The organism is Cystobacter fuscus, from assembly GCF_044360685.1.
GTDB classification, from domain to species: domain Bacteria; phylum Myxococcota; class Myxococcia; order Myxococcales; family Myxococcaceae; genus Cystobacter; species Cystobacter fuscus_C.
The window spans coordinates 9,700,130-9,756,297 of sequence record NZ_CP043491.1 but is presented as its reverse complement, the minus strand read 5'-3'; the positions used below and the strand labels follow the sequence as shown (position 1 = coordinate 9,756,297).

At 68.1% G+C, this 56,168-nt stretch carries 49 protein-coding genes (2 of these 49 running past the window's edge); 18 read left to right on the top strand and 31 right to left on the bottom strand.

The window, feature by feature from the left end:
* On the top strand, positions 1–265 hold the 3' end of the coding sequence (locus tag F0U63_RS39970) for an HET-C-related protein (protein WP_395838693.1). It extends 2,123 nt beyond the left edge of the window; 265 of the gene's 2,388 nt are visible here — the last part of the coding sequence; its start codon lies beyond the left edge, outside the window; the stop codon is at positions 263–265.
* On the top strand, positions 262–858 hold the full coding sequence (locus tag F0U63_RS39965; RefSeq protein ID WP_395838691.1) for a hypothetical protein: 597 nt from the start codon (positions 262–264) through the stop codon (positions 856–858). Before F0U63_RS39970 ends, F0U63_RS39965 begins: the two co-directional genes overlap by 4 nt.
* Before the next feature lie 54 nt (positions 859–912).
* On the opposite strand, the gene F0U63_RS39960 is transcribed toward F0U63_RS39965, so the two are convergent.
* Positions 913–3,060 (bottom strand): M13 family metallopeptidase, encoded by a 2,148-nt coding sequence (locus tag F0U63_RS39960; protein WP_395838689.1) that lies wholly within the window; start codon positions 3,058–3,060, stop codon positions 913–915.
* 111 nt (positions 3,061–3,171) lie between these two features.
* On the opposite strand from F0U63_RS39960, the gene F0U63_RS39955 reads away from it, so the two are divergent.
* Positions 3,172–3,597 (top strand): hypothetical protein, encoded by a 426-nt coding sequence (locus F0U63_RS39955; RefSeq protein WP_395838687.1) that lies wholly within the window; start codon positions 3,172–3,174, stop codon positions 3,595–3,597.
* Between the two features lie 51 nt (positions 3,598–3,648).
* On the opposite strand, the gene F0U63_RS39950 is transcribed toward F0U63_RS39955, so the two are convergent.
* The 4 genes from F0U63_RS39950 to F0U63_RS39935 all read right to left on the bottom strand — a co-directional run bounded on the left by F0U63_RS39950 (position 3,649) and on the right by F0U63_RS39935 (position 10,437).
* Complete coding sequence (locus F0U63_RS39950) at positions 3,649–4,101, bottom strand: hypothetical protein (protein ID WP_395838685.1); 453 nt, start codon at positions 4,099–4,101, stop codon at positions 3,649–3,651.
* A gap of 76 nt (positions 4,102–4,177) precedes the next feature.
* Positions 4,178–5,779 (bottom strand): DUF4215 domain-containing protein, encoded by a 1,602-nt coding sequence (locus F0U63_RS39945; RefSeq protein WP_395848496.1) that lies wholly within the window; start codon positions 5,777–5,779, stop codon positions 4,178–4,180.
* Positions 5,780–6,262: 483 nt separating this feature from the next.
* Entirely contained in the window at positions 6,263–8,068 is a 1,806-nt protein-coding gene (locus tag F0U63_RS39940) for a serine hydrolase (RefSeq protein WP_395838683.1), read from the bottom strand.
* Positions 8,069–8,340: 272 nt separating this feature from the next.
* Positions 8,341–10,437 (bottom strand): membrane dipeptidase, encoded by a 2,097-nt coding sequence (locus F0U63_RS39935; protein ID WP_395838681.1) that lies wholly within the window; start codon positions 10,435–10,437, stop codon positions 8,341–8,343.
* A gap of 212 nt (positions 10,438–10,649) precedes the next feature.
* Here F0U63_RS39935 and F0U63_RS39930 point away from each other — a divergent pair, with 212 nt between their 5' ends.
* The gene (locus F0U63_RS39930; protein WP_395838679.1) at positions 10,650–11,237 is read left to right on the top strand and encodes a gamma-glutamylcyclotransferase; all 588 of its coding nucleotides are present in this window, start codon (positions 10,650–10,652) and stop codon (positions 11,235–11,237) included.
* A gap of 62 nt (positions 11,238–11,299) precedes the next feature.
* Here F0U63_RS39930 and F0U63_RS39925 read toward each other — a convergent pair whose 3' ends face one another.
* The 3 genes from F0U63_RS39925 to F0U63_RS39915 form a co-directional block, all read right to left on the bottom strand.
* Complete coding sequence (locus F0U63_RS39925) at positions 11,300–12,853, bottom strand: hypothetical protein (RefSeq protein WP_395838677.1); 1,554 nt, start codon at positions 12,851–12,853, stop codon at positions 11,300–11,302.
* Position 12,854: 1 nt separating this feature from the next.
* A complete protein-coding gene (locus F0U63_RS39920; RefSeq protein ID WP_395838675.1) occupies positions 12,855–14,069 on the bottom strand; it encodes a threonine ammonia-lyase in 1,215 nt (404 codons plus the stop codon).
* A gap of 71 nt (positions 14,070–14,140) precedes the next feature.
* Positions 14,141–15,370, bottom strand: coding sequence for a Glu/Leu/Phe/Val dehydrogenase (locus F0U63_RS39915; protein ID WP_395838673.1), 1,230 nt, complete (start codon positions 15,368–15,370; stop codon positions 14,141–14,143).
* Between the two features lie 64 nt (positions 15,371–15,434).
* Between F0U63_RS39915 and F0U63_RS39910 the strand changes: the two genes are divergently transcribed.
* Entirely contained in the window at positions 15,435–15,920 is a 486-nt protein-coding gene (locus F0U63_RS39910) for a helix-turn-helix domain-containing protein (RefSeq protein WP_395838671.1), read from the top strand.
* 21 nt (positions 15,921–15,941) lie between these two features.
* Here the strand turns inward: F0U63_RS39910 and F0U63_RS39905 are convergent, their stop codons facing one another.
* On the bottom strand, positions 15,942–18,356 hold the full coding sequence (locus F0U63_RS39905; protein ID WP_395838669.1) for a DEAD/DEAH box helicase: 2,415 nt from the start codon (positions 18,354–18,356) through the stop codon (positions 15,942–15,944).
* 69 nt (positions 18,357–18,425) lie between these two features.
* On the opposite strand from F0U63_RS39905, the gene F0U63_RS39900 reads away from it, so the two are divergent.
* A complete protein-coding gene (locus tag F0U63_RS39900) occupies positions 18,426–19,511 on the top strand; it encodes an RNA polymerase sigma factor RpoD/SigA (RefSeq protein ID WP_395838667.1) in 1,086 nt (361 codons plus the stop codon).
* Positions 19,512–19,522: 11 nt separating this feature from the next.
* Here F0U63_RS39900 and F0U63_RS39895 read toward each other — a convergent pair whose 3' ends face one another.
* From F0U63_RS39895 to F0U63_RS39875, 5 genes are all read right to left on the bottom strand, one after another.
* Entirely contained in the window at positions 19,523–19,909 is a 387-nt protein-coding gene (locus F0U63_RS39895; protein WP_395838665.1) for a YkgJ family cysteine cluster protein, read from the bottom strand.
* An 89-nt stretch (positions 19,910–19,998) separates the two neighbouring features.
* Positions 19,999–21,888 carry an RICIN domain-containing protein gene (locus tag F0U63_RS39890; RefSeq protein ID WP_395838663.1) on the bottom strand — a complete coding sequence of 630 codons (1,890 nt, stop codon included), beginning with the start codon at positions 21,886–21,888 and terminating at the stop codon, positions 19,999–20,001.
* A gap of 267 nt (positions 21,889–22,155) precedes the next feature.
* Entirely contained in the window at positions 22,156–23,010 is an 855-nt protein-coding gene (locus F0U63_RS39885; protein ID WP_395838661.1) for a nucleotidyltransferase, read from the bottom strand.
* 109 nt (positions 23,011–23,119) lie between these two features.
* Complete coding sequence (locus F0U63_RS39880; RefSeq protein ID WP_395838659.1) at positions 23,120–23,338, bottom strand: hypothetical protein; 219 nt, start codon at positions 23,336–23,338, stop codon at positions 23,120–23,122.
* Between the two features lie 118 nt (positions 23,339–23,456).
* Entirely contained in the window at positions 23,457–25,007 is a 1,551-nt protein-coding gene (locus tag F0U63_RS39875; RefSeq protein ID WP_395838657.1) for an MBL fold metallo-hydrolase, read from the bottom strand.
* A 164-nt stretch (positions 25,008–25,171) separates the two neighbouring features.
* Between F0U63_RS39875 and F0U63_RS39870 the strand changes: the two genes are divergently transcribed.
* Positions 25,172–25,927 (top strand): DUF6683 family protein, encoded by a 756-nt coding sequence (locus F0U63_RS39870; protein WP_395838655.1) that lies wholly within the window; start codon positions 25,172–25,174, stop codon positions 25,925–25,927.
* Between the two features lie 15 nt (positions 25,928–25,942).
* Here the strand turns inward: F0U63_RS39870 and F0U63_RS39865 are convergent, their stop codons facing one another.
* The 4 genes from F0U63_RS39865 to F0U63_RS39850 all read right to left on the bottom strand — a co-directional run bounded on the left by F0U63_RS39865 (position 25,943) and on the right by F0U63_RS39850 (position 29,522).
* Entirely contained in the window at positions 25,943–27,505 is a 1,563-nt protein-coding gene (locus F0U63_RS39865) for a beta-ketoacyl synthase N-terminal-like domain-containing protein (RefSeq protein WP_395838653.1), read from the bottom strand.
* A gap of 55 nt (positions 27,506–27,560) precedes the next feature.
* The gene (locus F0U63_RS39860; RefSeq protein ID WP_395838651.1) at positions 27,561–28,448 is read right to left on the bottom strand and encodes a hypothetical protein; all 888 of its coding nucleotides are present in this window, start codon (positions 28,446–28,448) and stop codon (positions 27,561–27,563) included.
* A gap of 84 nt (positions 28,449–28,532) precedes the next feature.
* A complete protein-coding gene (locus F0U63_RS39855) occupies positions 28,533–29,252 on the bottom strand; it encodes a hypothetical protein (protein WP_395838649.1) in 720 nt (239 codons plus the stop codon).
* A gap of 9 nt (positions 29,253–29,261) precedes the next feature.
* The gene (locus F0U63_RS39850; protein ID WP_395838647.1) at positions 29,262–29,522 is read right to left on the bottom strand and encodes a molecular chaperone DnaJ; all 261 of its coding nucleotides are present in this window, start codon (positions 29,520–29,522) and stop codon (positions 29,262–29,264) included.
* A gap of 55 nt (positions 29,523–29,577) precedes the next feature.
* Between F0U63_RS39850 and F0U63_RS39845 the strand changes: the two genes are divergently transcribed.
* The 5 genes from F0U63_RS39845 to F0U63_RS39825 all read left to right on the top strand — a co-directional run bounded on the left by F0U63_RS39845 (position 29,578) and on the right by F0U63_RS39825 (position 36,592).
* Positions 29,578–30,336, top strand: a complete 759-nt coding sequence (locus F0U63_RS39845; protein WP_395838645.1) for a DUF4159 domain-containing protein — start codon at positions 29,578–29,580, stop codon at positions 30,334–30,336.
* A 24-nt stretch (positions 30,337–30,360) separates the two neighbouring features.
* Positions 30,361–32,646 (top strand): glutamine amidotransferase, encoded by a 2,286-nt coding sequence (locus tag F0U63_RS39840; RefSeq protein WP_395838643.1) that lies wholly within the window; start codon positions 30,361–30,363, stop codon positions 32,644–32,646.
* Between the two features lie 6 nt (positions 32,647–32,652).
* On the top strand, positions 32,653–34,347 hold the full coding sequence (locus F0U63_RS39835; RefSeq protein ID WP_395838641.1) for an acyclic terpene utilization AtuA family protein: 1,695 nt from the start codon (positions 32,653–32,655) through the stop codon (positions 34,345–34,347).
* Positions 34,348–34,402: 55 nt separating this feature from the next.
* Entirely contained in the window at positions 34,403–35,149 is a 747-nt protein-coding gene (locus F0U63_RS39830) for a DUF1338 domain-containing protein (protein WP_395838639.1), read from the top strand.
* 141 nt (positions 35,150–35,290) lie between these two features.
* Complete coding sequence (locus F0U63_RS39825; RefSeq protein WP_395838637.1) at positions 35,291–36,592, top strand: hypothetical protein; 1,302 nt, start codon at positions 35,291–35,293, stop codon at positions 36,590–36,592.
* Here F0U63_RS39825 and F0U63_RS39820 read toward each other — a convergent pair.
* From F0U63_RS39820 to F0U63_RS39795, 6 genes are all read right to left on the bottom strand, one after another.
* Entirely contained in the window at positions 36,589–37,125 is a 537-nt protein-coding gene (locus tag F0U63_RS39820; protein WP_395838635.1) for a GNAT family N-acetyltransferase, read from the bottom strand. The genes F0U63_RS39825 and F0U63_RS39820 overlap by 4 nt on opposite strands.
* Before the next feature lie 63 nt (positions 37,126–37,188).
* The gene (locus F0U63_RS39815) at positions 37,189–38,181 is read right to left on the bottom strand and encodes a protocatechuate 3,4-dioxygenase (RefSeq protein WP_395838633.1); all 993 of its coding nucleotides are present in this window, start codon (positions 38,179–38,181) and stop codon (positions 37,189–37,191) included.
* 127 nt (positions 38,182–38,308) lie between these two features.
* Positions 38,309–39,346, bottom strand: coding sequence for a DUF2169 domain-containing protein (locus tag F0U63_RS39810; protein WP_395838631.1), 1,038 nt, complete (start codon positions 39,344–39,346; stop codon positions 38,309–38,311).
* 58 nt (positions 39,347–39,404) lie between these two features.
* Complete coding sequence (locus tag F0U63_RS39805; protein ID WP_395838629.1) at positions 39,405–40,724, bottom strand: TIGR02270 family protein; 1,320 nt, start codon at positions 40,722–40,724, stop codon at positions 39,405–39,407.
* Positions 40,725–40,729: 5 nt separating this feature from the next.
* Positions 40,730–41,263 (bottom strand): DUF6484 domain-containing protein, encoded by a 534-nt coding sequence (locus tag F0U63_RS39800; protein WP_395838627.1) that lies wholly within the window; start codon positions 41,261–41,263, stop codon positions 40,730–40,732.
* A 15-nt stretch (positions 41,264–41,278) separates the two neighbouring features.
* Positions 41,279–41,743: a DUF4150 domain-containing protein gene (locus F0U63_RS39795; protein ID WP_395838625.1), complete on the bottom strand. Its 465-nt coding sequence runs from the start codon at positions 41,741–41,743 to the stop codon at positions 41,279–41,281.
* A gap of 192 nt (positions 41,744–41,935) precedes the next feature.
* Here F0U63_RS39795 and F0U63_RS39790 point away from each other — a divergent pair, with 192 nt between their 5' ends.
* Genes F0U63_RS39790 through F0U63_RS39775 form a run of 4 tightly spaced genes read left to right on the top strand, consistent with a single transcriptional unit; the run spans position 41,936 to position 45,309 of the window.
* The gene (locus F0U63_RS39790) at positions 41,936–43,117 is read left to right on the top strand and encodes a hypothetical protein (protein WP_395838623.1); all 1,182 of its coding nucleotides are present in this window, start codon (positions 41,936–41,938) and stop codon (positions 43,115–43,117) included.
* Positions 43,110–43,877: an AHH domain-containing protein gene (locus F0U63_RS39785; RefSeq protein WP_395838621.1), complete on the top strand. Its 768-nt coding sequence runs from the start codon at positions 43,110–43,112 to the stop codon at positions 43,875–43,877. Before F0U63_RS39790 ends, F0U63_RS39785 begins: the two co-directional genes overlap by 8 nt.
* Before the next feature lie 2 nt (positions 43,878–43,879).
* Entirely contained in the window at positions 43,880–44,461 is a 582-nt protein-coding gene (locus F0U63_RS39780; protein WP_395838619.1) for an imm11 family protein, read from the top strand.
* 53 nt (positions 44,462–44,514) lie between these two features.
* The gene (locus tag F0U63_RS39775) at positions 44,515–45,309 is read left to right on the top strand and encodes an Imm49 family immunity protein (RefSeq protein WP_395838617.1); all 795 of its coding nucleotides are present in this window, start codon (positions 44,515–44,517) and stop codon (positions 45,307–45,309) included.
* Positions 45,310–45,393: 84 nt separating this feature from the next.
* Here F0U63_RS39775 and F0U63_RS39770 read toward each other — a convergent pair whose 3' ends face one another.
* Positions 45,394–46,983: a class I SAM-dependent DNA methyltransferase gene (locus F0U63_RS39770; RefSeq protein ID WP_395838615.1), complete on the bottom strand. Its 1,590-nt coding sequence runs from the start codon at positions 46,981–46,983 to the stop codon at positions 45,394–45,396.
* Between the two features lie 33 nt (positions 46,984–47,016).
* A complete protein-coding gene (gene htpG / locus F0U63_RS39765) occupies positions 47,017–48,993 on the bottom strand; it encodes a molecular chaperone HtpG (RefSeq protein ID WP_395838613.1) in 1,977 nt (658 codons plus the stop codon).
* A gap of 158 nt (positions 48,994–49,151) precedes the next feature.
* On the opposite strand from htpG, the gene eis reads away from it, so the two are divergent.
* On the top strand, positions 49,152–50,345 hold the full coding sequence (gene eis, locus F0U63_RS39760) for an enhanced intracellular survival protein Eis (RefSeq protein ID WP_395838611.1): 1,194 nt from the start codon (positions 49,152–49,154) through the stop codon (positions 50,343–50,345).
* 4 nt (positions 50,346–50,349) lie between these two features.
* Here the strand turns inward: eis and F0U63_RS39755 are convergent, their stop codons facing one another.
* Complete coding sequence (locus tag F0U63_RS39755; protein ID WP_395838609.1) at positions 50,350–50,952, bottom strand: RNA methyltransferase; 603 nt, start codon at positions 50,950–50,952, stop codon at positions 50,350–50,352.
* Positions 50,953–51,076: 124 nt separating this feature from the next.
* Positions 51,077–52,108 carry an aldo/keto reductase gene (locus tag F0U63_RS39750; RefSeq protein ID WP_395838607.1) on the bottom strand — a complete coding sequence of 344 codons (1,032 nt, stop codon included), beginning with the start codon at positions 52,106–52,108 and terminating at the stop codon, positions 51,077–51,079.
* A gap of 225 nt (positions 52,109–52,333) precedes the next feature.
* On the opposite strand from F0U63_RS39750, the gene F0U63_RS39745 reads away from it, so the two are divergent.
* Positions 52,334–53,254 carry a LysR family transcriptional regulator gene (locus F0U63_RS39745; RefSeq protein WP_395848495.1) on the top strand — a complete coding sequence of 307 codons (921 nt, stop codon included), beginning with the start codon at positions 52,334–52,336 and terminating at the stop codon, positions 53,252–53,254.
* Positions 53,255–53,263: 9 nt separating this feature from the next.
* On the opposite strand, the gene F0U63_RS39740 is transcribed toward F0U63_RS39745, so the two are convergent.
* From F0U63_RS39740 to F0U63_RS39730, 3 genes are all read right to left on the bottom strand, one after another.
* Positions 53,264–53,803, bottom strand: coding sequence for an NUDIX domain-containing protein (locus F0U63_RS39740; protein ID WP_395838605.1), 540 nt, complete (start codon positions 53,801–53,803; stop codon positions 53,264–53,266).
* A 29-nt stretch (positions 53,804–53,832) separates the two neighbouring features.
* Complete coding sequence (locus F0U63_RS39735) at positions 53,833–55,023, bottom strand: hypothetical protein (RefSeq protein WP_395838603.1); 1,191 nt, start codon at positions 55,021–55,023, stop codon at positions 53,833–53,835.
* A gap of 65 nt (positions 55,024–55,088) precedes the next feature.
* Positions 55,089–56,168 carry the 3' portion of a hypothetical protein gene (locus F0U63_RS39730; protein ID WP_395838601.1) on the bottom strand. It continues 354 nt past the right edge of the window, so 1,080 of the gene's 1,434 nt are visible here — the last part of the coding sequence; its start codon lies off the right edge, out of view; the stop codon is at positions 55,089–55,091.

Genomic DNA, 56,168 nt, shown 5'->3' with positions numbered 1-56,168 from the left:
CCAGCGGGCCTGGCTTGGCAAGGCCACCGCGGACGAGGTGGTGCTCACCGCCGCCCACTATTTCCTGCACCCTGCCCACCTCGATCCCAAGAGCAACGCCGGGTGGATGCGCGACCACGTGCAGCTGTGGATTCCCGGCCATCGGGAGACCCTCACACGCCTGGGCTCGAAGAGCTGGATGGCGGAGTGGACGAAGCAGTCTTCCCAGCACCTCAAGAAGATGATGGCCAGGGCTAGACAGCTCATGGGAGGGGCTCGCCAGTGACGGCTTCTCGTTGGGCGGGGCTGGGCGTCCTGCTTCTGCTGGGGGGATGCCGGGAGCCCGTGTCCACCCCCTCGGCCCCGGTGCCCCCTCCTGCCGCCGCGCAACCGCTCCTCACGGTGGAGGGAGTCACGGTGCGCTACAAAGGCCAACTCCTTCCCTGGGAAGGGCCGACCGAGCGCTGGAAACAGGTGCTCGGTCCGCCCAGTCGGGAGGAACTGGGCATCCTCACCTGGGACGAGCTGGGGCTCTTCGTCTACGACCAGGACGCCCGGGTTCCCGGGCCCGAGTCCTTGTCGGTCCTGTTCGGCCGCACCATGCATTCCCCGCTCACCGAGGGAGCGCCCGACTTCTGGCCACGCAAGAGCTTCTCGGGCCGGCTCCTGGTGGATGGCGCCGCCATCTCCAGTGGGTCCACGCTCGACGAGATCAACCGGGACAAGAAGGGAGCCTCCTTCGCCCGTGACTACATGAGCGGGGTGTACAGCTATTACGTGGAGGATTTCTACGTGCGGCTCGACTACGGCCACGACCGCACGCTCACGTCCTTCGGTCTTTCGAAGGCTTTGCCCGATTCAACTCCCCCATCGCCATAGCGTCCGGCGGATTCAGAGAGTCCTCTTCTGAATCACGCCGTTTCGCACCCCTCCTCACCAGACGCGCACGCGCTGCTCGGGGGTGAGGTAGAGCGTTTGTCCAGGCTTGGCGCCAAAGGCCTCGTACCAGGCGTCCTGATTGCGCACGGTCGAGGCGCGGTACTCGCCCGGCGAGTGCCCATCCGTCAGCAGGAGACGGCGGAGCGTCGGCTCGCGGTACTTGTTGCGCCAGACCTGACCGAAGCCGAGGAAGAAGCGCTGCTCGCCGGAGAAGCCATCGAGCACCGGCGCCGGCTGCCCACCCAGCGACAGCCGGTAGGCGTCATGGGCGATCGCCAGCCCGGCGACATCGGCGATGTTCTCACCAAGGGTCAACTCCCCGTTGACCGAGACGTCGGGCAGCGGCCGGTAGGCGTTGTACTGCGCGACGAGCGCCTGGCCAGCCGCCTTGAACTTCGCCGCGTCCTCCTGGGTCCACCAGTTCTCCAGCTTGCCGCGCGCGTCGAACTGCGCGCCCACGTCGTCGAAGCTGTGCACGATTTCGTGCCCGATGACGGAGCCGATGCCTCCGTAGTTCACCGCCGGATCCGCGTGCGCGTCGAAGAAGGGCGGTTGGAGGATGGCCGCGGGGAAGATGATGGAGTTCTGCTGCGGGGAGTTCAGTGCGTTCACGAGCTGCGGAACCATGAACCACTCCGACCTGTCCACGGGCTTGCCAAGCTTGCGCAGGTTGCGCTGGTACTCGAAGCGCGACGCGCGCTCGGTGTTGCCATAGGCGTCTCCCCGCACGATCTCCAGCTCCGAGTAGTCACGCCACCGGGCCGGGTGGCCGATGCCCACCTGGAGGGTGGCGAGCTTCTCCTTCGCGCGCTTCTTCGTCTCCGGGGACATCCACGCCAGGGAGTCGATTCGCCGATCGAACGCCGCGATGATGTTGCGCACCATCTTGTCGGCCTCCGCCTTGGCCTCCGGCGGGAAATACTTCTCGACGTAGAGCTTGCCGATGGCCTCGCCCATCGCCCCGCCGGTGACGTCGACGCCCCGCTTCCAGCGCTCGCGCAGCTGTTGCGCGCCGGAGAGCACCCGGCCGTTGAACGCGAAGTTCTCCTCGACGAAGGCCTTGGGCAGGAAGGGCGCGGCGCGCTCGATGGCGTGGAAGGTCAGGTAGTCCTTCCACGTCTGCAGGGGCGCGCCGCCGACGAGCTTCGCGATTCCCGTCACCGCGCTCGGCTGCCAGACGATGAACTCGCGCTGCTGCCCGAGGCCCGCGGCGCCGAGGTAGGTGTCCCAATCGAGGCCGGGTGCGCGCCGCGTGAGCTCCTCCCGGGGCCAGGGATTGTTGGCCTTGAGCACGTCCCGCGTGTCCACCTGGGTCCAATGCACCCGCGCGATGTCACGCTCGAGTTCGAGGATGCGTTTGGCCCGGGCCTCCGGGTCGGTGATGCCCGCCAGGCGCAGCAGGGTGGCGATGTGCTGCTGGTACTTCTGGCGGACCTCCGTGAAGCGCTCGTTGTCGACGAGGTAGTAGTCGCGATCCGGCAGCCCCAGGCCCCCTTGCAGCAGATAGGCGGCATAGCGGGAAGGCTCGTTCAGGTCCTCGGACACCCAGAGGCCGAGCAGCCGGTCCGTGTTGACGTGGCCCGTGTTGAGCGGATCCACGTCGGCGCGCAGGGTGTCGCCGAGGGCGGCGGCGAGCTCCTTGCGGTTGGTGATGGCGGCGATGCGGCCGAGCTCGGGCGCGAGCGGTGCCATGCCCTTCGCCTCGATGGCCGCCTCGTCCATGAAGCTCGCGAACAGATCTCCCAGCTTGCGCACCTCGCTGCCCTCGGGCGCGTTGGCGCTCGCGGACTGCTCGATCAGCGCGCGCGTGCGCCGGCTCGCCTCTTCCGCGAGCGTGGTGAACATGCCGTAGCTCGACCTGTCGGCGGGGATCTCGACCTTGTCGTGCCACGTGCCATTGACGAAGCGGTAGAAGTTGTCACCGGGCGCGACGGAGGTGTCCATCCCAGCAGTGTCCACGCCGAAGCTGCCGTAGGTGGGCTTCGGCGAGCGGGCCGGGGCGGCTGCTGTCTCGGTGGGCTTCGCCTGCGCGGGCGTCTTGTCCAGCGGCGCGGACGTGGCACACGCGGCGAGCCACATGGCCGCGCTGGTCGTGAGCACCACGCGTGTGGCGCAAGGGATACGTCGGTTCTGGAGGGTCATTCGTGCCTCTCTAGCAGACGGGAATGTTTGGAGTCGCCACAACGTGACTTGGCTCAGCGCGCCAGAAATGATTGCCTCGAGCCTTCCCCTCACCTGGAAAGGCTCTCCTCCATGCGGAACATCCTCGTGGCCTCTGTTTCCCTCTTCTCGTTCGCCTTGCTCGGTCCCGTGGCCTGTGGCGGCACGGTGGCCGAGCAGCCCCAGGTGCTCTCGGAGCAGAAGCAGGGCTTGAACGCCGTGGGCACCGGCTGCTCCTCCGACGCGCAGTGTTCGACCGGACTGTGCTGGACCGAGGCGGACTCCTACCCCCTCTACAACTCGCAGTGGATCCGCGCCGATAGCTGCACCGAGGAGTGCGGGGGCCCGGGCGACAACGCGTACTGCCAGCAACTCGCCGCCGAGTTCAACGCGCCGCATCCCGAGTCGGCGCGCTGCATCGCCGCCCGGGGCGTCTATGACAACTATCCGTATGACGATGTTTTCTACGTGTGCGACCTGATCCCCGCCGGTCTGGGCAAGGTCCACTGGGTCGACTAGTCGCGGCGGGACGCGCGCCGTCCGGGGAAGATGGCCTCCCCGGGCGGGGCGTCACGGCTCCGTCAGACCCGAGGCGAGCAGTGCCAGCCGGGTGACGATCTGCTCCTCCGATGGCGGAATGACCGCGCTGATCGAATGCAGCAGGCTGATGCGCAGGCCGTTGTTCCTCAACCAGGCGATCAGCTCGTCGGCGTTGAGGGGATCCGGCCGGACGAGGAACTTCCGGGCGATGGGCACGCGCGAGAGGTACAGCGCCTCGAGTGAGGACAGGTCGCCCTCGGGGCCGGCGTAGACGGGCTCCGTGTGCTTGAACCAGGGCTTGATGTCCTCCAGGAGCCACTGCACGCGGGTGCTCTTGAAGCGCTCGAGCTTGAGGAACTCCTCCAGGTGGTTGCGCTCCAGGAGGATGCAGTCGTCTCCCGCGCACCACGCCTCGATGCTCAGGTGGTGGGCCAGGAGGCGGTGCTGACGCCGGCAATACTCGCGGTGGGGATCCATGGACATGTGCGTGCGCTCGAGAAGGGCCTGGGAGCGGGTCCCCCAGGCCAGGGGAGATGATGGGGCTACGGAGCGCGTCCGCTCATCTTATTTCCAGCAGACAGGTGGCACTGCAGCCGTCGTTGGAGGTGTTGTTGCCATCATCACACTGCTCTCCCACGTCGATGACGCCGTTGCCGCACAGGAGCTGGCACTGGGTGCGGCGCGTGGTGAAGCCGTTGAGCGTGAGCCGGTACGAGGACCCCGTGGTGTGACGCTCGGCCTGGAACACCGCGACCTCGTAGATGCGCCCCCGCTGCAGGCCCAGCTCGGCGGCCTTCTGCGAGAGATTGATGCTGCCTGATTCCGGGCCATGCACGCCGCCCAGGTCGAGTGCCAGCCGGCCGTTGATGAATACCCACACATCATCATCGCCGAAGAACTCGAGCACCTCGACTCCCTTGTATTCGAACCAGTAGCGCGTCTCGCTCGTGAAGCTGAAGTTGTGGGCGACTCCGTCGCTGCCATTGCGCAGGTGCTCCAGGTTCCGGGCGACCCAGCCCGCGTTGTCGAGCGGGAAGAAGCTCGTGTCCTCGAATCGGTATGAACCGTTCGGCTGGCGCAGCAGGGAGAAAGTCTGGACCAGCGTCATGTTGATGCTCGGCACGTCCCGGTACCATTGATCGAACGCGGCCTTGCCGTGGGTGGTGGCGGAGGAGACGTTGGTCTTCGCGTACATGGGCTTGCCGTCGTAGCCGAGGAGGCTGGTCACGATGCCCCTCTCCGCGCCGTTGGCGTTCTCGAAGTCGATGTGGCCGCGCGGCAGGCCGCTGTTGGCCGGCAGATCGTAGCCGCGGAAGTCACGGTAGACGATGGGGAGTTCTACCCTGTTGGGCGGGTCCTGCTCGATGGACTGGCAGACGAAGCCCTCCTCGAACTTGCAATCCGGAGAGCAGCCGTCGTTGGCGCGGGTGTTGCCGTCATCGCACTCCTCGGTGGTATCGCCGGGAAGGAGCATGCCGTCTCCGCACACCGCCTGGCATGTTCCGTTGGTGCACCGGGGCTCGCGCATGCACAGGGGAGAGCACCCGTCGCCCAGGTTGTTGTTGCCATCGTCGCACTGCTCCGTGCCCTCGACCTTCTGATCACCACAGACGGTGCGGACGCACAGCTCGCCGATGGTGTCACACTTGTATCCGGACTCGAGGCGGCACGCGTTGCTGCAGCCGTCTCCCGCGAGGTCATTGCCGTCCTCGCACTCCTCGTCACCAGCGATGATCTGATCACCACACAGCGCGGCGAGGCAGCGCCTACCAGCGGCTGGGCAGCTCCAACCCGGCTCCAGGGTGCAGGTGGCGGAACATCCGTCGCCAGCGGTCGTGTTGCCGTCGTCGCACGTCTCGGGGCTCTCGACCTTTGCGTCGCCACACACGGGCAGCCGGGTGCAGGGCCTGCCCGGAAGCTCGCAAGCCCATCCTGGCTCGACCACGTCGCAGGTCGCCGTACAGCCGTCACCGCTCGACGTATTGCCGTCGTCACACGCCTCCTCGGTTTGTTTCAGGCCGTCACCACACGTGGTGGCGCCGCCATCGAGGGGCGTGGAGGCATCGGGTTCGTCCGGGGTCGGGCCGGCGTCCGCGTCCGAGGCGCCGCCATCGAGGGGAGTGGAGGCATCGGGGTCGTCCGGGGTCGGGCCGGCATCCATGTCCGGGGCGCCGCCATCGAGGGGAGTGGAGGCATCGGGGCCGTCCGGGGTCGGGCCGGCGTCCGTGTCCGAGGCGCCGCCATCGAGGGGCGTGGAGGCATCGGGGCCGTTCGGGAGTGGGCCGGCGTCCGCATCCAGGGTACCGCTATCGACCGCCGTGGGGGCATCGGGGTTGCCTGGAGTCGGGCCGTCGTCCCTATCCGGTTCATGGACCCCGCAGGCCACGAGTGACGAGAAGAGCGTCGCTAACAAGAGGACCGCGAGCCGCGGTGTTCTGGATGTATTCATCATGGGGAAGTTCAATCGCTCCATTGGGAGGGTGGTGCCCTGAGGGAGGTTGGAGCGGAGTGTGCCATACACATCTGACTGGAGCGTGACTCCATGGGCGTTTGAACAGCCCGTCATGCACCGTTCCCCGCAACGAAGACGGCGGAGGCGCGGTATATCCGCCTCCGCCGGGTTCGAGATTGTCTCTGTATGAGACTATGGGAAGCAGCCGCCCCAGTTGGTGAGGGCCGCGCGGATGGGCTCGCGCAGGGGCTCGACCTTGGCGGCCTGGAAGGTATTGCTCGCCGCGGTCTTGTTGCTGGCTCCGGAGATGAAGATGCCCCACACGTAGTTCTGCGTGGACGTCGCTCCGAGCGAGCACCGGGGGACCTCCGCCACACCGGCCACCGAGATGTATTCCAGGCACGCGCCGCTACCGCACAACGTGTAGTTGCCTGCCTTGTAGTGGGAGACGAGGCGGTTCTTGTACTGGGTGAGGGCGGTGGCGCTCAGCCCGAGGCTCGCGCCCTCCTGGTCCACCAGCGTCCTCAACGCGCTCCGGATGCCGGTGAAGTCCCCCGCCTGTTCTGGCATGCGCTGGTACAGGGCGGTGCGGCTGGCGGCGGACAGCAACGTGCCGTTGGCGATGCCCTCGTACATGCGGCCAGCGTCCGCCAGCGTGAGCGCGTTGGCCACCGGGCCACCGCAGCCCGGGTAGTGGTTGAGCTGGGTGGAGGTCATGCCCGCGGCATCGGCCGTCTGGTTGATGGGCGCGAAGCCGAAGGCGTCGATCACCGCCCGGGTGCGCTGGTTGTCGGAGAACTCGAGCATGTTGTAGATGGCGTTGCCCAGCGTCTCCGTGCCAGTGATGGTGCTGGTGGGGCAGCTCCCGGACGACGGCGCGTAGATGTTGACGAGCTGGTTCAGGCTGGCACGGCCGGCGTCGACCTCGCGCATGGCGTGCAGACCGATGAGCGCCTTGATGGTGCTGGCGGGCTCGAAGACGAGGTTGCCCTGGAGGGACGCCTGCACGGAGCCGCCCACCTGCTTGACGTAGTGGCCCGTGTCTCCATCGGTCCCGTCGCGCATCAGTTCGCCGATGCGCGTGGTGGCCGCGTTCGAGTTGTTGACCATGATGGCCGCGAACTTGCGCACGCCGCCCGACGTGTACGTCTTCACGTCCAGCAGCCGCGCGCCGTTCTGCGCCAGGGCGTCCGCGAGCTGCGACGAGGTGGCGCCGTAGTACCACCACCAGGCGATGCCCGGGTTCTGCTCCATGATGACGTTGAACGTGGAGCCGCTGGCATCCGCGGGTTGGATGTCGGTCAGGAACCCGTTGTTCTGCGCGAGGTAGCTGGAGATCTGGCTGCCGGTGACGCCGAGGTACCACCACCAGCCCTTGGCGTCGGCGCCCGTGTTGTTGATCATCACCGCCGCGTAGCGTGTACCGGCGCTGGTGGCGTAGCTCGCGAGGTCCACCAGCCGCGCGTTGTTCTGCTGGAGGTAGGTGCTGATCTGCGCCGGGGTGGTGCCGTAGTACCACCACCAACCCTTGGCGTCGGCGCCGGTGTTGCTGATCATCACCGCCGCGAAGTACGTCGTGCCATCGATCTCATAGGGAGACAGGCTGGCGATGCGCGCGTTGTTGGTGCTGAGGTACGAGGAGAGCTGGCTGGCCGTCAGCCCGTAGTACCACCACCAGCCCTTGGCGTAGGTGCCGGTGTTCCTCACCAGGGACACGGTGAAGCGCAGCGGCGAGGCCTGTTCCACCTGGAGGCTGATGATGCGAGCGTCATTGGCGCTCACCAGGGTCGAGACCTGTTCGGCGGTCTGGCCGTAGTACCACCACGCCGCGGTGGGCGTGGTGTTGAGGCTCTCGGCGAGCGCGGCATCCTCGCGCCAGGCCAGCGCCTCGGCGGGGGAGTCGGTGTCGGCGGTGGGCTCGGCGGGGCCACACGCGGAGGAGAAGGTCACGCTGGCCAGGGTCAGCGCGGACAGCAAACGAGAACGCAGGTTGAACATGATGGAGCTCCTGCCAGGCCGAAGCGCCCGGCGGCGTCTGAGATTGCGACGGAGCCCATTGCAGCCCGCGTGCCGGGGTCCGGAGCCCTGTTTTTCCCGGGGCGGCTGGACGAGCGCGGGCCCTCCTCTCCTCGGCGTACAGAGGAGAGGAGGGCCCGTGGGGGCCGTGCCTCGGGGTCATGAGGCACGGCAGGTGGCACAGTCCGGTGGCACAGGGGCGCCCTCGAGCCGTGCCACCCTCGCGAGAGGAGGGGTGGCCCGGCGGCGGGCGCTCACTTGCAGGTGAACGTGATGCGGCAGGTGCCCGACTGGCACTCGCGGTCGGCGGAGCACACCGAGCCCCGGCTCTTCTTGTTCTGGCACTTGCCCGAGTTCAGGCCCCAGCCACAGTACTGGCCGCTGCCACAGTGCGAGTCGCTGTCACACAGGCAGGTGCCCGTGGGGTTCACATAGCAGTCGGCGCCGCACCGGCCCGTCGTGCACTCCTTGTCCGACTTGCACGTCTGCCCATAGGCCTTGGAGCTGGGCGTGAAGCACCAGCCCACCAGGTCGGCGCAGCCGCCACAGGAGCCGGACTGGCACTGGCTGTCCCCGCTGCAGGAGGCCCCATCCACCTTCTTGTAGCGCTGCTCGCGCACGGCCCTGTCCTCATAGGGGGCGATTCCGCTCGTGTCGATGTCGTTGGCCGCGTCCGCCATCCCCGTGCGAGCTCCGTTCGCCCGCTCCCACATGCGGATGAAGGTCTCCGCCGAGTTGGCCAGCCCCTCCGTGTGTGCCCCCACGCGTCCCAGGTCCGTCAGCAGATCCGGCAGCAGGCCCACGTGCGCCAGGCCGTACTCGTCGAAGTCCGTGCCCAGCCGCCCCGGTCCGGACTGTTGCTGGAGGGCCACCTGCGCGTCGGCCTCGGCCTCGAAGGTGGCCGAGCACGCGCCGTGGGGCCCGAAGCGTGGCCGCGTCTGCTGGATGAAGCCGTTGAAGTCCGCGCCGAAGGCCATGGGCACCTTGAGGCCCTGGCGGCCGAACTCATAGGCCTGCGCCACCGAGCGGCTGGATCCGTGGCAGTCATTGGCGACACCGGACTTCGTGTACGTGCGCGTCTCGTCATGCGCCGTGCGCAAACCGAACATGCCGCCCGTCTGCCGCAGGTAGCGCACCACGGTGGCGGGGGTCGTCTTCTCGTCGTCCGCCAGGTCCGGGTTCATCACCTCGCGGAAGTGGCCGTGGGAGATATAGAGGGGGTAGTACGTGTTGGCCTGCGCGAGGGCGAAGGTGTCCTGCACGCTCTTCTCCGACAGGTGCGCCATGTCGACGAGCATCCCCTTGGCCATCATCGCCTGCACCAGCGCCTTGCCCTCGTCCGTGAGCCCCTTGGTGTTGCGGCAGTTGCCCGCCGCGTCCCGCGCCACGTCGAAGCCCAGCGTGAAGCTGTTCGTCGTCACGCCACAGTCGTAGTCGATGTGGCAGTTCTCGATGAACTGGGCCGCCTGGAAGATGGCGTTGTGCAGCGCCGCGCCACCGAAGCGGTTGTCCAGCTGGTGCACCGGCTGGATGGAGCGCACGCCCAGCGCGTGGACGCGATCCAGCTCCGTGCGCCAGTCCTTGGTGCCAAAGAGCTTGCTCGTCTCGATGGAGAGCACCATGGCCAGCTTGCCCGAGGCGATGATCTGCCGGGCGTGCGCGGGCGACAGGGCGATCTCCGCCCAGTCCGTGCGCGCATCGAAGGCGCGGGCCAGCTGCAATTGCACGTCGATGTCCGCCATCTCGTCACACGGACGCTTCAGGTTCTGCGCCGGCAGCACGCTGCACAGAAAGCCATTGCTCACCAGCGACACCGTCACCAGCGACATGCCCCGCTCGTGGGCCTGCTTCAGCCAGCCTTCCCACGCCTGCTGGTGGGCGATGGTGTCCCACCGCGGCCACTCGGTGCCCACGTCGCGCCGGCCATCGTGCAGGCCCGTGTCGCCCTCGGTCCCCTCGATCTTCCCGATGAACTCCGAGCCCACCGCGCCCGCCACGCCGAAGAGCTGCGACAACACTGGCACCCCGCGCAGATCCACGCTGCTCGAGTTGGGGCACAGGTTGAGCAGGTTGCTCAAGTCCATGCGCACCCGGGCATGGTCACTCTCGGGCCACCCGCCGTCACAGCGCGTCAGGGCGCCCGTGTGCTCTCCATGGAACCACCCGCCGCCGAACGCCTCCTCGGCGAACATGTGGTGGTGCAGCTCCGCGAAGCCGCTCACGCCGAGCCCCCGCGAGGCCGTGGCGGCCGGCTCGATTTCGGGCTCCTGGGCCACGGGGCCACAACCCTGAGCCAACGTGAGTGCCAACGACAGGCTGAGCAGTGTTCTGGATTGAAGAGGGAATTCCATGTCTGACTGGGTACCATTCTCAATCCAGATGTCAATGCACCCCCATGAAATGAAGCCATCCAAGAATGACTGGAAAATGACTGGGAAATGACTGGCGGGTGGTAGGGAAATGACTGGAAGATGACTGGGAATGACTGTCAGCCGGGAACGCCTCCGCGGCACCGTGTCCGCCGGGGTCTCCCGGTCCGGCTTCCGGTAGGGCCCCCGGGCGCATGACGCGCCGCTGCTCCTCCAGGAGCGCGGAGCCGGTGACCGCCACGGGCTCGCCGCGTAGGATGGCGCGCGGGAACGTCTCCATGTGGATATTCGGCTACGGCTCACTCATCTTCCGCCCCTCCTTCGCGTACGAGGAGCGGCGTCACGCGTGGCTGACGGGCTGGGCGCGGCGCTTCTGGCAGTCCTCGACGGACCACCGGGGCGTGCCGGCGGCGCCCGGACGGGTGGTGACGCTGGTGCCCGAGCCCGGCGCGCGTTGCTGGGGGATGGCGTACCGGATCGCCACCGAGCGGGTGGAGGAGGTGCTGGCCCACCTGGACTACCGCGAACAGAATGGGTACGAGCGGCACCGGGTGATCCTGGAGACGCGCGAGGCCACGCTGCTGGACGCCCTGGTGTACGTAGCCGGCCCTTCCAATCCCCACTACCTGGGGCCCTCCCCGCTGGAGGAGATCGCGGCGGTGGTGCGCTCCGCCCAGGGCCCCAGCGGGACGAACCGCGACTACGTGCTGCGCCTGGCGGAGGCGCTGGCCGAGGCCGGCGAGCAGGACGCGCACGTGATGGAGCTGATGCGCTTGCTGTAGCCGCGTTTGCTCCGGGCAACACAGGCTTCGTCCAGCGGGATGCCTGTGTTTCCCGGCACCCCTCATCGGGGAGGAGGCTGACGCAGGGAAACCCCGCGCGGATGTTCAAAGGGCCGGCGCATGTCGATGAGGATGTCGTAGTTGCTCGGCGCGGCGAGGGCCTGTCCGGAGGTGAACCGGTAGAAGCGGCTCACATCCCGTTCCTGGGGAAAGCGCTCCTGCACCAGCTCCCGGAGCATCTCCTTGGCCACCCACTCGGCATCCACCGACACGGAGCCGAACTCGTCCAGGTAGCGGCGGGGGGCGGTGGTGTCGGTCTGTTTGGCGTAGCGCACGAAGACCCGGGGCCGGGCCTGGGGTCTCACCTGGCGCGCGCCCTCCTCCATGAGCGCCAGTTCCCGGGCCTGAGGCAGCGCGAACAGCTCGAGCGATTGCTGGTGGGCGAGGACGGCACTGGCCGCGACCAGGCCCCCGAGCAGGAGCGTCGCGGCGCGCGGGCCGCGCGAGGGCCAGACGCCGCCGAGGTTCACGAGCGACGCGACGAAGAAGACGCTCCACACGCCGGTGAGCGCGTAGATGGTGCGGTAGGAGGGCCAGCGCTCCCCGGCGAGGAAGCTGACCGAATAGGTGATGGCGGACAGCATCACCAGGCCGAGCACCCAGCGGCCCACGCCCCTGTGGCCCGCGCGCTGGAACTCGACGGCGAGCCCCGCGCCCAGGAGCACCAGCGTCACGCCCACCATGAGCCGATAGCCGTCGGGGGAGGGGGTGCCGGGGCTGCTGTTGAGCACGGACAGGGCGAGGGCATTGGGAAGCACATGGGTGAGCGCCCAGGCGAACTTGTCCAGCCAGTGCTTCTCGAACACCATCCGGACCGAGGGGGTGAGCCAGCCCAGCGCGAAGGCGAGCTTGGTGAGGCCGAACGCGAGGCCCAGCCCCAGACCCATGACGAGCAGGTGCCGCGCCAGCCAGTGCGCGGTGTCCCGGAGCGAGGCGTCGCGCCGCGCCACGAGGGCCGCCGCCACCAGCACGGCGTAGAACAGGCCACTGGCCTGATAGGTGAGCGTCGCCAGGGCCATGGCCCCCACCGCGGCGAGCCGCCATGCATGGGAGCGGGGAAGGGGTTGGGGCGGCCAGGGCAGGCCGCGCCGGGCGAGCGCGAAGGCGCCCACGCCCATCAAGAGGGCCGGCGCCTGGGGCCAGCAGATGCCCCAGTTGGCGATCACCTGCGCCGAGGGCGCCAGGGGCAGGAAGGCGGCGAGCAGGGCCGCGGGCGCCGGACGCCACCCCTCGCCCAGCAGGAGCAGGAACACCGAGGCGGCGAGCAGCCCGAGCGCCACGACGCCCAGCAACCGCAGCCCGCTCAGGCCGTCGATGTCGCCGGCGAGGCGCGTGGACAGCTCGAGCAAGGCGCCATACAGGGGCCGCCCTTGCGAGGCGCACACCCGGAAGATCTTGCCGGGCTCCATCTCCGCTTCCCGGAGGATGGCGTAGTCATCGCGCAGCCCGTAGCGGCGGAAGATGACGCTGGCGTAGGTGACGATGGGCAGCAGGCAGAGCAGGGCGGCCGTGCCCCAGACTCCGCGCCCGCGGGGGGGAAGGGAGGCGGTCGTCATCTCAGGTCTCTTCCGCGACTTGCCAGCCGTTCTGCGCCAGGCTCGCCATCAACTCCTCGATGTGGCCGCGTCCGCGCGTCTCCAGCGTCACCTCCACCGCCACCTCGCCCAGGCCCGTCCGGGAGAAGGCGCGGTTGTGGTAGATCTCCACCACGTTGGCGCCCTGCTGGGCGATTCCCGTCGTGAGCCGCGCGAGCATTCCCGGCCGGTCCGGCATGCGCACCACCAGCCGCACCAGGCGCCCGTCCTTCACCAGGCCGCGCTCGATGATGCGGCTGACCAGGTTGACGTCGATGTTGCCCCCGGACAGCAGCAGCACCACCTTGCGGCCTCGCGCCGAGGGAATCTTGCCGTTGAGCAGCGCCGCGAGCCCCGCCGCGCCCGCGCCCTCGGTCACCGTCTTCTCGCGCTCGAGCAGCAGGAGGATGGCGTTGGCGATCTCCTCCTCGTCCACCGTGACGATGTCGTCCACGTAGCGGCGGATCATCTCGAAGGTGTAGTCGCCGGGGCGCCGCACCGCGATGCCGTCCGCGATGGTGGTGCCCGGGGGCAGCTCCGTCACCTGGCCCGCGTCCACCGAGGCCTTCATGCTCGCGATGGCCGAGGCCTGCACGCCGATGATCTTGATGCGCGGGTTGGTCTCCTTGAGCGCGCACGCCACGCCGGAGATGAGCCCTCCGCCCCCAATGGGCACCACCACCATGTCCATGTGGGGGCACTGCTCGAGCAGCTCCAGACCGATGGTGCCCTGGCCGGCGATGACGCGTGGATCATTGAAGGGGTGGATGAAGACGCGCCCGTCGCGCTCCTGCAGCCGCAGGGCCTCGGCGTAGGCCTCGTCGAAGTTGGCGCCGTGCAACACCACCTGGGCGCCGTAGGAGCGCGTGCGCGAGGCCTTGATGATGGGCGTGCGCTCGGGCATCACGATGACGCTGGAGATGCCCTGGCGGCCGGCGTGGTAGGCGAGCCCCTGGGCATGGTTGCCCGCCGAGGCGGCGATGACACCGCGCGCCCGCTCCTCGGGCGTCAGGGAGAGCAGGGTGTTGAGCGCGCCCCGCTCCTTGAAGGCACCCGTGCGCTGCAGGTTCTCCATCTTGCAGTAGAGCGCCGCGCACGGGGTGATGTCCTTGAACTGCTCGGAGCGCGGGCAGGGGGAGCGGTGGATGGCTTCGCCGATGCGCTGCTGGGCGGCCTCGATGTCCTGGAGCGTGACCATGGGTGTCCTGTCGCGCCCCTTAGCCGATGCGCGGCCCGGGCGAAAGGGACGGGGGGTCATCCATGCGCCCGTCAGATGCCGCGCAGCACCGTGGCCTTGCCCACCCGTCCGATCGCCAGGATGTACGCCGCGGTGCGCAGGGGCACCTTGCGCGTGCGCGCGAGCTGGGCGACCCGGTCGTACGCCTCCTTCATCGTCCGCTCCAGCTCGGCGTTCACCCGCTCCTCTTCCCAGGACAGGTGCTGGAGGTTCTGTACCCACTCGTAGTAGCTGACCGTCACCCCGCCCGCGTTGGCGAGGATGTCCGGCACCACGAGCACGCCGCGCTTCTCGAGGATTTCGTCGGCCTCGGGCTCGGTGGGGCCATTGGCGGCCTCGATGACGAGCCGGGCGCGCACGTGGGGGGCGTTGGCGCGCGTGATGGCCTGGCCAAGCGCCGCGGGGATGAGCACGTCACAGTCCGAGGCGATGACCTCCTCGTTCGAGCACGCCTGGCCGCCGCCGAAGCCCGTCACGGTGCCCGTGCGCTTGACGTGCTCGAAGAGGCCGGGGACATCCAATCCCTGGGGGTTGTACACGCCGCCGTACACGTCGGACACGGCCACGATCACACCCCCGTCCTGCCAGAGCAGCTGCGCGGTGTGACTGCCCACGTTGCCAAAGCCCTGGAGGGCAAAGCGCGTGCCCTTCATGGGCAGGCCCGTGTCCCGGAGGATTTCCCGGGTGATGTAGAGCAGGCCGCGTCCGGCGGCCGAGTCCCGGCCCCGGGTGCCGTAGAGCTCCGGCGGCTTGCCGGTGACGACCGCGGGCGAGTGCCCGTGGTAGCGCGAGTACTGGTCCATGATCCACGCCATCACCTGGGGGTTGGTGTTGACGTCGGGGGCGGCGATGTCGCGGGTGGGGCCGATGAGGTCCTGCACCTGGTCCACGTACTTGCGCGTCAGGCGCTCCACTTCCTTCATGGACAGCTGGGTGGTGTCCACCGCGATGCCACCCTTGGCGCCGCCGTAGGGCAGGTTCACCACGGCCGTCTTCCACGTCATCAAGGAGGCGAGTGTCGCGCACTCCTCCTGGGTGATGCTGGGGTGGTAGCGCAGGCCGCCCTTCATGGGGCCGCGGCTGTTGTCGTGCTGGATGCGGTAGCCGTGGAAGGTGCGGATCTCCCCCGTGTCCAGCTCGATGGAGACCTGGACCTTCACCTCGCGCAGGGGGGTGGCGAGCAGCGTCTCGATGCGTTCGCCCACGTCCATGATGCGCGCGGCCCTGCGGAAGTAATGATGGATTCCTTCAACGGCTTGCATGGCCGGAGTGCTCCCTTGGGCGCGATACCAGCAACGGCGAGTCTTGCGCTACCATGGGTTGGTCATGCGCTCCAGTTCCCCGTTGGTGACGGACACGAGCGGTGCCCTGCGGGGATTGGCCCGCCGCATCCGCGCGCTGCGCGAGCGCCGGGGTCTCAAGCAGGAGGACTTCGCCGCCCGGTGTGGCATCTCGGCGAGCTTCGCGTCCCTGCTGGAGCGCGGCGAGCGCAGCCCCAGCTATGAGACCCTGGTCCAGGTCGCCGAGGCACTGGGCGTGCCCCTGGCCGACCTCTTCCGCGAGGAAGACGAGGACGCGGGGGCGCACCGGTTGGTGGACTTCGTCCGGAAGAACGCACTGTCGCGCCCGGAGGTGGACCGGCTGCTGGCGGTGGCGGAAGTGTTGTTCACCGGGCGCTCCGAGCCGCCACCTCCCGCCGCGCCGCCCCCGGAGTGCCGGGAGCCGGGTTGCGGCAAGCCGGTGCTGGCCCGGGAGCTGTGTGGTGCGCATTACCACCGGGAGCGCCGGGCCCGGGCGAAGGCCGTGCCCTGACGCGCGCTTCCGGTGGGAGGACTACTTGCGCCGGGCCCGCTCCAGCTTGAGCGGCTTGTCGTTGTGGGGCTTGCCCTGGAGCGCCTCGAAGGCGGCCACGTCCTCCTCGGCGATGAAGACGTAGGCGTAGGAGGGCTTGAGCTCCACGCGCTGCACCTTGCCCGCCGGGGCACCGAGCGACTCCAGGGCGGTGGTGAGGGCCGCCTCGTCCGCGACGTCGGAGCGGCCCAGGCCCACCCAGAGACGCGCCTGGCCGGGCACCTCGGGCGTCTCGGTGCGCTCGCTCCGCTCGGGGCGGGGCGGGCGCTCGCGGGTGCTGCGGGGCCGGTGCTTGTCCACCTTGATGGCCTTGTCGCCGTGGGACTTGCCGTCGAGCGCCTCGAAGGCCTGCGCCTCGGACTCGGGCACGTAGGCGTAGCCGTAGTGGCCGCGCAAGAGCGCCTTGTTCACCTTGCCCGCGGGAGCACCGGCGGCCTCCAGGGCGGCGATGAACTTCGCCTCGTCCAGGCCGTCGTCCGTGCCCAGGTTGAAGCGCAGCTTCGACTCGCCGGGGCCCGCGTCGGGGGAGGGCGGCGGGCGGTTCGGATCGCGCTCGCCGCGCGGCCGGCTCTTCTCCACCTTGAGCGTCTTCTCCTTGTACGGCTTGCCGCTCAGCGCCTCGAAGGCCGCCAGGTCCTCCTCGGCGACGAAGACGTAGGCGAAGCCGGGCTTGAGGTCGGCGCGCAGCACCTTGTTGGCCGGGGCACCTGCCTCCTCCAGCGCGGTGACGATGCTGCCGGGCCCGAGGCCGTCCTCGGTGCCCAGGTTGATCCACAGCTTCACCTCGCCCGCGGCGGCGTCCATGCGCGAGGGGCCGCGCTCGGGGCGCTCCCGGCGGCGCTTGTCGCCCCGGTCCTCCCGGCGCGACTCACCCGGGCCTTCCGCGCGGCGCTCGTCCCGGCGCGGGGGCCGCTCCCGCTCCTCGCGGCGGGGCGGACGCTCGCGCTCGGTGCGCTCGCCCCGCTCCTTGCGGCGGGGCTCGGGCGGACGGGCGGCGGGGGCCTCGCCCGCCTGCTCGCTGGCTTGGGCCTTCTCCATGCGCAGACGGCTGAAGAAGTACTTGAGCAGGAAGGCGATGAGGTCATCCGCGTCCGCGCGGCCCTTGAGCTGGGCGGCCAGGGGCAGGAAGCCCTCGAAGATGGAACTGGAGGCGGCCTCGCGGATCTCCCGCACGTGGCGCTCGGCCCACAGGCGCATGGCCTCCTCGGGCGCGGGCATCTCCTTCTTCTCGAACTTGATGCCGAACTTCTTCTCCAGCGTGGTGTACGTGGCCAGCTCGCGGCCGGAGAAGAGGTTGATGGCGGTGCCCTTGTTGCCGATGCGGCCGGTGCGGCCCACGCGGTGCAGGTAGACGGCCGGGTCCTCGGGCAGCGAGTAGTTGATGACGTACTCGAGGCCGGAGATGTCGATGCCGCGCGCGGCGATGTCCGTGGCCACCATGAAGGCCACCTCGCCCCGCTTCACCTTGGCCATCACCCGCTCGCGCTCCTTCTGCGGCAGGTCCCCGTTGAGCAGCTCCGCGTCGAAGCCGTTGCGGTTGAGCACCGCCGTGACGAGCGCCGTGTCATCCCGGGTGTTGCAGAAGATGATGGCGTTGCTGGGCTCCTCGGCCTCCAGCACGTAGATGAGGTTGCGCGGCTTGGGGAACGCGTCCGACACGTCGTAGCGCACGTGGTGGATGTGCTCCACGGTGAACACGTCGCCGGAGAGCAGGAGCGTCTCGGCGTTGGTGGTGTAGCGCGCGATGAGGTTCTGGATGTCCGTGGGCACGGTGGCGCTGAAGAGCAGCACCTGCCGGTCCTTCGGAAGCCGGTCGAGGATGCGGGTGACCTCCTCGTAGAAGCCCTGGTTGAGCATCTCGTCGGCCTCGTCGAGCACCGCGTGGGTGCAGCCGTCGAGCTTGAGGTTGCCGCGGTTGATGTGGTCGAACACCCGGCCAGGCGTGCCGACGATGATCTGCGTGCCCTCCTCGAGCGCGTCCTCCTGCTGCTTCATGGAGGCGCCGCCGTAGATGGCGGCCACGCGCACGCCCTTGTACTTGCCCAGGGCGGTGAGCTCCTCGGACACCTGGAGCGCCAGCTCGCGCGTGGGGCAGAGGATGAGGGCGCGCACGCGCTTGTCCTCCGCCGACAGCTTCTCCAGCAGGGGCAGGCCGAAGGCGGCCGTCTTGCCCGTGCCGGTCTTGCTCCGCACGATGAGATCCCTGCCCTCCACGACGGGCCGGAAGGCCTTCGCCTGGACGGGCGTGGGATGGGTGTAGCCGCGCTCGGCGATGCCGCGCCGCAGGGGCTCGGAAAGGTTCAGGTCATCGAAGCTGACGTCCGCCACGTACTCGGCGGGGCGGGACGAGGCTTCGGCAGTGTTTCCCGGCTGCTCCGGGGTATCGATGTCACTCATCAAGCAGGGGGCATAACCCCTGCATTACGCTGTGGCAACAATCGGAGCACTTTGCTTAAGAAACCCCCCATGGCGAATGGGCGGAAGAAAACGGCGGGGACAGGTTCTCGGAGCCGGGCCAAACGGCCCGCCGAGGCCCCCGCGCCCCAGGAATCCGAGTCGGTGGAGCCGGAATCGGTCGATCCGGAGTCCCTCGAGCCCGTCCTCGAGGAACTGGAGGAGGTGGAGGCCGAGGTGGAAGCCACCCCCGTCCCCCCGACGCGCGCCCTGGTGAGGGCGGGCGAGTCGGCGGTGACCCGGGCCGACCCCCTCCAGTCCTACATGAACGAGGTGCACCGCCACCCCCTGCTCACCCGGGAGGAGGAGGTGTCGCTCGCCCGGCGCCTCCGGGACACGGGCGACGTGCAGGCGGCGTACCGGCTGGTGGCTTCCAACCTGCGTCTGGTGGTGAAGCTGGCACACGAGTACCACCGCAACCCGCTGTCCCTGTTGGACCTGGTGCAGGAGGGCAACATCGGGTTGATGCAGGCGGTGAAGAAGTACGATCCCGAACGGGGAGTGAAGCTCAGCTCGTACGCGGCGTGGTGGATTCGCGCCTACATCCTCCGCTACATCATGGACAACTGGAAGATGGTGAAGCTGGGGACGACGGAGGCCCAGCGGAAGCTCTTCTTCAAGCTGCGCCAGGAGCAGGAGAAGCTGGTGGCGCAGGGCTTCGAGGTGACGCCGAAGATGTTGGCGGACCGCCTCAACGTCACCGAGCAGGACGTGGTGGAGATGGACCAGCGGCTGGGGCACGACGAGGTGTCGCTGGACGCGCCCGTGGGCGGAGACGACTCGACGGCGACCCGGGGGGACCGGATGCTGCCCTCGTCCTCGCAGGGGGCGGAGGAGCGGCTGGGCAACGAGGAACTGCGCGCCCTGTTCCGCGAGAAGCTCCAGACGTTCTCCCAGTCGCTCGAGGGCAAGGAGCGCTACATCTTCGAGCACCGGCTCATCTCGGACGAGCCGCTCACGCTCCAGGACATCGGCGACAAGTACGGGGTGAGCCGCGAGCGGGCCCGGCAGATCGAGGCCGCGCTCATCAACCGGATGCGCGAGTACATGCGCGAGCACATCCCGGACTTCGACCTGGTGGCGGTGCCCAAGAGCTAGGCCGGGCGTCTTCAGCGCCGGTGCCGTCCCCGGAAGTGCCGGTCCAGGTAGGCCTCCAGCTCGGGGCCCCGTCCGGCGCCCTGGGGGGCGAGCAGGGCGTGCGCCCCGTCCACCACGGCGAGGGCCTCGGGCAGGGACACCTCGCCCTCGGCGAGCGCGGAGAAGAGCTGGCAGTGGTAGCGGCGGCAGCCCTCGGGGCGCGCGGCGTAGGCGGTGCAGTGGCGTCCGTCCAGGGCCGCGCAGCGCTGGGGCAGTACGCTGGTGCCGTCCTCGCGCTCCTTCACCGGCAGGCCGAGCGCCCGGAGCGGGGCGGCCTCGGTGCGCTGGAGCGGCACGTGGGTGAAGAGCGTGCCGTCGCAGCACAGACCGCAGTGCAGGCAGAGCGTGGACAGGGACATGGTGAGCCCCTGGTAACACGGCGGCGGCGGGCTCGCCCGGGGTCCTCGGACCGGCGGGTGAGCCCCTTACCGCCCGGGCGTGCTTCCGGTTACTGCTGGAGCGTCCACTGTTGGTTGGAGCCGCCGTTGCAGCTCCACTGGCGCACCTTTGCCCCGTCATTGAGCGAGGAGGCGTCGACATCGGCGCACTTGGCGCTGTTGGCGTTCACGACCGTGTAGCCCCCGCTGCTCAGCGCGTTCAGGCTGAAGGTCTGGGCGCTCGTGGTGTTGCAATCCCACTGCTGGATGGTGGCGCCGTCCGCGGTGCTGGAGTTGCTCACGTCGACGCACTTGCCGCTGTTGACGTTCACGAGGTTGAAGCCTCCGATGACCGCTTGCAGGCGGAAGGCCTGGGCGTTCGTCCCGTTGCAGGTGTACTGCTGGAGGGCGGTCCCGCTCGTGGTGCTGGAGTTGGGGACGTCCAGGCACTTGCCGCTGTGCTTCGCGACGAAGCGCACGATGGAGCCATCCTGGGGACCGGGCGGGGTGCCACCGCCGGGCAGCGTGCCGTCCGCGCAGGTGTTGGTGCCCGTGCCGCCGTTGGGGAAGGAGACCTTCACCGTGGCCTTGGTGCTGCTCTGCGACACCACGGTGATGCTCACGCGGTTGTCGGGATCCGTGAAGGTGCGGCCCGCGGTGAGGCGGGGGTCGCGGTGGGTGTTGGGGTAGTTGGGCGCGAGGTCCAACAGCAGGGGCCGGGAGTACAGGGCGCTGGAGGAGCGGAAGTCCTGGGCGACGTTGATGTGCACGCCCGTGTTGACCTCGGGCGCGCCATCCGGCCCCGCGTTGAAGGTGGCGAGCGCCGGGTTGCGGTACTCCACCCAGTAGTAGAGGGGGTTGCTGCCATCCTTGTCGCCGCCGGTGGAGATCTCCAGGGCCTGGATGCCGGTGGAGGACGTCTGGATGGGCACGAGGTCATACGTGGCGTCGCGCGAGGCGCGCACGATGTTGCACTTGTTCAGCCAGCCCATGGTGGACTTGTGGAAGGCATCCAGGTGCCCGAGTCCGCCGCCCATGGTGTTGAAGCGGTTGCCGTACTCATCGGGGCTGCAGGTGGCGAAGGGATCGCGCCGGTAGGCCACGCCCGTGCCGCAGCGCGCCGTGGGCGAGTGGTTCATGCCAAAGCCATGTCCCATCTCGTGCGCGAAGGCGTTGGGATCCGTGCACGTGTAGAGGCTGCCCTGGCCGATGCCCGGCGAGGACGACGTGGGCGGATTGCCAATCCACGCGAGGCCGCAAGCGCAATCGCTGAAGCCCGGGTTGTTGGGAATGACGAAGGCCACGTGCGCATAGACATCCAGGTTGATGCCCTGGCTCTTGGCCGCCGCACGCGCGGAGCTGTTGATGACATCCAGCGCGCAGCTGGTCGGCTTGGGCATGTTCAGCGGCGCGAGCGCGTCGCCCTGGACGGTCCAGGAGCCGTAGGAGAGCTCCTTGTAGTACGCGGTGACCGTGTCCAGGCGCTGCCGGGCGGTGGCGGTGTCGATGCGCGCCGTGGTGCCCGGGAACACCAGGGGGAGGATGGCCACCCGCGCCGTCTTCGCGGTGCCGCCCGCGAGGGCGTCGCGCGAGGTGGACAGGCCCTCGGACGCCGGGGTGACGACGTCGAAGGAGTGCACCGAGAACTGCTCGCCCACATGGCCCGAGCGGCCCACGCGCTCACCGCGGACGATGAGGCGGTCTCCCGGCTTCGCCGTGGGCTCGCCGTCGAACTTCAGCTCGAGCGTCGTGCCGTCTCCGGCCACCAGGCCGTACCCCAGCTGGTGCGAGCCATCCGCGTTGTCCACGGCGAACATCCGCAGCTCGCCCTCGTAGCTGCCCGCCTCGTCCATGCCCGCGCATCCCAGGGACAAGCCCAGGGTCAGGGCCAGGCCCGTCCGGCCCCAGCGGTTCATGCGCGAAACAATGGAAATACCTCGTGCCACGCCAATGGAAGGCATGCCTGTCCCCTGTGTCTGGGTTGAATGAAGTCTCTCTACCTCATTCCCAGTCTAGGCAGGAACAGGAAAACGAGTTTTTAATGAATGTCGCGAATTAACCCGAAAAAACGACCGGCCCTCTCTGTCTTGTCTTGTCCGGGGGGTTCTCTCGTGGCTGGAGTTCTCGCGGCGGAGTGAAGTTCGCGGCGATCGAAACGATTGCGGAAAGCACGACAGGCACACCCGGGTGGATGTGCCTGTCGGAGGACCGCGGGCCGAGGTGCGCGCTCAGGGCTTCTTGTAGTCGCGGAAGGTAGGCACCTCTTCCACGCGGGCATCGGTGTAGTTCCAGTGCTCGACGTCCACGCGGTACTGGCCCTGGGCGATGAGCATGCCCCGGCAGAGCTTCTTCTTGTCCGGCTCGTTCTGCTGACGGCGCGCCCGGTCGAGCAATTCCTCCCAGACCCATTGCGGCACGTGGTCGCGCTGGCCCGGGTAGCTGAAGCGGTAGAAGGTGACGTGGGCCAGGAGCACTTCCCAATGTGGCTCGAAGCGCATCATCAGGTGCTTCCAGTCCATCTGCTTGCCGCGCGCGAGGATGAGGTGGTTGATGTCCGTGCCATCGAAGCGCTCGCGCTCGCAGACGAAGGCCTTGGACCAGATGATGTCCTCGGGCGGCGCCACGAGGATGGGCAGGCCGTGGACGACACCGGACTGGGCCCGGTCGATCCACAGGTCATCCACCACCGCCACCCCGTTGCCCGAGCTGAAGATGAGGTCGGCGAAGTACTCGTCGTTGGCGTACGCCTTGGCGATCCACACGGGGTCATGCATCTTCGTCTGGAAGGACATGCTCGACAGGGCTTCCATGGCGCGCTGCACGTGCTCGCGCTTGAGGAAGATGTCCAGGTCCTTGGTGCTGCGATAGATGCCCGTGTAGACATGCAGCGCGTAGGCGCCCGCGACCACGAAGGGAATCTCCGCGTTCTTGAGCGTGCTCAGGGCCAGCAGGTGCGCGCCCCGCTCGATGGGGGTGCGTTGGTCCGCCTGCATCGGCGGAGGCGCCTTGCTGGGCCGCTTCGACTGCTCGTCCTGTGCTTGCGTGGTGTCCTGCCCAGCCATCTGGGTGTCGATGTCGCTCATGGCACGCCCTCGGTTGTCCTATCGGCAAAGGTGGGTCCGGGGGCGACCGAGCGCAGAGCGGCGGAGAAAACCTCGTCTGGCGGGCTGCCCCCCTGGCGAGCAGCCGCTCTCAGGTTTGCGCCCAGAGGGCGGCGCCCGGCTCCGCTCCGGCCACCTGCCGCTCGGCGTGGCGATAGGCCAGGGCCTTGGAGGTGGCGTCGACCTTCATCTGCTCCCCGCGGGGCCCATGCAGCTCGAGATGGTACTTCTGCTCCCGCTGCCCCTCGTTCGCGATGCTCCACCCGGCCTGCCGGATGTGCTTCTTGCACACGCGCTGACGACCCTTCATGTCCCGTCCCCTTTCGGAATCGAATGACCGACGAGGCTTCAAGGTCGATCCGCTTCCCGGCGCGTGCAGCACGGAGGGTGAAGCGCGAGGCTCGGGTGCTTGCTCCCCGGCCCGGCGCTCAGTCCCTTCCCGGCTCGGGCGGAGCACCGAACGGCCACTGGAAGCGGGGGTACTGCAGGCGCTCGGGGGATTTGCGGCCCCGCCACGCCAGCGCCTCGCCGGGACGCAGCAGCAGGGCCCTGGGCCCGTGCCGCTCGCGCCGGCGTACCTCTTCCAGCCGCTCGGGGTAGGGGTCCGCGTCCGGGTTCTCGTCCTGGGTGCTGGCGCCGCTCACGGGCTCGCCCGGATAGCCGGGGTAGCGCGGGCCCATTCCCTCGCGCCAGTACCACGGGGCGCCGCCATCCGCGCAGGGCACCACATAGCGCGCGCCGAGCAGCTCGCCGTAGCGCAGTGCCTCCTCGGGGCCGGCCATGAGCCGCTGGGGCCGGGTGAGCGCGTCCACGGGCACGTCGACGAGGTAGGCGTCCAGCGTGGTGTAGCCGAAGAAGAGCGGCTCGAGCCGGAAGCCGCGCACCCCGCAGAAGAGCACGTCCACGGGCGCTTCCTCGCGCAGCGCGCGGCACACGCCCTCCATGTCTCCGCGCACGTCATGCCCCGCGTCGGCGAAGAAGGCCGCGGAGAAGCCCGGCGCGCGCAAGAGCCACGTGTTCCCCTCGTTGAAGAGCCCCGGGTACAGGCCCTCGCCATCGGTGGGCTGCTCGCCGTGGAAGGGCAGGGCGCGCACGGTGATGTCCCCCACCAGGCGCTCCTCGCCCCAGCGCAGCGGCTCCACCCGGGTGTAGCCCAGTTGCCGCAGCCGCAGGGCGCAGTCGGTGGAGAAGAGGCTCTCGCGCGCCACCGTGGGCACGAAGATGCGCGTGTCGCGCGGCAGTTGCAGCAGCGAGCCCAGGTGGAAGTGGTCCCCATGCGAGTGGGTGATGACGACCGCGTCCACCGGCCCGATGTCCCTGGGCTGCATGGGCTGGTAGTCCGCCCGGTCCAACGGGTGCGCGGGGCGGAAGTACGGGTCTACGAGGACGCGTGCCTTCGCGCTCGCCACCAGCACGGTGTTGTGGCCGACGAAGAGCGCGCCCGGCGTGGGCACCTCCACCGGCGCCTCGTGGCGCACGAGCCAGCCCGCGTCGGACAGGTCCGCGAGCAGCTCACCCGCGGCCGGCAGCGCCGAGAGGGCCCGCAGCTCGGCGGCGGTCGCCCCGCGCGCCAGCGTCGCGAAGAGCTCGGCGAGCGCGGGCCACTCGCGCGCCTTCACGGGGAAGTCGAGCCCCTGCTCCTCCTTGCGCAGGTGCAGCACGCGGGGCGTGTGCCGGGTGGCGTCGGGAAAGAGCACCTCGTGCCGCACGGGACGCCGGCCCAGACGGCGGCGGCCCTCGGTGCACAGCGCGGCGTAGCGGGGCGTGTCCTCGAGCCAGCGCACCAGGGCGCGCGCCTCGCGCAGGGCGCGCTCGGGGCCGAGCTTCGCGAGTTGTTGCTTGAGCGCGAGCTGGGCCCGGCGCACGGGACGGGAGGTGGGGCCCTGGATGCTGCAGCCCAGGTCCTCATGGTGCTCGGCCTCGGTGCGGGCGGAGGCGAGCACGGCGAGACTGACACCACGGTGCAGGGAGAGCGGCATGAAGTTCGTGGTCCTACCAGGACGATGATACCGGTGCGGGCACGGCGAGCGGACTGCTTGCCCACCCCGCGCTTTCCGATGATGCTCCGCGCCAGACCGGGACCGTGGGCTGGAATGGGAGGTGGGTGCCGGGTGGATTCTGTGTTCCAGCCATCGGAGGGGGCATGAGAAGTGTTTACAGGAAGGTCGCCGTCCTCGCGACGGTGTGCGCCCTGGGCAGCGGGGTGTGGCCCGCGGTCGCCCGGCCCCTGAGTGCCTATCGCGAGTACGACAGCGGAGTGTTCGCGGGCGGTGGCTTCAAGCTGTCCCTTCCGGGGAAGGGCCGCGCGGACGTCGCGCGTGAGAAGCCGTCGGGCCGCGCGGGGGACGAGGAGGCCATCTCCCCCGAGTTGCTGCCGCTGTCGGTGTCGTCGTTTCGCACCGTGGGCAACCCCATCATGCCCAAGCGGGTGGCGGAGGCCGTGCCCGGCCTGGACAAGGAGGCGCGCCGGCAGCTCGAGGCGTCCCTGATGTTGCTGCTCCGGCAGTACGAGCAGCAGCTCGATCGCGATGATGATTTCCGCCTGAAGAACAACCTGGCGGGCGCCTTCAACTTCCTCTTCGGTGCCTCCTACAGCGTGCTCAAGGACGGCCAGGGGCTCAGCCGCACGCAGCAGGAGAGCATGCTGCGGCAGATCAACGCCAGCTTCGCCCTGCGGCTCAAGGAGCAGCGACTGTCGGACCGGGAGAAGCAGGAGCTGTACGAGTCCGCCGTGCTCTCGGGCTCCATCATCCTCGGGCTCTACTCGGAGGGGCGGGACACGCGCCAGCCGGCGCAGCAGCGCACGGCGCGCGAGCTGGCGCGCGAGCTGTTGACGCGGCTCATGGGCGTGTCCATCGAGCAGGTGCGCACCGAGGGCGACTCGGTGCGGATCAACTAGGCGCCGCGCCCCGCCTCAACGCCAGGGGCGGGAGATGACGCAGGCGTTGATGCCGCCCACGCCCATGGACAGCTTGCCGGCGCAGCCCTGGGGCGAGGCCACGGGCGAGTCGAACACGTAGCGCTCGTGCACGCGGCCGATCTCCTTGTTGAGCTCGCCCTCGCTCAGGGGCGTGGGGAACACCTGGCCGCGCGCGTAGCCGAGGTACTGGGCCGTCAGCTCCCAGCCGCCTCCGGCGCCCATGCCGTGGCCGAAGGTGCCCTTGCGCGCGGTGACGAGCACCGTCTCGGGCAGCACCGCGCGCAGCGTCTCCATCTCCAGGTAGTCCCCCGGGGTGGCGGTGGCGTGCAGGTCCCAGCTTCCCATGTCCGCGGGGCTCAAGCCCGCCTGGCGCAGGGCCTCGTGGATGGCCACGGTGGGGCCTTCCTTCGAGGGAGTGATGATGTGGTCGGCGTCCGAGGTGACGCCCACGCTCAGCGGCTCCATGCCCAGCGGCTTGAAGCCCTGGGCGGTGAAGTGCTCCAGGTCCCCGAGGATCCACACCACCGAGCCGCCGGCCACGTGCGTGCCGCGCAGCTGCGTGAGGGGCTTGGACACGGCGCCGTCCGCGCTCACCACGCGCGCGTTGTAGAAGCCGCCCACCACGAGCGGGTGCGGCGGGGGATCCGTCATGCCCAGCACCACCGCCTTGGCGTCACCGCGGTGGATGGCGTCGAGCGCCAGCTTCAGGCCGTAGCCGAACGAGGAGCAGGCCGCCACGGGCGCGAACGACATGCCGGTGAGCTTGCCCATGATGGAGATCTGCGCGGCGGGCATGTTGTGGATGTTCCACAAAATCTCCGCCGGCACCGCGTTCCACGGCGGCTCGGGCGCGCCCCACTTCTTCTGCAGGCGCTGGTTGCGCGTGCGCTTCTCCTTGATGACGGCGAGCTTGGCGGCCTCCACGTTGCCGCTCTCCACGCCCAGGCCCTCGATCTCCTTCTGCTCGGCGAGGTACTCGCGCAACTCGGCCGACTGGCCCGCCCAGAAGTGCCACCACTTCTCCTCGGCCTCGTCGCGGTCGTTTTCGTCCACCGTGGTGGGCTCGGGCGGCAGGCCGGGCAGGGGCTCGCGCGTCTCCAGCCAGTGGCGCAGGGCGGAGTTGCGCTCGGGCGCCGCCCAGAAGCGGTCCCAGCGGCGCTGCGCGCGGTGCAGGTTCAGGGTGATGTCATGGACGGTGGGCAGGTCCCCGAGCCCGGTGCCCACGTAGACGTGGGCGCGAGGCCCCAGCGCCTGCAGCGCCTGCTCCAGTCCGGGGTTCTGCCCCAGCGCCTGGATGAAGGAGCCGATCGCCATCTTCGTGGGCATGCCCATCTTCTTGTCGAGCTGGGCGAAGCGCGTGGCGGGAAAGCGCGCGTCCACCCACGGCTTGTACTCGGCGAAGTCGAAGTCCGGGTTGCCCACCAGGAAGTTGTTGGGACCGAAGCCGTTGAACGCGGACAGCCAGCTGTCCGACGTCGCGAGGTTCTTCTCGAAGGACTCGATGTTCCGGGACCGGGGCGCGACCACTCCCCAGCCAAAGATTCCGACTCTGCGCACGTTGTGTTCCCCTGATTCCTGATTCGCCGCGGGTGGCTGGGAGTGGTTCCTGGTGCTACAGCGGCTCGATCTTCAGATTGTCGAAGAAGAGTTGGGCCTCCCAGCTGGAGAACCCGAAGCGGTCGTGACCCTTTCCCACCAGGGGGATTGGATCATCGAATTGCATGAAGGGCTTGCCGTCGATGCTCCAGCGTAGCAGCGAGCCCTTGCGCTCGATACGCCAGTGATACGTCTGCCCCCGTGTCACCGGATAGGGCCGTGCCTCCACGCGCATGTGCGTCCTGGCGCGGAAGACGCCCGTCTCCACGAGGCCCGCCTGCTGCGCGTCGCCCTTCTGCTCCGCCACGCTCCGCGCCTGGCGCTGGAGCTTGTCCAGGGGCGTGCCGTGCTCGTCCAGCCTCGCGATGATGGACAGCGTGTTGTTCCACCCACCGTGGATGAAGATGTAGCCGGAGGCATGGTCGGAGCCGTCGCCGAAGAGCTCCACCTTGATGTCGCCCTCGGGCGACTCGGAGCGCACGTCGAACTCGACGGCCACGTCCGCGGGCAGTGACGCCTGGAGCCACAGCGGGTTGTTCTTCACGCCGGGCGACAGCAACTGGCCATTCACCACGCGCCAGAAGCCGCCCGTGGAGAAGAAGTCGCGCGCCACCACGCCTGGATCCGAGAAGTCCTGGGAGTAGGGCACCTGGGTGGTGGTGGCGGGCTCGCCCCGGAAGAGGGCGTAGTGGATGAGGGGGAATTGCAGGAGGACGAGCACGGCGCCGAGCACCGCCCATCCCCGGAGGGACAGTCCCTCGGGCTTCTTCCAGGCGGGCGGGGCCTCCGCGGCCGGTTCCCCGGAAGGCTCCTTCGTCGGCCCCGGGGTGGACTCTGGCGGGGGCTCGGAGCGCCTGGGCTCCCTGGTGTCGGCGTTCTTCTCCTTGCGTCTGGCCTGGCGCATCGGTGTCGCTCGTCCCGGGGGGAGGGTGAGGGGGGCGCGGACTCTACGCGCGGCCCAGGTGCAGGTAAAGACCGAGTCCCGGGCCTAATCGCCGCCCCGGGGAACGCTCCAACGCTTCTCGAGGGCCTTCTGTTCCGCCTTGCGCTGCTTGAGCTTCTGGCGTTCGGCGCGCTGCCGCTCGGCTTCCTCGGGGGAGGGCCGCACGGCGATTTGATAGATGCTGCCGGCGAGCGCGAAGAGGCCCGCGGCGATGACGATGCCCCAGGGCTGCTTGGCCATGACGCCCACCAGGCCCGTGAAGCGGTGCAGGGCGGCCATGGCCCCGATGACCAGCAGCCACCCGCCGAAGCACGAGGCGATGATGGCGGCCATCTGCCGGTAGAGCACCACGCCGATGAGCCCGCCGAGGATGAGTCCCGGCGCGAACCCGATGACGAAGTCATTGGGCCCGGCGATCTCCCCGCCGAGCAGCCCCAGGGGGATTCCCACGCCCAGGTAGACGATGATGGGTGGGAAGAGGAACCCCACGAGCGCGAGCGCGGGGGCGATGAAGTTGATCAGACGCGGATCCGCCCACCCGAGGGAGAAGCGGGTGATGAGCACGCCCGTCCACCCCAGGGCGATGCACGCCCCGATGGGGCCGGCCAGGACGCGGAACAGGCGGCCCCCCCCCAACAGCAGGAGGATGAGCCCCAGCACGACGCTCACGATGCCGGCCCACATGGGCAGCACCCGGTAGAGGGCCACCCAGCCCGAGGGGTTGAAGCTCTGGTAGGCCTTGAGGGCCTCGAGGTAGGCGTCCAAGTGGATGTCCTAGTAGCGCGTGGCGGCGAGGAGCACGAGCAGCACGAGGAAGAGGGCGGCCAGGGCCGCGTAGCCGTAGAGCGCGGGGGGGGTGGTGCCGCGGCGCAACAGCTCCGCGGCCTGGGCCGGATCCTCGGGGGCCGAGGGCTCGGCGAGGAGCCGTTCGGCGGCGTGCCGCGCGGCCACCACGTCCCCGGCCTCCTTGAGCTTCCACGCCGCCTGCATCCGGGGGGATACGGGCTCCCTGGGCGTCTGTCCGCCTTTCGCCATGGCCCTCCTGTATAGCGGGGAATGCGATGGCGCGTCGACGGTATATAGGTCCCCCATGCCCGTGCGCCCCCTTAGCCGTCGCCACCTGCTGTTCGGGAGCGCGGCGCTCGTCCCGCTGCTGGCCGGACGTGCGTCCGCCTTCGGAGAAAAGAGCCGTTTCATCCCCGCGGTGGCCCGGCACGGCGGCCACTGGGATGCCCGCCTGTCCGGTCTGCGGCGCATTTCCTGGGAGGTGCAACGGCGTACCTCCGTGGAGGTGCTGCCCGATGCCCGCCCCTTCGCCCTCTCCAGCCCGGAGATCTTCGAATACCCCTTCCTCTACCTGGGCGGGGATGGGGGCTTTCCGCCCTTCAGCACCGCGGAGGTGGAGAACCTGCGGCGCTACCTCACCTTCGGGGGCTTCCTGCTCGCGGACGCCAATGACGGCAGCGACGGGGACGGCTTCGATGCGAGCTTCCGCCGGGAGATCGCCCGGGTGCTGCCCCGCAGCCCGCTCACCCCCGTGCCCTCCACCCACGTCGTCTTCAAGAGCTTCTTCCTGCTGGATTCCGCGCCGGGCCGCGTGCTCAACAAGCCCCAGCTCGAGGCGGCCATGGTGGGCAAGCGCGCCGCGGTGATGTACTCGCAGAACGACCTGGCGGGGGCGTGGAGCCGCGGCGAGCTGGGGGACTACGAGTTCGACGTCACTCCCGGGGGCGAGCCCCAGCGCGAGCTGGCGGTGCGCCTGGGCATCAATCTCTGCATGTACGCGCTCTGCCTGGACTACAAGGACGACGCCGTCCACCTGCCGCTCATCCTCAACAAGCGCCGCTGACGCGCGGGACTTCGACTGTCATTCATGGACACCACTCCCTTCAATGCCTGGAAGCTCGTCAGCCTCTCGCCGCTGCCCGTCTGGGTGCTGGTGCTGCTGGGGGTGGGCGTGGCGCTCGGCGTGGGACTGGCGGCGTGGGGCGTGCGGCGCGAGCCCTCGCGGGCGCGGCGCTGGGCGCTCTGGGGCCTGCGCCTGGGCGCGGGCCTCGCGGCGCTCTTCTTCCTGCTGGAGCCCGGCATCCGCAACCTCCAGGTGGCGCGGATGAAGAACCGGCTGGCGGTGCTGGTGGACCGCTCGGCCTCCATGAACTTCCCGGTGGAGCCCGGAGGCGTGACGCGCTCGGCCCAGGCGGCCTCCTTCCTGGAGGGCGCGGCGTCGGGACTCGCGGCGCTCCAGGATCGCTACGCGGTGGAGGTGTATGGCTTCGACCCGGAGCTGGCGCCCGTCACCGCCGAGACGCTCACGAAGGAGCCGGCGCGCGCGGGCACGTCGGACCTGCTGTCGGCCCTGCGCTCGGTGGGCGCGGGGGCTCAAGGGGCCAAGAAGCTCGGCGGCGTGCTGCTCTTGAGCGATGGCGCGGACAACGTGGAGCTGGCCAATGGCGCGGTGGGCCGGGCGCGCGCGGCGCTCGCGGACCTGGGCGTGCCGGTGTCCACCTTCGTGGTGGGCCAGGAGGCGCTCAAGGACCTGGCGGTCGAGCGGGTGAAGGTGGATGACTTCGCCTTCGTGCGCAACTCGCTCACCGTGGAGGTGGAGGTGCACGGCCGGGGCTTCTCCGGCCAGGACGTGCCGGTGGTGCTCAAGCAGGAAGGCAAGGTGGTGGCGAGCAAGTCCGTGCGCTTCGAGTCCTCGGACGACGTGAAGCCCATTGGCTTCACCTTCACGCCGGACCAGACGGGCCGCTTCGTCTACACGGTGAGCGTGCCGGTGTACCCGGACGAGGCGGTGGGCGACAACAACACGCGCTCCTTCGTGCTCAAGGTCATCCGTGACCGGGTGCGCGTGCTGCTGGTGGTGGGCAAGCCCTCGTGGGACGAGCGCTTCCTGCGCGGCCTGCTGCGCCAGGACGCCAACGTGGACATGGTGTCCTTCTACATCCTGCGCACCATGTCCGATGACCCGGGCGTGGTGAGCCAGGAGCGCGAGCTGTCGCTCATCCCCTTCCCCATGGAGGAGATTTTCGACACGAAGCTGGACACCTTCGACGTCGTCATCTTCCAGAACTTCGGCTACTCGGACTCGTCGCTGTCCATCGCCCAGTACGAGCGCAACCTCGAGCGCTATGTGCACAATGGCGGCGCGCTGGTGATGATCGGCGGTGACAGCGTGCTGGGCGAGGGCCGGGCGAACATGCCCACGCTCTACGAGGCGCTGCCGCTGGAGGGCGCGGGCCCGGCCAACGTCGATTCCTTCAAGGCGCGGTTGACGCCCGAGGGGATGCGCCACCCGGTGACGGCGATGGCCTCGGGAGGCACGAGCACGGAGGCGGCGTGGGCGGAGCTGCCGGCCATTCCGGGCGCCAACCTGACGCGCGCCAAGCCGGGGGCGACGGTGCTCATGGATCATCCCTTCCTCACGACGGATGGAAAGAACGCGCCGCTGGTGGCCGTGTGGGACTACGGCCGGGGCCGGGCGATGGTGCTGGCCACGGACGCGAGCTGGTACTGGGCCTTCACCGCGCACAAGGAGGGCTCGCCCAGCCGCACCTATGATCGCTTCTGGGGCAACGCGCTGCGTTGGCTGGTGCGCGACCCGGACCTGACGACGCTCAACGTGACGGCGGATCCTCCCTCGGTGGAGCCGGGCCGGCCCGTGGGCGTGGTGGTGGCGTCGCGCACGTCGGACTATCAGCCGGCGCAGGATGCCCAGGTGCGGGTGGAGCTGGTGTCGGTGGACACGCAGAAGCCGGTGGCGGTGCAGACGGGCCAGACGGGGCCGGATGGCGTGGTGCGGCTGGAGTTCCCTCCGCCCGCTCCCGGGCCGTACAAGCTCGTGGCCACGGCGAAGAAGGGCGAGACGGACCTGGGCCGGGGCGAGGACGCGGTGGCGGTGCGCGCGGTGGGCCCGGAGCTGTCGGACGCCTCGGTGCGGCCGGAGCTGATGGAGCAGATCGCGAAGTACACCGGGGGCAAGTCGTACCGGCTGCCCATGAGTGGACTTCCGGACGATGTGCCGCTGTTGGATCCTCCGGTGGTGGAGGTGGGCCGGGCGAAGGACAAGCCGCTGTGGGATCGCTGGTACTACCTCGTGGCACTCGTGGGGCTGCTGGGGGCCGAGTGGTTCCTGCGCCGCCGCTTCGGCTATGTCTAGGGGGGCATGAACGCCTCCCCCCTTCGTGTCGGCAATGCCTCGGGTTTCTACGGCGATCGCTTCTCCGCCTTCCGCGAGATGCTCGAGGGGGGACGGCTCGACGTCCTCACGGGCGACTACCTCGCCGAGTTGACGATGCTCATCCTCGGCCGGGATCGGCTGAAGGATCCAAACGGCGGCTTCGCGAAGACCTTCCTGCGTCAGATGGAGCAGTGTCTGGCGCTCGCCGTCGAGAAGCGGGTGAAGATCGTCACGAACGCCGGAGGGTTGAATCCCGCGGGGCTCGCGACCGCGCTCCGGGCCCTCGCCGAGCGGTTGGGCCTCCAGGTCCGGGTGGCGCATGTCGAGGGTGATGAGTTGCTGGCCCGTGCCGGGGCACTCGGGCTGGGCACGCCGCTCACGGCGAACGCCTACCTGGGCGCGTGGGGCATCGCCGAGTGCCTGCGCGCGGGGGCCGACATCGTCGTCACCGGACGCGTGACGGATGCCTCGCTCGTGGTGGGTCCGGCGGCCGCGCACTTCGGCTGGCGGCGCGATGATTGGGATTGTCTCGCGGGCGCCCAGGCCGCGGGTCACGTGCTCGAGTGTGGTGCCCAGGCCACGGGAGGCAACTACTCCTTCTTCACGGAGCTCGACGCGCGCCGCCCCGGGTTCCCCCTCGCGGAGCTTCACGCCGACGGCACGTCCATCATCACCAAACACGAGGGCTCGGGGGGCGCGGTGTCCGTCGATACGGTGACCGCGCAACTGCTCTATGAAATCGAGGGCGCCCGGTACGCGGGCCCCGATGTAACGGCGCGCTTCGACACCGTGGAGCTCTCCGCCGTGGGGCGCGACCGCGTGCGCATCTCCGGGGTGCGCGGCGAGCCGCCTCCTCCCACCCTGAAGGTCTGCCTGAACAGCCTCGGCGGCTTCCGCAACGAGATGACCTTCGTGCTCGTGGGGCTCGACATCGAAGAGAAGGCCCGCCTGGTGCGCGAGCAACTAGAGGTCGCGCTGCCCAAGAAGCCGCGCGAGGTGCACTGGACGCTCGTGCGGACCGATCGGGAGGATGCCGCCACGGAAGAACAGGCGGCCGCGTTCCTGCGCGTCGTGGCGAAGGACCCGGACGAGAAGAAGGTGGGGCGTGCCTTCAGCGGAGCGGCCATCGAACTCGCCCTGGCGAGCTACCCGGGCTTCACGATGACGACGCCTCCCACGGACGGAATGCCGTATGGCGTCTACACCCCGGCCTATGTCGACGCGTCACTCGTCGAGCACGTCGCCGTCCTGCCGGAGGGGACGCGTGTCGTCATTCCTCCGTCGCAGCAGACGCTGGCCCTCGCGGCGGTGGAGGCTTCGTCGCTTCCCGAGCCGCTGTCCCCAGGGCCGGTGCGCCGGGTGGCGCTCGGCCGGATTGTCGCCGCGCGCAGTGGAGACAAGGGCGGCACCGCGAACATCGGCCTCTGGGCCCGCACGGACGAGGCCTGGCGATGGCTCGCGCATACACTCACGCCGGAGCGGCTCCGCGAGCTGTTGCCCGAGACTCGGGACCTCCCCATCCAAAGGCATCTCTTCCCCCGGCTGCGCGGGCTGAACTTCGTCATCGACGGCCTGCTGGGTGAGGGCGTGTCGTCCTCGACGCGTTTCGATCCGCAAGGAAAGGCGCTCGGAGAGTGGCTTCGCTCGCGCCATGTCGATGTTCCCGAAGCGCTGCTCTGATTGGCACCTCGGGCCGCTTGGGACGTGCCCTCGCTTGCGGCTATGACAGTGGGCCATGAGCCCTGACGCCACCCGACTGCTGGAGCTGCTGTGGGACCGCTACGCCGCCGAGGTTCCCTACGCGCGCACCTTCGCCGAGCTGTCCGGCGGACGCTTCCGCAATGATCACATCGCGCTGCGCTCGCTGGCCCGGCCCGGCGGGGGCATCGCGCTCTTCGCCCAGGTCTTCGAGCGCTTCGGCTGGAAGCCGGCGGGGAAGTACTCCTTCCCCGAGACGCACCTGTCCGCCATCCACATGTCCCATCCGGAGGGGCTGCCCCGCGTCTTCATCTCCGAGCTCCACGCCGAGAAGCTCTCCGCCGAGGCCCAGCGTCTGCTGGCCGCGCTGCCCGTGGACCCTCCGGCCCCCACGTCCATCGAGGCGCTCGCCGATTGGTTCTCCGCGCCCCCTCCGCCCGAGGAGTCGGCGCTGCTCACGCTGGAGCGGGAGTCCCAATATGGCGCGTGGCTGCTCGCCTTCGGCCGCAAGGTGAACCACTTCACCGGCACGGTGGACGACGTGGAAGTGTGGCAGCGGCGCATGCTCGAGGCGGGTGTGCCGATGAAGCGCGACATCGAGGGTGCGCCCGGGGGAGATCTGCGCCAGACGGCCACCCACGCGGCCCCCGTCGCCGTGGCGCTACGGGATGGCCGCACCCGCTCCTGGCCCTATGCCTACTTCGAGATCGCCCAGCGGGCCCCCGGCTTCGATGGCTTCCTGGACTCGCAGGCGCGTGCCCTGTTCGACATGACGAAGCGCTGAGCGCGGGACTCCTCGTGGACGTTGGACGCGGTGCGTCGGCGTGAAACCTGATGAACAGAGAGGGAGGACAGGTAGCCTTTGGGGGATGGCCCCCGAGGGGAGTCCGGCATGCTCCCGCGCCTCGTGCCACCAGGAGACGTCATGAAGAACGCTCGAATCGTCGCACTGCTCGTTTCCGCGGGTCTCTGCTCCGCTCCCCGTGCGCTGGCCCAGACGCCCGGCTCCAGTGAGGCCACGGCGCCCGTCGCCGCCACCCAGCCGCCGCCTCCTCCCCCTCCGCCCTCCACCCCGGAGGAGGAGAACCTCTTCCGCTTCTATGGCACCTTCAACCCTCGCCTGGTGGCCGCCTCGGGCGCGGTGGAGTCCTACAACCAGCCCAACGCGGTGGCGATCACCGCCGCGGGCAACCCCGTCTTCTCCAACGCCCCGGACAAGGCCCGCTACTCCTTCCAGGTGGCGCAGTCCCGGGTGGGCTTCTGGCTCAACGAGAAGGGGCGGGCTCGCGCGCAGCTCGAGATCGACTTCGTGGACTTCACCAAGGCCACGCCCACCGTGGCGAGCCTGCCCCGCGTGCGCATCGCGCGGGTGGACTATGCCTTCACTCCCCACCACACCCTGTCGCTGGGGCAGGACTGGGATCTGCACGCGCCGCTCAACCCGCACGGCATCAACCTGGTGGGCGCGCTCTTCCAGGGCGGCAACGCGGCCTTCATGCGCCAGCAGGTGAAGTACCTCTACGCGACGCCGTCGCTCGAGCTGGGGGCGGCGTTGGGGTTCCCCGCGCCGAACAACACGGCCAAGGACGCGGCCTTCGAGCTGGCCTTCACGCCCACCCTGGCGGTGCGAGGCGCGTACAAGTTCGGCAAGAGCCGGGTGGGGGCCTCGGCCATCGCCACGCGGGTGCCCTTCAACCTGGGCCAGGCGGACGAGCGTTTTGGCGCCGCCGTCTCCGTCTCGCTCTTCTCCGAGCTGTCGCCCACCGCGAACACCAACGTGCGGGTGGAGCTCAATGCCGGGCAGAACTCCGCCAACCTGGGCCTGCTGACGCTGGCGCAGGGACGCCTCGCGGAGGACATGCGGGAAGTGGGCGGCTTCATCTCCGTGCGCCAGCTCATCGCGGGCCCCCACGCCGTCTACGGCATGGCGGGCTTCCAGCGGGTGTTGGAGCCGGAGAAGGTGGTGCCTTCCTACGGTTACTCGGGGCCCACCACGGGTGAGCCTCCGGCCTTCAGCACCGCCACGCTCTCGGGCACCGGGCCGGGCCTGCAGCACAACGGCTCGGTGCGCCTGGGCTACGAGTTCAGGCCCCTGCGCCAGGTGGCCTTCGTGTTGGAGGGCTTCCTCTTCCGCTCGCGCTTCCGGTTGCAGGACGTGGACGTGCCGCGTACCGGGGCGGCCCGCACCGCGCTGGGCATCGAGACGGGCGCGTTGCTGACCTTCTAGACGGAGGGCTTGGGGGCGCGTCGCAGGATGAACTCATGGTCCTGGACGCGCCCGACCAGGAACTTGTACTCGCCGACCCGGACGAAGCCATGGCGCGCGTAGAAGCGCTGGGCGCCCTGGTTCTCCGACCAGACGCCGATCCACAGGGTCCGCGGGCCGTCGCGCTCGAGCCACTCGAGTGCCGTGCGGAACAACCGCTCCCCGTGGCCGGCGTTCCGGAAGCGCTCGAGCAGGTAGAGCCGCTTGAGTTCCCCGTCCTCCTCGCGCACCTCGGGGTGGGGGAGTGAGCAGGGCCCCGCCAGCGCGAGGCCGACCGGCTCCCCATCCGCTTCCACGAGCCAGACGCCATGGGCCTCGTCCGTGAGCACCCGCAGGTGGGCCTCCGCCGTATGGTGCTCGGAGAGGAAGGCGTGCAGGTCCTCGGGCGGGTAGAGGTGCCCGAAGGCCTCGGTGAACGTGGCCGCCCCGATCTTCGCCGAGGCTTCGGCGTCATCGGGTCCGGCGCGGCGGATGATGAGGGAGGACGGGCTCAAGGGCTGTTCCGTGGGGCGAGGGGCCGGAACAGAGGATAGCGCCCCTTGGGACGCGGAGGTGGGTCAGGGGCGCGTGCCGCCATCCCAGCCGGGAGGAGGGCCCATGCCGCCGCCATCCCGGCCACCCGGGGGAGGACCCATGCCGCCATCGCCGGGCGGGCGGGGACCACCGCCGCCACCGCCGCCGCCCGGGACCGAGCACGAGGCATTGGAGAGCGAGGAGCGGATGACGATCGTCTTCCAGGCGAGCATGGCGCCGTCCGCCATGCGCTTGGTCTGGAAGGAGTACTCGGGAGCGCTCTCGGCCGAGACGACGTTGTCGGTGGCGTTGGTCGTGTCGCGGGGGCCGCGCGTGTTGTAGAGCGGCTGGGAGTTGATGATCTCGTCGTCCAGGACATCGTCGAAGACGAACTGGGACGTGACGTACTCCTGGTTGTTGAGGCGTACGGTGAAGTGGATGTGGACGGTGCGGCTGCTGTACCAGCCCGGGAAGCAGGTGTTGAAGTTGACGCGGCCGTTCGCGTCCGTCGTCTGCACGCCGCGGTACCACCGCGCGGAGCGGGCCCGCGTGTCACCGGTGGTGCAGAAGTCGCTGGCGTCCTCACCCGAGTACAGTCCGTCCGGGCCGCAGTGCCAGATGTCGAGGGTCGCGCCCGGGATGGGCTTGCAGGTCTCGTCCACGATGAGGAAGGCCAGGCGCACGGGCAGTCCGTCTTCGCCCTCGGTGATGTCCTCGCGCTCCACGGTGGTGGCGTAGCAGGGCCCCAGGGTCGCCTCGCACGTCAGCGCGCACGCGCTCCCGAGTCCCACGGCGAACGGATCGGGGTAGCTGCTCAGGGCGGTCATCGCCTTGGTGCCGCCGGTCGCCCAGGCGCCGGGGTCGACGACGCTGTCCATGGGATCGGGCGTGTCCGTACCCGAGCCGTCGGTGCCGGCACCACAGGCCGCGAGGAACTGGCCGAGGGGGACGGCCGCTGCGGCGAGCCCCATGCCGTAGAGCAGCTTGCGGCGCGTCAGGACGGGCGTGGGGTTGTCGGTCTTGGTCTCGCTACTCATGGTCGATGCCTCCCAGGCACGGGGCCCATCCCGTGCGGTGCCGCGTGTCGCCGCGGCCGTCAGGCATCTCTCCCATCCACATCTTAAGGAAGTGTTACGGGTGGGGTTCCGAGTTAGGAGGTTGGGCTCAAGCGCCCTTCGCAGGCCCTTCATCGGCACGGATGGTGATGGTCAGGACATCATGGAGTGTGCCCGGAAGCGCAAGGTGTCCTCTCCAGAGCATCAGGAGCTGGCCCTCGTCCGTGTCCAGGACGACGGTGTCCAGTCGCATCTCGGGCATCGCGTCTTTCTCCGCGGCCTGGGTGATGATGACCTTCGGCGTAGGCTGGCCGGGCAGCCGGAAGACCAGCCTCCCCCGGGGGGATGCGTTGTCGACGAGTACCGGCTCATCACCACGCAAGTATCCCGTTGCGACCAGTCCAGCCGAGGCTGCGTTGAAGAACCGTCGATCGAAGTCCTTTGGCAGTAGTGGCTTGCGCTTCTTGTCCCAGCCCTCGTCATAGGTGCCGCCGAGCGTGGCGCGTGGCTGCCAATAGGGCGAGATGAAGCCGAAGCCTACAGGTGGGACCACCTGACCGAAAGCGCGCAGTGGCTGTTCCGGATCCTCAAGATTAGGGAGCCGCAATCCTTCCTCGAAGTGGCGCGCACTGGCCCGAAATCCAACGCCCACCGGGTTGCGTGGCTCGTAGCGGTGCTTGGCCGGGTCATTATCCGTCTTGTCCCAACCTCCGAAAGCGCGCTCGTAGGCGAGGGGAATCTTCTCGAAGGGCAGGGGCTTCGTCATGAGCACCTGCCCCATGCTCTTGAACCAGGTGCGCTCGCCCAGCACTCGCGCCGTCTTTCGCAGTGTCCCCACTCGGAAGTCCACCAGTACCTCTGTCTGCTTTGAAGCAGGGGCGTATGCGTGTCCTATCAACACCACGTCGGTGGCCGGCTTGATGAAGGCGCACTCGGGCTCGAACTTGTAGCTGGACGTCTGCGGATCTCCTCGAAACTCTCCCGCTATGTCCACCGGCATCTGCTTCTTTGCCAAACGTGGCGCGCCCTCCTTCAAGTCGTACGTGGCCTTCACGACGACCACCAGCAGCGGTCGCATTTCTTCATCGGAAAGCGCGAGCACCTCGACGGCGAACGGCGTCTCGTTCTCGGTGGTGAATTGTCCCATGGGTTCGGTCCTGGATGGCTCAGTGTGCCGATGCCTACGTCCAAGGACGGCTTCACGTTCATGTGATGGTGAGCAGGTTCTTGAATGGCAGGAGGAAGCGGACGCCTCGATGCCCGGCGAATTTCTCAATACGTCGGAGCTGTCGAGCCACCGTGTCTCGCGATTCCAGCCAGAGCTGGCCCCGGGTCCGCACGGCCAGTTCCAGCAGAAGTGCATGCCGACGGCGCGTTGGTGCCCGCGCCAGTACCTCAAGGAACCAGGTTGCCTCGAACGGTTTTCCGTAGAGGTAGCGCCCGTCTTGCGCAAAGCCCTTCTGCGCTCTCCTCCACCATTTCTCAACTCTCTCGGGGTTGGCCAGCGGAAGTGCCTCCTCCGGGGTTGGAACCAGCGACGCGTCGAGGTTCTCCTCCTCTATTGGCGTCAGCCCGTCGGGCTCTGGTTCAGATTCCGTGAGGTAGTCGTCTTCGAGCACCAGTCCGGTAATGGCGCAGAACGCCTCCGCTGCCAGCCTCGCCACTCCTTTGTTCCCATCCCCCAGGTATGGTAGGCAAGCGTTCGCGGCAGCGATCCTCCCGCTCAACCCGAGCGCCCAGAGGGCAGTGCCCCGCGTGCCCACGTCGCTCAGCCGCTCTTGCAGCATCTCTAACTCTCGTGCCTCTCCGCCCATACCCACGAGGGCCATTGCCCGCTCGCTGCTCGCAGAGGGATTTTGCAAGGACATCACGCATGCCGCCCACGCTGCCTTGAAGCCGAGCACAACCCCTGTTTCCAATGCCTCGTCTTGAACTTCTGCCGCCGCCTCCTCCAGCGCCCTTCGGAGGGTGTCCCGATCAAGGCTCGTGGCCGAGATGCGCGTTGCCCTTATCGCCGCGCGCCGCACCCTCCGGTCCCCGTCCTGGAGGAGCCCAGTCAGCGCTTGGCCTGGCTCCATGCTCCGGAAGGTGAAGACATCAAGCACTCCCGCGCGGACATCGGGATTGGGGCTTTCCAGCAGCGGCAGCAGGAGAGCAGGCAGTTCTCTCCGCTCGGTCACCTCAAGCGCGCGGAGGATGCCGATTCGCACGCTCTCCTCCCCCTCAAGCGCCGAAAGCACCGCGCCCACCGCGTCGTCGCGCTCGGCTTCAATGAGGGCGAGCGCCGAGGCGGATACTCGGGTCGCATCGTCTGCTGCCAGGGCGGGTAACAACAGCCGTTTGGCTACCGGCGCGCCGCCGAGCACCAGACCATCAAGGTGGGCGATGAGCCGCTCCTCCAAACCTGCTGCGTCCGCCAGCACGTGTCTCGCGGAGACGAGCGCATTGTCCCGCTGGCCCCAGAGGAATGTGGCCTCGTCGAGGTGCTCTTCGTAGATGTCCCAAAAGGGAGAGGGGGTCGGCATGGTCGCTAGTTGATCTGCACCGAGCCGCCCTTGATTCGGTGGACGCCTGTCGCCGAGGTTTCGAGTTGCACCCCCCGAATGACCACCTTGCCGTTGCGCCGTAGGGTGATGCTGGCCTCTCCGCACTTGAGGACGATCTCGTTCTTGCCCTCAATCACCACGCGCTTGCCGTCCACGCGCGCTTCGGTTGGCTCAGAGAGCGCAGGCGCCTGGGCGGGTGGTGGTACCTCGAGGAACGCGTCGAGCAGCGGCGTGGGACTTACGGTATGGAGCAGCCCCATCAAGAGCGGCCGAGAGGGGTCCCCTGCATCGAACAGCAACACCGCCTGCTGCCTGGAGGCCACCGCGGCTCGTACCGCCTGGGCGTCGAGCGGCAGAGTCGAGCGTGCAGGCAGCGCGCTGCGGCGGTTGCCGTCGAAGTCCACCAAGAGTCCGCGCGCAGGCTCGTACCCGGCGACCCAGCCCACCCGCGAGCCGAGAATGGGTTCATCTGATTCCAGCGCGGGAGTTGCCTTCACATCCTTGTGAGAGGGGCTCATTATCAAGGTCTCAGCTCAGATATCGTGCTCACAAGATAGGCACTTGGCCGGTCCGGCTCTCTTCCCGAATCCGAGGACTGGAGGCTGGATGAGCGGTGCCGGGGGCGTGTTCTTGTCGTTATGGAGCATTGGATCCAAGGCTCGTGCTACGTTCTTGCCCTCGATCTTCACGTCGAAGGAGTAGTTGACAAATTCGGCCTTGCCTTTGGTCTTGCCCGAGGCCACGCCACCGGCCGAGCCCGCCTCGTCACCCGTGCTGGTGCTGAAGTTGGAACTCGACAAGCAAACCGGGTTTCCCTCTACCGTGGTGTTCTTGCTACCGTCGGCGGTGTCCGAGGACTTGGCGATGTTGGGGTACGGGATGGGCACAGGTCCAGCCGGCGGCATTGGAGTCTTGCACACGTCCGGAAACGCGATGGTCACCCCATTGCTGTCCTTGGTGACCACGGAGAGCTTGTTGACGCCGACGCTATTGGCCATGAATTCCCCCCGCTGGAACTTTGCGGTCAACCTAACACGACCCGGGTCAGTCGCGCCAGCGATGGGCGCTCGGATTTCCAGCACAAGCCCCCGCATTGCGGTATGTTGTGGAAACTCGGGCCACGGTGGCATCATTGCCCGCAGGGGGGAGTTAACATCCTCACTCGAACGACTACAGAGGACGCGCGCAACGTGGCGAGCGAGTTTGGAAGCATTGCTATCACCGGCCTGGGGATGGTGTCCTCGCTCGGACATGGCGTCATCCCCTCTTGTGCGGCGGCTCGGGCCGGGATTCTCCGCGCGACCCGCCTTCCAGGCGTCCAGGTGTATGATGGGGACTCGTTATCGCCCGCTCTCCTTATCGGTCACCCCGTCCGGGGGGCCGAGGGGTTCGAGGGGGTGGGGAAGCGGGCGGTGTTGGCGTCCGAGGCGCTTCGGGATCTCCTGTCTCAGGACGGGTCCGGGGCACCAGATGGCGCGACTATGGGCCTACTGCTCAACCTGGGCGACAACTACTTCATCGAAGCTCTGTTGGACCGACATGAAAAGGTCGTCATCCGTAATGGTAGTCCCTTCGACGAGTCCCAGGCCGAGTACGAGGAGAAGCGCCAGCGGCTCAAGGAGAACCTGCTTCCGCGAATCAATGAACTCGCTGGCACGTCGTTCCACCCCCGCTTCCAGAGGATCTACTTCGAGGGACATGCTGGATTCGTCCAGGCGGTAGCGGACGCCATCGAACTCCTGCGTACGCGAATGCTCCCAGCCTGCATCGTGGGGGCGGTGGACTCGTACCTCGAACCCAGCCTATTACAGGCTCTGCTCTCCCTGGGCGTGCTGAAGACGCCGGAGATCCCGGTTGGCTTCATGCCAGGCGAAGGTGCCGCATTCGTGCGGTTGGAAAGATTCGAAGAGGCGCAGCGGCGGGGGGCGCCCATCGCAGCTGTCATTGAGTCCCCCAACGTCTCCAGCGAGGAACTGCACCGCTTTTCTCCAGAGCCACCTTTGGGCATCGCACTGGCGGATGTTCTCTCGCGGACGCTTCGAGGAGCGGCGGTCGAGGCAGGGGAGATTGGCTGGATGCTGGGGAGCCTCAATGGCGACGAGTGGCGCGCGCGGGAGTGGGGCATGGCACGAGTACGCACGCGGGGACTATCCGGTGAGATCAATCTGTGGAACCCGGCACAGTCCTTCGGAGAACTCGGCGCGGCGACTGCTGCCTTCGCGACTTGCGCGGCGACACGGGCATTCCAGCGGGGCTATGCCCGTGGGAAAAGAATCCTCGTTTGGGTTTCCAGCGAAAAGGGTACGAAGGGGGCGCTCCTCGTCCGCAGGCATGACGCGCTTCCAAACCTCAAGGGGGCTTCACGTGGCTGAGAAACTAACTACGGAGCACGTAGAGCAACTCACTGCCTCGGAGTACCACAAAGAGAAAAAGGCTTGCATCGTCCGACATCATAGTGCCAAGGGAGAACACTGCGATTATCAATGGAATGGATACAATGCAACGCAGGGGCGTGCAGTGTATTACAATGCCCCACGTTATGATCCAGCCAAGGTGCAGCGACAGGGGGGGGACATTATCCCAGACATCTGGGATGTGGATAAAGAACCGAACTTCATTCCCAGAGCCCATGGTGGAAATGGGGCAAGCTATCCGTACAAACATGCGTGGCATCACCTCATCCCTAATGCGATGCTGTTTGGTGAACTCTATGCGGAGGATCGAGATAACCATTACCAGCTTTTGGAGTTGTTGATGTCTGGGGGATATAATTTGAATAGTGGTCGGAATATTGTGCTGCTGCCAGCAAAGGAGGGTGTCGGGAAGCTGATTCGTTGGGTTATACACCCCAATAATCACCCGAAATACGATAAATTTGCCAAGGATAAATTGAATTGGCTGAGAGGGGAGTTGGAGGCGGCGCTCGTGGATAAAGAGATCCATGATGTGGATCCAGAAAAAACAGCCAAGCTCAAGGAGGATGTGGAGAAGGTTTCTGATAGCTTGTTCTATATTCTTGAGCGACTACCCTCAGGTCAGCATGTCAATGTCATCAATGAATTGGGGGAGAGGATTGAGGGTAGATTGAGAAAAATTAAAGAAATCAAAGAGATTAAGGCGCTTGGAAAATGAATATGTCTTGTGTGTATTTTCTTTTGCAGGTTCCGCATCGGCAGAATTATTGTTATCTTGAAGATGAAGCAAAGGGGGTGAAGCAGCCGTGGCTGCTTAGAAGTGGCGAGCGGCTTGCTGATAAATTCCCGATGAACGCGTCCTTTTACATGTCGAAGGACGAGCCCGGAATGAAGCTTGATGATTTTATCGCCAATAAATTCCGCAGGTTGTTCGTCTCCGAGCGCGTTCAGAAGATCCTCGCTAACGAACCCATTGACATCGAGTGGCTTCCTGTGACCTTGGTCGATAAAAAAGACCGGCCGGTGACTGCACCGTATTTCATCGCCAATGTTCTCGGGAAAGTGGACTGTATCGACTTGGCACGATCAGATTATGACCGCAGTTCCTTCAAACCGGAGGAGGTGCTCGTCTTCCGCTGCGTACAGTTGGACCCCGCCAAGATTCCCGATAAACCCTCGCTCTTCCGTATCAAGGACCAGCCCAGTACATTTATCATTCGCTCCGACTTGGTCGAGAAACTTAACGCGGCGAAGGCGGGGGGATTTTCATTGCTGGAGTTGGGAACGTCCGTCCTGCTCTAGCATATGGCCGTGAGATCGTCGCACGTAGAATTTGGAGCAGGAGCGAGGAGAACATGGAATCATCTCTCGAAATCGATCAGGAGAATATCCGGTTCATTCTCAGGAGCCTGCTCGACTCCTTGAGGAGTGGTCCCCAACCCCTTGAGCTTGAAGGGGTGACCACCCAGGAGATTTCGATCCGGTATCGACGGCTCGCGATCTGCTCATTGCTTTTGGATGCGTCGACCGCGAGTTTCTATCGGTTGCTCTCCCACAGTTCACAGGCCTATTTGTCCGTACTGCGGAAGGTGGACTGGAGCACGATCGCCTCGTCCTATTACCTCTGCGCCAGTCGGGCGCTTCCCTTCTTCGACGCGATCGCGGCGAGCGACCTAGGGACAGCCCGGGACATCGCTCAGGCGAGTGCCTTATCTTGGATGGAGGAGGACGAGTATGAGGACGACTTCCTCTACATGCGCTTCCTCATGGAGCTCACGAGTGACCGGCAGTCTCCCGGTCTGGCGCGGATGCTCCAGCGATTCAGAAAGGTGGCAGCGGGGAGTGCGCCGGCGCGCCTGAAGGTTTGCGAGGCGCTCATCGCGAGGGATGGCGCTGCCTTCGGCGCGGCCATGGAGGAACTTGAGCTCGAACGCCAGGAGGAACTTGAGCGCTTGCGGAGGAACTCGGGGACGGATCCGCAGCGGCTCAGCACTGAAGCCCACGTGTTCATTGAGGGACTGGCGGTGGTCCGGTTGGCAGGGATGGTGGGTATAGAGACCGCACACCAATACCCAGGCATTCCGAGCCTCGTGGTGGCGACTTCGAAGGCCGTGAAGCCGGATCCGCAGGCGTGGTGGACGCTGGCGTGACCTTCGAGAGGAGGCGCGATGGATGCATCGTGCAAATGGGACTCTGTGCCCAGGGGCGGAATCGCACCACCGACACGAGGATTTTCAGTCCCCAGCCCCGAGGGGAACCGGTACCACACGCGAGGCGCCATGGACGGGGGCCCAGCAGCCCTGCACCTCGGGCCCGTTGAGGAAGCGCACGAGTGCCTGGAAGGCGGCGAGTGGCCCTCCGCATCGCTCCGCCCAGGCCAGTCCTCGCGGTGAGAGATTGGGCACGAGCGGGCCCAGCTCCTCGGTGGATCTCGCGACACGGGTGAGCCCGAGGCCCTCGTCCCGGAGCCGCTGGGGAACGAACAGCGGCGCGAAGCGGGCGTGCCGATGGTCATGCACGCAGCCCTCCTCCTCCAGGAGCGCGGCGGACAGGGGCAACTCGCGGACGTTGAAGAGCAGCTTCACCGCGCCCCGGTGCGGATCCCACGGCCCCCGCAGCCGGTGATCGCCACGGGGAATGAGGCGCCGATCGAGGTAGCAGAAGGCGCGCGCCTCCGCGGGCACGTGGCCCCGGTGCCGCGCTCCCGCATAGCGGATGAAGGGCCGCACGCCCGTGGCCTCCACCGTGAAGGCAGGGCCTTCCTTCAGCGCGCGCAGCTTGGGGAGCAGGGGCTCGGGGATGTTCCACGCCCGGGCGAACGCCTCGAGCTCCTCCACGGGCGTGCGCGCGAAGTCCTCGAGCCGCGCGAGCAGCCTGCTCGCGTCCTCATCCACCAGCAATTCATCGAAGCGCGTCTTCACCCCGGGCAGGCTCACCGGCACGAGCGTGGTGAGCGGCTCGCCCTCGGCGCGCCAGCGTGCGTCCAGCTCGGCGGCCTCGGTGGGCGTGGGCTGCAGGCGCCACTCGGGTGCCTCGGGCACGAAGGACTCCGCGCGTGCCGGACCCATGGCCGTGAACGGCGTGTAGAGGGCCGGAGCGCGTGGCTCGGGAGGCGAGGTCCACACGGTGATGCAGGTGCGCACCTGGGTGCCCGCGAAGGCCCCCGGGCCCAGCTCCACCACCTCGCGCAGGCACAGCGTGCGCAGCAGCGTGGCGCGCAGGGGGGCGTAGAGGAAGGCGTCGAGGAGGCTCGTGGGGGTGATGAAGGCCAGCACCCCGGGGCGCGAGGCGAGCCGGTGCGCCGCGAGCAGCAGGAAGAAGGCGAAGTCGTCGCGCAGGCTCGTGCCCGGTGGCAGCGCGAGCGGCAGCAGGGCCCGCAGGCGCTCATACGCGGCTCGGTCCTTCAGCAGCGCCGACGTGCCGTTGTAGGGCGGATTGCCGAGCCACAGCTCGCGGTGGGTGGATGGCACTCGGGCCAGCAGCGGCTCCAGCCCCCCGCGCAGGGCATCTCCCTGTTGAATGTCCGCGAGGGGAAGGCGCGCCTGACAGGCTCGGGCCACGTCGGGGGACAGCTCCAGGCCCGCCAGGTGGGCCTCGGGCCGGGCCCGTGCCGCGGCCGAGAGGAATGCCCCCGCGCCACAGGCCGGGTCCACCACCGCGAGCGGCCCGTCCCCCGTGTGCGCGAGGGCGAGGGCGAGCGTGCGCTCCACCAGGGGCGCCGGTGTGTAGAAGGCGCCCAGCGCGCGCCGGTCGATTCCGGGGAACTGGTGGACGAGCGCCTCCTCGTCGAGGACGGGAGGCGGCGCGGAGGGGGCACGAGGCATCTCGGTGTGCCCCCTTTTACTACGGGTGGAGGCTCAGGCGCTCGCGGTGGGAGCCACCTGGGCGCTCGTGGTGGAGGCCGCCGCGTGGTTGCCCTCGATGGGGGCGGTGCCGCCCTGGGCCGCGAGCTGGGTCATCAGCGCCGTCATGCGCCGGGCGAAGCGGTTGGGATCCTCCACGCTGCTGCCCTCGGTGAGCAGCGCCTGATCGTAGAGCATCTCCACCCACTCCTTGAGCTGCTCCGAGCCGGGCTCCTTCTGCTGCAGGGCGCTCAGGTGCTGGATGATGGGGTGCTGGGGGTTGACCTCCAGGATGCGCTTGGCGCGCGGCACGCTCCGGCCGCGCTCGCGCAAGAGTCGCTCCACGAACGCGTGCGAGCCGCCCTCGGGCACCACCAGGCAGCAGGGCGAGTCGGTGAGCCGGTCCGACGCGCGCACCTCGCGCACCTGCTCCTTGAGCACCTCCTTCATCTTCTCGGCGAGCGGCCCCAGGCCCTTGGCGCGCTCCTCCTTCTCGCGCTTCTCCTCGTCCGTCTCCTTGAGCTTGAGGTCCGCGTGCATCGCCGACACCAGGGGCTTGCCCTGGAAGTCCTTGAGGCCCTGGCTGGCCCACTCGTCCACCGGGTCCGTCATGTACAGCACCTCGTAGCCGCGCTTCTTGAGCGCCTCGAGGTGCGGCGAGTCCACCACGGCCTTCCGCGTCTCGCCGAAGACGTAATAGATGGCCTCCTGGCCCTCCTTCATCCGCGACACGTAGTCGGCGAGCGAGGTGAGCCCCTCCTCGCGCGAGCTCTCGTAGCGCAGCAGCGAGCCGATCTTCTCGCGGTACTCCATGTCCACCGCGAGCCCTTCCTTGAGCACGGCGCCAAAGGCCTGCCAGAACGTGCGGTAGTCCTCGGGCTTGTCCTTGGCGAGCTTCTCCAGCATGTCCAGCGTCTTCTTGGTGACGTGCTTGCGGATGCCCTGCACCACGGCCGAGTCCTGGAGCAGCTCGCGCGACACGTTGAGCGGCAGGTCATCCGAGTCCACCACGCCGCGCACGAAGCGCAGCCACTGCGGCAGCATCTCCTCGCAGCGGTCCATGATGAGCACGCGCTTGACGAACAGCCGCACCCCGCGCTGCTCCTGGCTGTTCAAGTCGAACGGCGGGTGCTTGGGCACGAAGATCAGGCCGGTGAAGACCTGGTTGCCCTCGGTGCGGAAGTGCGTCCACGCGAGCGGCGCCTCCCAGTCGTGCGACAGGTGCTTGTAGAACTCCTGGTACTGCTCGTCGGTGATCTCGCTCTTGGCGCGCTGCCACAGGGCGCTCGCCTTGTTGATCACCTCGCGCTTCGTCTCGGTCTTGGCGTCCGCGCCCTCCCCGGTGGTCTTCTTCACCTCCAGGTGGATGGGGTGGCTCACGTAGTCCGAGTACTGTTTGATCAGCTCGCGCAGCCGCCACTCGCCGAGGAACTCCTTCTGGTCCTCCTTGAGGTGCAGGGTGATGGAGGTGCCGCGGGTGGCGCGCTCGGCGGGCTCCACGGTGAAGGAGCCCTTGGCATCCGACGTCCAGCGCCAGGCCTGGGTCTGCCCCGCGGCGCGGCTGACCACCTCGACGCGGTCGGCCACGAGGTAGGCGCTGTAGAAGCCCACGCCGAACTGGCCGATGAGGTTGACGTCCTTCTGGCCGCGCTGGGCCACCATGTCCAGGAACTCGCGCGAGCCGGAGTGGGCGATGGTGCCCAGGTTCTTCACCAGCTCGTCATGCGTCATGCCGATGCCGGTGTCCTCCAGCGTCAGCGTGCCCTTCTCCGCGTCCGGGACGATGTGGATCTCCAGGGCGGACTCTCCCCCGAGCAGCTCCGGCTCGGTGACCGAGCGGAAGCGCAGCTTGTCGAGCGCGTCCGAGGCGTTCGACACGAGCTCGCGCAGGAAGATCTCCTTATGGCTGTAGAGCGAATTGATGACCAGGTTGAGGAGCTGGTTGATCTCCGCCTGGAAGTGGTGGGTCTCCCGCTGGGAGTCGACGGACATGGGGTTCCTCCGAGGGCGTCCGGTGAACGGGACGCGAACGTCCTTCCCTTTAACCATGGGGGTGGGCTTGTCCAGCACGGCGTCCGCTCGTCAGGGGGGCGGGCGGGGAGCGTGTGTTCTAGGCTGTACCCCCCCTTCACGACACCCAGGAGACCTTCATGGAAGCGGCCGTAGCGGACTTCGGAGCCCCGCGGGATGAGCGGGAACTGGCCTCGGCGGAAGACATTCTTTCCCAGGCGTTCGCCATGACCTCGGAGTTCACGCTCGGCTGGCTGCGCCGGGTGGAGGAGGGGGGGGCCCGGCTGCGGCTCCTGAGGCAAGGGGGAGCGGTGGCCGCCACGGCGGCCCTCATTCCCATGGGGCAGTGGTGGGGCGGGCGCCGGGTGTCCCTGGGCGGCGTCGCGGGCGTGGGGGTGGCGCCCGCCCACCGGGGCCAGGGCTCGGGGGGACGCCTGATGCGCCAGGTCCTCCAGGAACTGCGCGCCGAGGGCCACCTGCTCGCGGGCCTCTACCCGTCCACCCAACCGCTCTACCGGAGCGTGGGCTTCGAGCAGGCGGGGGCGTGCTTCGAGCACCGCCTGCAACTGTCCGGAATCGACTTCCAGGAGCGGTCGCTCGCGCTGCGGCCGGTGGAGGAGGCCGACATGCCCGCCCTCCACGAGGTCTACCTGCGTCATGCGCGCCATCAGATGGGCTGGCTCGATCGGGGCCCGTACATCTGGAACCGTGTCCGGCAGCCCCGAGGCGAGCGCGCCTATGGCTACCTGGTGGAGGGGGCCTTCGGGGTGGAGGGCCACCTCTTCCTGACGCGCCATAACCTCTCGGCCTTTGGCCACAAGCAGGAGCTGCACCTCACCGACTTCGTGGCGCTCACTCCGGCCGCGGGGCGCCGGCTGTTGAGCTTCCTCGGAGACCACCGCTCGCTGGCCGCCGAGGTCATCTGGCGAGGGGGGCCCGTCCATCCGCTCCTCTTCCTGCTGCGCGAGCAGTCCTACCAGGTGAAGCTGGGCGACTACTGGATGCTGCGCGTGCTGGATGTGCCCGGCGCGCTCCAGGCCCGGGGCTACCCTCCCGGGCTCTCGGGCGCGCTGCACCTGGAGGTGGTGGACGACCTCTTCCCGGAGAACCAGGGCCGCTTCGTCCTGGAGGTGGAGGAGGGCGAGGCCCAGGTGCGTCCTGGCGGCGAGGGCGACATGAAGCTGCATGTCCGGGCGCTCGCCGCGCTCTACAGCGGCTTCCTGTCTCCCTCCGCGCTCCAGCTCGCCGGAGTCCTGGAGGCCGATGACACCACCCTGCGTACGGCCGAGGCGCTCTTCTCCGGAACGCCTCCGGCGATGCCCGACATGTTCTAGGACGTCAGGGCACCCAGGCGCCGAGTCCCGCGGGGGCCCCACCGCAGTGCCCTCGCAGCCGCTCGAGGGCGTCCTCGTAGGAGAGGGCCTTGGCGGCGTACTCGATGGTGGGCGACACCCAGTCGCGCCAGGAGCGCAGGACGACGACGTAGCGCCCATCGGGCTCCTGGGCCTCGGAGGCGTGCACGAGCAGCCGCTCCTCCAGGGCCTCGCGGGCCTTGGTCCACGCGCCTTCCTTGTCCAGACGCACCTCCCGGTCGCGCTCCACGGCGGTGAGCAGGGCGCGGGCCTGGGGGGACAGGCCCTCCAACGAGCGGCGGCGGCGCGAGGGCTCCATGGCCACGCGGTACACCGCGGGCCACAGCGAGGCGTCCACGAAGGCCACCTTGCCCTCGACGAGCCGCACGGAGAGCACGTCGTGCGAGGCGCGCAGCATGCGGCCCAGCCGGTACATCAACCGGCCCTTGGCGTGCGCGCGCCAGCTCCCGCTCACCGGGCCTCCGGCCACGGCCTCGACGAGTGAGGTGGTTCCCATGGCGGGAACCTCGGTGATGACCCTCCGCTGGTGGATGAGCTCCAGCGCGTCATGCTCGGTACGGACGCCCATGGTTCAACTCCTCCTTGCCCTGGTTATCAGGGTAGACAGCCCGGCGGGGGCCGTGTAGCGCCCGCGCGCCGGGAAGGAGCACCTCGGAGAGGGCTCCTTCGCCTGCCTGGAGGGGCACGGGCCATCAGACGGGGATCGGGCTGCGCTCGGCGAACTGCCCGTTCCAATAGGGATAGTAGGGGTAGGGCGGGGTGACGGCGCTGGCGGCATCGAGCCGGGCGAGCTGCTCAGACGTCAGGGTCCAGCCGATCGCACCGAGGTTCTGGCGCAATTGTTCCTCGTTGCGCGCGCCGATGAGGACCGTGGAGACGGTGGGACGCCGCAGCAACCAGTTCAACGCGATCTGCGGCACGCTCTTCCCCGTCTCCATGGCGACCGCATCGAGCGCATCGACGACGCGATACAGACGCTCTTCGTCGACCGGTGGCGCGAAGCTGGCGGTGTCGTGCAGCCGGCTGCCCTCGGGCAGGGTCTGGCCCCGGCGGAGCTTCCCGGTGAGCCGTCCCCAACCGAGCGGGCTCCACACCACCGCGCCAATTCCCTGGTCGATGCCGAGCGGCATCAGTTCCCATTCGTAGTCACGTCCGATCAGCGAGTAGTACGCCTGGTTGGCGACATAGCGCGAGTAGCCGCGACGCTCGGCGACCGCGAGCGACTTCATGAGCTGCCATCCGGAGAAGTTCGACGCACCGAGGTAGCGCAGCTTGCCCGCGCGCACGAGGCCATCCAGGGTCGACAGCGTTTCCTCGACCGGGGTCATCGCGTCGAAGGCGTGCAGTTGCAGCAGGTCGATGTAGTCGGTGCCCAGGCGCCGCAAGGCCTTGTCGACCGCGCCGATGAGATGGTGCCGCGAGGAGCCCACGTCATTGGGTGCCTCGCCCGCGCGCAGTGACACTTTCGTGGACAGCAGCACCCGGTCGCGCCGTCCCTTGATCGCCGCGCCGAGGATCGACTCGGAGGCGCCATCGGAATAGACGTCCGCGGTGTCGAAGAGGTTCACGCCGACGTCGAGGCAGATGTCGATGAGACGGGTGGCTTGCGCGACATCGGTGTTGCCCCACGCACTGAACAACGGACCCTTGCCGCCGAACGTGCCGACGCCGAAACCGAGCGCCGGGACCTTCAGGCCAGACGCGCCGAGAAAGCGGTACTCCATGGATGACTCCGATGAGGGAGAGACGGGGTGGGAGGATGAGGAGAACCTAGGAGCCTGTCGGAGTACTGCCGAAAAACGACTCCTACATACCAACCGTAGCGGTGTGTTTGAGTCGCACTACCCCTCATGTAGTGGGTAGCCGAGGTACTCCGACAGGCTCCTAGACGGCCACGTCTTTTTCAGAATCCGCCGGTATCTGGATTCAGTTTCAATAGAATCTTGAGAATGGACCGTGTCGCCGACATCAGCCTGTTCCTGCGCGTGCTGGACCTGGGGTCGATCAGCGCCGCCGCCAGGAGCCTGGATCTCTCGGTGGCGGTGGCCAGCCTGCGGCTGAAGCGCCTCGAGCGCGACCTCGGCGTGCGCCTGCTGCATCGCACGACCCGCCGCCTGCATCCCACGCCGGAAGGGGCGCTGCTCGCCGAGCAGGGCCGCCCGTTGGTCGAGGACCTCGAGACGCTGGCGGCCCACCTGCGCCGCTCGGGGGCGGAGGCCGCGGGCACGTTGCGGGTGACGATGTCTGCCTCGTTCGGGCGCATGCATGTCTCGCCGTTGCTGCCCGAGTTCATGGCGCGGCATCCGCGGGTGCGGCTGAGCGTGCACCTGAGCGATCAGTTCGTGGACCTGGTGAGCGAGGGCTTCGATCTGGCGATCCGCATCGGCGCGCTCGGCGATTCCAGCCTCGTCGCGCGCCGCATCGCGAACAACCGGCGCGTGCTGTGCGCCTCACCCGTCTATCTTCGGCGTCGCGGCACGCCGCGCCAGCCCGACGAACTGGCCGCGCATGAGTGCCTGCTGCTGTTCGGCGCGAAGGGACGGCAGGACACGTGGAACCTGCTCGATGCCTCGGGCCGTGGCGTCGACGTGCGCGTGCGTGGACGGCTGGAGAGCAATTTCGGCGAACTGCTGCGTGACGCCGCCGTCGCTGGCGAGGGCATCGCCATTCATTCCGTCTGGCACATCGCGGACGACCTGCGCGCGGGGCGGCTGCGGGTGGTGCTCCCGGGCTACACGCTTCCGGAGACGGGCATCCACGCGGTCATGCCGCAGCGGCGCATGGTGCCGCCGCGCGTGCGCGCGTTCGTCGACTTCCTCGCGGAACGCTTCGGCGACAGCCCACCGTGGGAGCGCGTCCTGGCGAAGTGACGAGGTGTCTCAGGGCAGGCGCTTCTTGATGCGCAGCAGGCCATAGGCCGAGATGCTGGATGCGTCCTTGATGCGGCCCTCGAGGACGAGCGCCTCGAACTCCGCGAGGGTGACCCGGGTGACCACGAGGTCTCCCTCCTCGGAGGACAGGCGCTGGGGGCCTGGAGTCAGCTCCTCCGCGAGGAAGACGTGCATGCCCTGGGTCGAGTATCCGGGAGCGGTGAGGATGTGGCCGAGGTACGTCATGCGTCCGGCCACCAGCCCGGTCTCTTCCTGGAGCTCGCCCGCGGCGACGGTCTCGGGCGGCGCGTCCACCTGCTCCTCCCAGGAGCCCTGGGGGAACTCCAGGTAGCGTCCCTTCACGGGGTAGCGGTATTGCTCCACCAGATGGAACGCGCCGTTCTCGTAGGGGATGACGAGCGCGAAGTCCGGCTTGTGGACGACCCCGTAGATACCGCTCGTGCCGTCCTGCCTGCGGATGGCGTCCTCGCGCACGGTCATCCAGCGGTTGCGGTAGACCTCTTTCGACGAGAGTGTCTCGATGGTCATGGACCCAGTGTGCTCCGAAAACCCCCGTTTCAGGGCGCCCCAAACGTCTCTTCCCAGAGCAACTGCCCTTCGGGGGTGAGTCCAAAGGTCCACAAGTCCGTCTTGCCCGCGTCTTGGGAAGTCGTCGTTCCCACGACCACGAGGCTCTCGTCCGCCAACCGGGCGATGCCGTCGCCCACGTCGTTTTCGGCACCTCCGTAGGTCTGCTGCCAGAGCAGGAGCCCTTCCGCGGAGAAGCGCCAGACCTTGGCCTCCTGGTCGGTCAGCGGCTCCCTCCATGAGGAGCCCACCACGACGATGCCCCCATCGGGGAATGCAGTGACTGCATGGCCAGCTTCCATCTGGGCCCCCTCCGGGACGTGCTCCCAGAGGGTCTCCCCTCGAGGATCCATGCGTACCACCCAGAGGCGCCAGTCTGTCGAATCAGGACGGCTCCGGCGACCGGTCGCGACGAGCCCTCCATCCGGCAGCAGGGCGAGCGCGTCCAACTCCCCACGACCTTCGATGGGCAACCTCTTTTCCCCGGTGGCCCGGCCATCGGACTCAAGCAGCAACAGCCTCGAACTCCCCAGCCCGACGGTCGCCGTTTCCGCGGTCCCGAGAACGGCGACGCGTTGAGCCGGGAGCGATACCAGGGCGGTGACATGCTCGAGCTGTGGAAGACTGGCCTCCCAGAGCTGCTGGCCCCGTGGATCCATTCGCACCACCCAGCCCACTCCGTCCTGGTCTCCCCCCGCGATGATCGAGCCGTCCTCGAGTACCGAGACGGCATTGAGCCCATTCATGACTCCGTGGCCGGGGGTTTGCTCCCAGAGGACATCTCCTTCCGGAGAGAGCGCGAGGAGCCATCCCTGGAATCGACCCACCGCGATCTGCTCCTCCCCAGCGACGATGAGCCCTCCTCCCGGCATGGATGCGATGGCACGGCCCAGGGTCCCGGTCCCGGGCTTTTTCTTTCCATAGGTGCGCTCCCAGCGGGGGGGCGGAGCCCTGTCGAACCGGAGCACCCATGCCTGCTGGATACCGGGCTGCCGGGAGTTGGTGTGGCCCACCACGGAGAAGCTGCTCCCGGTCGCGATGACCGCCTCGGCCGACTCATGTCCCGTGCTGTTTTCTCGCTCGACTTCTCGCGCCCACTCCATGTCGCTCTTCCCTGGCAGGGGAGGTAGGAACGCGTCCATCCAGTTCAGGCGCACGAGGAGCACCGCGAGGAGCAGCACCGCCGCGGCCAGTCCTGTTCTCCATCCAAGTTTGTTCCTGGTGTTGTCGTGGGAGCCCATGGCGTTCAGTGGAAGAAGCGCTTCTCCCGGTTGATCCACTGCGTTCGAAGGGCCTCTGGGAGACCCAGGTCCTTGGTGGCCGCGAAAATGCTTTTGTCATCGCAGACGAGAGTGAAGATCCGTTGCCATTCCGGGGTATGAAGCCGGTTTTTCTCGGCTTGGCTGAAGGGACGGATGATGGGGGCGATGTCACTGTACTCCATGTCTATCCATGGACCGTTGTTCTCCCCTCCAATGTGCTTGCTCAAGAAGCGCATTTGCGCTTCAAGATTGCTGCGCCATATGGCCAGCACGGAGCACATGGCCCGGCGGTTGATGATGCTGCAACTCAAGGAGTAACGGCCCCCTTCAGGTCTCTGATCCCTGAGGATCTCGGCCTGTTCGGCGGGCGTCAGCCTCCGCAGGAGGGCCTCCACTTCCCTGGTGAGCCACGCCGTACCAATAGCGCTACCATCGAGCGCGGCGTCGAGCCTGTGGAGGTTGGGACGGATGCGTACCCGGGCGAGTTCGGTACCATTCACATAACCGGCCGAGGGCGCTGGGCGCTTGTGGAGCGCGGGGTCGTACCCCGTACCTCCAGGAGTGAATTGGTTGCCCAGGAGCATACCATAGTGCCATCGCTCGTTGATGGCGGTGAGCGCGGTACCCGCGAAGGCGGGGACGCGGCCTCCCCGGACATAAGGAGGATCGTCTTCCACGACGGCGCTAGGCGAGACGGTCGCGACGGCGCCGGGTAGTCCCTGCAGGCGGGCAATTCGGTTGAGTTGGACGCGTGTCGCCTGGGAGACGCCCTGGTAGAGCGGTTGGATGAGTGTCTGCTCCTCGGAGAGGGTACTCATGTCCCAGTTGAATGCCGGCTTGCCCTGAAGTCGACGTCCCAGGAGTTCACCGAGTTTGGGAAAGACGTTATCGAAGATGACCTGATTGCCTTCTCGCATCATCCCCTGGAGTTCGTTACTGACGGTATCGACCATACGGCCCAGGTCCTCGAGGCCCGGGTTCATGATGGCGACCTCATGCGCGCCCGTGGCCACGATGGACGCGGCTAGCGCCCACCGAGTGTGGTAACCACGGCTGGCTGTGTA

Bases quoted from the DNA above. Each gene is read 5' to 3' on its own strand.
- F0U63_RS39960 (WP_395838689.1), bottom strand. From the start codon at position 3,060: ATGACCCTCCAGAACCGACGTATCCCTTGCGCCACACGCGTGGTGCTC.
- F0U63_RS39955 (WP_395838687.1), top strand. From the start codon at position 3,172: ATGCGGAACATCCTCGTGGCCTCTGTTTCCCTCTTCTCGTTCGCCTTG.
- F0U63_RS39950 (WP_395838685.1), bottom strand. From the start codon at position 4,101: ATGTCCATGGATCCCCACCGCGAGTATTGCCGGCGTCAGCACCGCCTC.
- F0U63_RS39945 (WP_395848496.1), bottom strand. From the start codon at position 5,779: ATGGATGCCGGCCCGACCCCGGACGACCCCGATGCCTCCACTCCCCTC.
- F0U63_RS39940 (WP_395838683.1), bottom strand. From the start codon at position 8,068: ATGTTCAACCTGCGTTCTCGTTTGCTGTCCGCGCTGACCCTGGCCAGC.
- F0U63_RS39935 (WP_395838681.1), bottom strand. From the start codon at position 10,437: ATGGAATTCCCTCTTCAATCCAGAACACTGCTCAGCCTGTCGTTGGCA.
- F0U63_RS39930 (WP_395838679.1), top strand. From the start codon at position 10,650: ATGACGCGCCGCTGCTCCTCCAGGAGCGCGGAGCCGGTGACCGCCACG.
- F0U63_RS39925 (WP_395838677.1), bottom strand. From the start codon at position 12,853: ATGACGACCGCCTCCCTTCCCCCCCGCGGGCGCGGAGTCTGGGGCACG.
- F0U63_RS39920 (WP_395838675.1), bottom strand. From the start codon at position 14,069: ATGGTCACGCTCCAGGACATCGAGGCCGCCCAGCAGCGCATCGGCGAA.
- F0U63_RS39915 (WP_395838673.1), bottom strand. From the start codon at position 15,370: ATGCAAGCCGTTGAAGGAATCCATCATTACTTCCGCAGGGCCGCGCGC.
- F0U63_RS39910 (WP_395838671.1), top strand. From the start codon at position 15,435: ATGCGCTCCAGTTCCCCGTTGGTGACGGACACGAGCGGTGCCCTGCGG.
- F0U63_RS39905 (WP_395838669.1), bottom strand. From the start codon at position 18,356: ATGAGTGACATCGATACCCCGGAGCAGCCGGGAAACACTGCCGAAGCC.
- F0U63_RS39900 (WP_395838667.1), top strand. From the start codon at position 18,426: ATGGCGAATGGGCGGAAGAAAACGGCGGGGACAGGTTCTCGGAGCCGG.
- F0U63_RS39895 (WP_395838665.1), bottom strand. From the start codon at position 19,909: ATGTCCCTGTCCACGCTCTGCCTGCACTGCGGTCTGTGCTGCGACGGC.
- F0U63_RS39890 (WP_395838663.1), bottom strand. From the start codon at position 21,888: ATGCCTTCCATTGGCGTGGCACGAGGTATTTCCATTGTTTCGCGCATG.
- F0U63_RS39885 (WP_395838661.1), bottom strand. From the start codon at position 23,010: ATGAGCGACATCGACACCCAGATGGCTGGGCAGGACACCACGCAAGCA.
- F0U63_RS39880 (WP_395838659.1), bottom strand. From the start codon at position 23,338: ATGAAGGGTCGTCAGCGCGTGTGCAAGAAGCACATCCGGCAGGCCGGG.
- F0U63_RS39875 (WP_395838657.1), bottom strand. From the start codon at position 25,007: ATGCCGCTCTCCCTGCACCGTGGTGTCAGTCTCGCCGTGCTCGCCTCC.
- F0U63_RS39870 (WP_395838655.1), top strand. From the start codon at position 25,172: ATGAGAAGTGTTTACAGGAAGGTCGCCGTCCTCGCGACGGTGTGCGCC.
- F0U63_RS39860 (WP_395838651.1), bottom strand. From the start codon at position 28,448: ATGCGCCAGGCCAGACGCAAGGAGAAGAACGCCGACACCAGGGAGCCC.
- F0U63_RS39850 (WP_395838647.1), bottom strand. From the start codon at position 29,522: ATGGCGAAAGGCGGACAGACGCCCAGGGAGCCCGTATCCCCCCGGATG.
- F0U63_RS39845 (WP_395838645.1), top strand. From the start codon at position 29,578: ATGCCCGTGCGCCCCCTTAGCCGTCGCCACCTGCTGTTCGGGAGCGCG.
- F0U63_RS39840 (WP_395838643.1), top strand. From the start codon at position 30,361: ATGGACACCACTCCCTTCAATGCCTGGAAGCTCGTCAGCCTCTCGCCG.
- F0U63_RS39835 (WP_395838641.1), top strand. From the start codon at position 32,653: ATGAACGCCTCCCCCCTTCGTGTCGGCAATGCCTCGGGTTTCTACGGC.
- F0U63_RS39830 (WP_395838639.1), top strand. From the start codon at position 34,403: ATGAGCCCTGACGCCACCCGACTGCTGGAGCTGCTGTGGGACCGCTAC.
- F0U63_RS39825 (WP_395838637.1), top strand. From the start codon at position 35,291: ATGAAGAACGCTCGAATCGTCGCACTGCTCGTTTCCGCGGGTCTCTGC.
- F0U63_RS39815 (WP_395838633.1), bottom strand. From the start codon at position 38,181: ATGAGTAGCGAGACCAAGACCGACAACCCCACGCCCGTCCTGACGCGC.
- F0U63_RS39810 (WP_395838631.1), bottom strand. From the start codon at position 39,346: ATGGGACAATTCACCACCGAGAACGAGACGCCGTTCGCCGTCGAGGTG.
- F0U63_RS39805 (WP_395838629.1), bottom strand. From the start codon at position 40,724: ATGCCGACCCCCTCTCCCTTTTGGGACATCTACGAAGAGCACCTCGAC.
- F0U63_RS39800 (WP_395838627.1), bottom strand. From the start codon at position 41,263: ATGAGCCCCTCTCACAAGGATGTGAAGGCAACTCCCGCGCTGGAATCA.
- F0U63_RS39795 (WP_395838625.1), bottom strand. From the start codon at position 41,743: ATGGCCAATAGCGTCGGCGTCAACAAGCTCTCCGTGGTCACCAAGGAC.
- F0U63_RS39780 (WP_395838619.1), top strand. From the start codon at position 43,880: ATGTCTTGTGTGTATTTTCTTTTGCAGGTTCCGCATCGGCAGAATTAT.
- F0U63_RS39775 (WP_395838617.1), top strand. From the start codon at position 44,515: ATGGAATCATCTCTCGAAATCGATCAGGAGAATATCCGGTTCATTCTC.
- F0U63_RS39770 (WP_395838615.1), bottom strand. From the start codon at position 46,983: ATGCCTCGTGCCCCCTCCGCGCCGCCTCCCGTCCTCGACGAGGAGGCG.
- htpG (WP_395838613.1), bottom strand. From the start codon at position 48,993: ATGTCCGTCGACTCCCAGCGGGAGACCCACCACTTCCAGGCGGAGATC.
- eis (WP_395838611.1), top strand. From the start codon at position 49,152: ATGGAAGCGGCCGTAGCGGACTTCGGAGCCCCGCGGGATGAGCGGGAA.
- F0U63_RS39755 (WP_395838609.1), bottom strand. From the start codon at position 50,952: ATGGGCGTCCGTACCGAGCATGACGCGCTGGAGCTCATCCACCAGCGG.
- F0U63_RS39750 (WP_395838607.1), bottom strand. From the start codon at position 52,108: ATGGAGTACCGCTTTCTCGGCGCGTCTGGCCTGAAGGTCCCGGCGCTC.
- F0U63_RS39745 (WP_395848495.1), top strand. From the start codon at position 52,334: ATGGACCGTGTCGCCGACATCAGCCTGTTCCTGCGCGTGCTGGACCTG.
- F0U63_RS39740 (WP_395838605.1), bottom strand. From the start codon at position 53,803: ATGACCATCGAGACACTCTCGTCGAAAGAGGTCTACCGCAACCGCTGG.